Consider the following 54,011-nt stretch of genomic DNA (forward strand, 5'->3'; position numbering starts at 1 on the left):
TCGAGAATTTCCTGCACCGCACCCTGGATCAGCGGCTTCAGGAACTCCTTGTCCGACCTCAACAACTCTTTGACTGCAGAGACGTCCGTCCTAATCTTCGNCACGGTCATGGCGGGNCCAAGCTCCTCTATGAGCGGTGATCTTCGCAATCACCGGACTTACCATGACCGCTCCAGCCTCTCAGGCTTTTGCAGAACCTTCCGCACACTACCGTGGAAGCCTTTCCGTTGAGCCCTGGGGTCTGGACTCAACCAGCCGGAGGGCGGCTTTCGGCCCGAAGGAGCCAGTCTCAATCTCACGCCACAGAGACGGGTGACACCACCTGGTTCACACACCGCACCGTTAAGGTTGACTTCGAGCCTCCGCGTGAATCTTTCACACATGATGCGCGAATTCTTGAAAGGGTGTCCGGCTCAAATTCTAGAGATACGTTCGTGTTGAGATCGGTCACAGTCAGCAACTAATGATAGCTGGACGGTTCTAAGCGAACTGCCTATCCGTTGACGTCGCTAAGACGTTCTCGTTCGCCCACCAAGACCGGGCGTAGACGTGATGAACAGGAGAAGCAGGCAACATGGTGGATGATACGAACGTTCGGGCTGGCCAGTGCCATTGCGGTGCGGTGCGTTTCGAGGTGACGCTCAGCGACGGCTTCAATTCGATCCGCCGCTGCACCTGCTCTTACTGCCGAATGCGAGGCGCCGTCGTTGTCATGGCGGAAATGGGTGGGATCAAGGTCCTGCAGGGCGAGGATGCGTTAACAAGCTACCGCTTCCATACCGGATCAGCGCAGCACTTCTTCTGTTCTCGCTGCGGAATATACACACATCATCAACGACGATCTAACCGGAATCTATATGCGGTAAACGTGGCTTGCCTGGACGGGGTAAGCCCATTCGATTTCTCCGAGGTGCCTGTCATGGATGGCGTCAATCACACGAACGACACCGGCATGCCAACGCGTCGAGCAGGCACACTCCGCTTCATCCCAACAAGCCTGCTAGCTATTCCGTCCGGGTAGGGAACGGCTCATACGCGGCTCATGGATTTACGCAAAGCATCGAGCAGTAGCCAAAATTGAGCTTTCGTCGTGTTTTTCCGCTGCCGCCTTGTGTTGATCCCGAACAAGCTTCTACGATAGCTGTTCCCATCTCGAGTTGGGCGCAGCCGCCAATTCTTGTCTTGTTTGCGACGTTGTCTGGGAGACTGCCGTCAAGCATCGGGTTGCTGGTAACCTCGGCCGGGATTCCTGCAGCATCCAATTCTTCCAGAACGATATCGCGCAACTCGTCGTCCAGTCCGCCGAGCTGAATTCTTCCATTCGCTTGGGTGTCCGTACAGCCGTGCAAGCTGATACAACGTTGAGCGTTTTCAACCAACTTCGTGGCTATTGGCTCATCGTAGTGGGAAGCCGTCACATGCAGGTCGCCGTTGCTGGAGGGCAACAACCCTTCAAACAGCCAGAGGTCATGCAATCCAAGACCATCAACTGTGGTCGCCAGCGTAGCCGGATGATAGCCGGCCGTAGCTAGAGCGATCTCGCTTGTGCCGGTCTCAATGCCACCTCCGTGGAGGGCCATGATGATCTTTTGTGTTTCCGTGTTGTCCGTGACCTGTTCTTCCACCAGTTGGCGCCACTCATGACGTAGCCATCTTTTTCCATATGCCATCCCTTCGACGTTGTTCGGATCATCGTACAGAGCAGTCATGGAATCATATTTGTCAGGTCCTCGTGGCATATCACCGATCTCCGTGCAGTCGGCTGGAATGATCAAGAGCCGGTCGCGGCTTGCGGCTCTTGCTGGCGAATGGTGGACCTCCGGACACGATAAGGCTGCCGCCCTGACTTCTTCGAGAACGCGTAGCCAGACCCGACCGGCGATCCGGATCGGACCATTTAGGTTGCAGGTTTCAGTTCGACATTCTTACCCGCCACCCGCCTTCTCGATCATGCGCATGACGGCATGGAGCTCCCTCCCGTAAGTCGGTCCGGTGGCGTAGCCCGCGCGAGCGACTTCGGTTGCGAAGGCGTATGGGTCGTGGGTGACCGCGAACGCCTTGGCGTACCGCTTGTTGCGCGCCAGAAATGAGCCGTGCTCGCTGAACGCGGTGGCAGCGTCGGGATAGACGCGGAACCAGTCGCGCACGACATAGTCGTACTTGCCGTCGGGCCGCGGCGTCACCGAGATCACTTCGGGGAATTTGGCGTCGGGCCGCGACATGACCTCCTTGGTCTTCAGCAACTGCCGCATGTTTTCGGGCATGCTGGCTTTTGCCTTGATACCGAAAAAATTGAAGCCGGGCGCATGCGCACCCCAGCCGGATTCCAGCGCTGCCTGGCCGAGCGTTACCAGGGCGGGTACGCGGCTCGCCGCCTGCGAAGCCCTGGCTGACTCGCCGAACGTGGCGACGAACGCTTTCGGCGCGAGCTTCTTGCCCGGCACGTAGGGCAAGGGCGTCGGCGCAGGAGGCGTAGGAGCGGGGGCGGGCGGCAGCGACCGGCCACCCAGCGCGGCGCCAATCGCGGCCTTGGTCGCCGCGCCGACGACGCCGTCGGCCTCCAGCCCGCTGCGCGACTGAAACCCATGCACCGCGCCTTCGGTGTTCGAACCAAAATCACCGTCCACTGCCAAATCGTAGCCGAGCCCGACAAGGGCGCGCTGCAGGCTGCTCACGCCGTCGCCTTTGCTGCCCCGGCGCAGCGTCGGTCCGAGCATGAATTCGGCGACGCCTTTGAGGCGGTCCACCAGCCCCGGATCGCCTCCCGCTTCGCCCGCGAGCAGGGCTTCCAGGGTGAGGGTCTCGTCGGCTGGAGATTCGCCCTCGCAGGCGGCGCGCACGTCCTCACCGTCGCTGAAATTCTCCTGCCAGTTCTCTTGCCAAGTCTCCTGCCAAATCTCCTGCCATCCCTCGTCCTCGGCTTCGCTCTGCGCGCCCGGCAGCGGCGCGAGGTCGAGGTGGAAGTGGATGATAAGGGGATGCGGTCCATGCCAGTTGAGCCCCGTCACGCGCTTGTTCTTGTCTTTGCGCGTCGTGCCGGCGAAGATCACGTTGGGCTTGCCGGTCTCCCGGTTGATCTCGTCGGCGACCGCGAAATCGTTGTAGATGATCCGCCATTTGGCCGGCATCGCCTTCGCGGTCTCGTTCACCGCGCGCAGCAAACTCAAGGCATCGTCGCGGAGATAGAAGCCGCGAGCGTCGCGCCTGTTCAGGAACAGATCGAGCGAATAGCCGCGGTCGTTGAAGCTCCCGCCGCCATGTCCGCGATAGGTGCCCGCTCCGAGGCCTGCGCCGTAGCGGCGGTGCAGCTGGGCAAAGAAGCGGACCATGATCGGCGCGACAGGCGCCTTGTCGCTTCCGTCAATCGACGCGTGACTGACCAGCTCCACCCGCTGCGCCGGCGGCCCGAAATCGCCGAGCGAGCCGCCCGATGGCTCGGTGCGGAAGCGCATCTCTTCCTCGCGGCTGATCATCCAGGCGCGGCGGAGAACGTCGTCGGCGTACTTCGTCCCGAAGCGCATGCGGGCGCCCTTCAGCGTATCCTCGTAGTCGCCGCGCAGCGCCGCGCTTCGTTCGTCGGCCGAAGGCTTTCCGCCCGTCCGCCGCGACCACTCCGCAGCCAATCTGGCAATGAAGGCATCGAGATCCTCGTCGACAGGAAGCGGCGCAGGCGGGGTCGGTGCCGGCGGGATGGGAGCAGGTGGAGTAGGTAGCGGCGCGATCTTGCCGCCGAGCGCTGCGGCGATACCCGCCTTGGTGCGCGGGCCGACCACGCCGTCGGCGGCGAGGCCTGCGCCGGACTGAAAGGCGAGGACCGCTTTTTCGGTTGCAGCGCCAAATCGTCCGTCGATTTCGCCCGGCGAATGGCCGAGTTGCGCCAGCGCGCGCTGCAGGGCTTCGACACCGGCGCCGCCGTTGCCGCGGCGAAGCGTCGGTCCGACCACAAGAGCCGAGGCGCCCTGCAAGAGGTCGGCAGCTCCACCGGCCTCGGTGTCGAATGCGCGCACGCCGACGCCTGCAGGCCATCCTGCGTCATCCGATTCCGGTTCGAACCACTCGGCCTCGAATTTTCGGGGCGCCGAGTGGGCGCCGCACCCGCATCCGCACCCTTCGTGCTCGATTTCGTCCTCGGACGATTCAGGCCAGCGCGTGTCGGAGAAGTCTTCGTCGAGCTTGTCGCCAGGAAGGCCTGCTTCCACGTCCAGCCAAGCCAACGATTCCCCGTCGCCTCTCTCGAAATGAGTTTCCGCGCTCGACATCGCATCGAAATTCTCGAAGGCCTCGCCATCCGGGGCTGTGCCGAGCTCGCTCAACAAGGTCGGGAGGAGTTTACCGGGCAGCGCGCAATGGGTGATCGAATTTGGCACGGGGCGCAGCGCCACCGCGCCCGCACTGGCGCGGCCGTCGAATTTGTCGGTCTGAGATTTGGCGCGGTAAACGATGTCCACGCCCAAACCCGGCCGGGCTGCGGCGAGCGCCTTGAACGCCGCGATGGGCGGGCTTCCGTAGGTGGCGTCAAGCACCCACACCTTGACGAGCTTCGCAAGCGCGCCGGTGCCGAGCGCCGTGGATTTGTTCGCGTTGGCGAGCGGATAGAGCACGCCGTAGGCGCGCGAGTGCCCGGAAATGACGAGCCGGCCGATTTGCGTGCCGCTCCGCTCGAGGCGGCGGTCCGTCTCGCCCAGCACTTCGGCAAACAGCGCATTGAGCTGCGCAGGCCGGTCGAGGCCGTGTGCACTCCAGCCTGCGTCGCTCCCAATCTGGAGCTGCGGCACGATCAGCAGCATCGGCCGGCCGCTGTCGGTCACGATCTTGCCGAGCCGGAAGGTCGCCTCCGTCACGATGCCCGCAGGCATGGCTCGCGGCACGCCGCACGGACTGAGCAGCCCGTGGATGTAGAGCAACATGTCGACCGGCCCGCTGCCTCGAACGGCCGCAGCCGACGCGAATACGGCGATCTTCGTGCCGGTGACGCGGGAGCGGTAGATCCATAACGCGCCGTCAAGATACGGCTTCGTGGACGGAACGACGGCTTCGATTTCGAACTCGCTCGTGATCGTCGGCTTGCGGCGAAACTCCCAGTGCCATTCCTCGGTCGGCAACTGCTCGAAGCCGTAAGCCGCCGCGTTCTGCTTCAGCCATCCATAGAACCAGCTCCTGCGCCAGGCCGCTCGCGCTGCGTCACTGCTACCGTTGGCAACCTCGAATCCCGCTTTTCTGTTCTGATAGAAGTCGACGGCAATGCCGTTCTGGTGATTGCTGTAGCCTGGCGCCGCAATCCGGCCACCCAGGCCAAAGCCGCCGTAGGCCTTCGACTTCAGCATGTAGGCGGCTGCTGCCTTCGAATGCGGACCTTCGGCAAGAGCTTCGCGGTGCGCGCGTGTCCGGTTGTAGTAGCCCTTGAAATACCTGAGCCACAGCGAGCGCTGGTGCTCGCTGCCGCGATAGCCGCTTGCTGCCGTCAATCGTTTCGTTCGCAGCGCATCTGCATCACCCGCAATCTGAGCCTTCTGCAGATCTGCATTTGCAGCGGTGAGCAGGCGGCCTGCGGCCCGCGCGGTCTCCGGCCGCGTCTTGACGCTGGTGCCGGGGATCGTCTCGACCTGAGTGCTGCTCAGGTCGGGCAGGGGAGCACCCCTGGCCTTGCGGCTGCGGGCGATATGCTCGGCGAGCACACTGTTGCGAAAGGCGATCTGCTCCGCTGTTGCGGTCCACGCCTCGGACTCGAGATATTCGTCCTCACCTTCGTGTTCGTCTTCGGCGCAGCGGCTGGCTCCGGATTCCAGCTCGCGAGCCTCCTCGAGCTCGCGCGCCCAAGGCTCCGAGCTTTCGTCTCGCGCGGCTTCGTTGTCCGCGGAAAAGCCATGCGAATCCCACGCCTGGGCTTCAAGCCCGGTGAACGATGTTTCATCGTAATCTTCCGACAGCGAGCCTTCCAGCTCCGGCTCGAAGCTCTCGCTCAGCAGGGTCATGCCCTCGACGGCGAAGAAGGCGTAGCTATCCGCGTTGTCCAGGGCCTGCTTCGGGGACAGGGTCGAATATTTCGGTTCGGGCTCGTAGGCCTGGTCCTTGATGCCGACATAGCGATGCGCGACCTCGTGGATGAGGGTCACCTCCTGCGCGTCGGGCGCCAGCGCGCTGAAGTTGCAGTGCCTCGGCCGCGTGTCGAAGCAGATGTGGACTTTGCCGAAACCGCCGAACAACTGCGTCGTCAGGGCATAACCGCAGACGGCTCCCTTGCCGTCCGTGGCGCAGTCGGTCTCGCCGCGGAACTTGATTCCATCCTTCAGCGCCTTTTCGATCCGCATCAGCCGTGTGACGATGTGACGGAGATCGTCGTGCTTCGTGGTGTGAAAATGCCGCAGCAGCAGCTGCCGCGTGGCTGCGCCCATCCGATCCGGCCGTCCGTACGCGCTGCCGACGAACGAGGCCGCATGCCGCACTGCGCGCAGACACCGTTCGGTGACGTCAAGCAGCAGCTGCTTCTGCGTCGACGTACAGTTCGCGAAGGAGTGGGGTGAGCCCAGTTCTTCCTCATCGAGGGACTGGGATTCACGCGCACCAGTCCACTCCGCTTCGCCCGAAAAGGCCACGAACGGGTTGTCCTCGAGCGTGGCGAACGCTCCAATTCCGCTGTGGTTCTCCGGCTCGGACGTCTCCGCGAACGGAGCGTCGAGGCCGAGCGGGTCGAGCGATTGGAAATCCTGCGTGGACCCGTGCATCGTCTGCCTCCTGCGTTGACCTCAACGTGCGCCGACGAGCAGTGGCGGCCGGGTCGGCGGCCGCATCTCGATCGGCTTTGCGCGTGTCTTCAGATCCTTGCCAGTTGCGGATGCCCACTCAGTGATGACCCGCCTGCTCGAAGCTCCGATCGGCGAAGCTGCGCCCGGCGGCGAACCGACCGGCGGCTGCTCGAGGTAGAGAACCCACGCCAGTTCAGGTCCGGACACGACGCCGGACTCGACGATGCGCAGGAACCGGGAAAGATCGCCAGCCATCGAGAACAGAGCCGACGACCTGCTGTGCGGTGCGAGCCCAACGCGCTCGCCGATCATCCGCAGGCGCTCGTAGGGGCTCGTGGCGTTGGCAACCAGATCCTCGACCACCGGCGTGTTGGCGCTTAGCGTCAATTCGGCCCAGCCGAGGGCCGTCGCCGCGACCAGCTCCTCCCGGCTGAGCAACTGATTTTGCCGCCGGGCGCGCAGTGCAAATCGCAGTGCTTCGGCGATCCTGAAAATCCGATCGTCGTCTGAGGCGTTCACGCCGGATGTGTTGCGAACGTTGGTGATCGCCTGCCACAGTTCAAAAAGGAGTTCCTCGAACACCTGGATGAATGACGCGTTCGCGTGCGTGGCCTTGTCGTAGGTGGGCGGCCGGTTGTCGTCGGTGCCAAATGCCAGGTCGAGGCCGAAGAGCCGCCAGTATGCGTTGCGCCGTATCGCCTCGGGATCGGGACGGATGACACTGGTGGACAGCCACGGGGCAAGCGGATTGGCCGCACCAAACAGCAGCACCTCGGTGATCTCGAGCCAACGCTGGGTCGCGATTGACGGGATGCCCAATCCCTCGCCGGAGCGATACTCCCGGACGACGCGGCGCAGGATCTGGATGGCGCGTGTGTTCTCCAGAACGTAGCTGTAGCCGAGGTGGTCCCATTGCGGGACACCGGCCAACGACGGATCCGGGATGAATGGCGCGAATGCGCCGATGTCGTAGCGGAGGAAGGCCAGCCGGGCCGGGCTGGCCGGCTGCGGATTGGGCGGCGGTCCCCATACGCGAAAGGCGTTCCAGACCTGTTCCATGTGGAGCAACAGATCGAACGGATCGCACATGAGCACTATTGCGGCCGCCGCGTCGCGCGACATGTTGGACGGCGGCGCCATCATGCGGTCAATCAGCTGCTGGATCATGACTAATACCTTTCGTTGTCGCGTGGGCGCGGAACGACCTCGCCGATGAATGGAACGGGACGCGTTGGTATCGGCACGGTCGATGCTCCGGACCAGCTCGGCCGCGCCGTGGCTTCGATCATGCTTGCAAGACGCGCGTTCACAGCGCCATCCGTGATCGGAACGCGATGAGGTCCGATCTCCGCCAGCGGTGCGAGCTTGGTGGACAGCTCCTCGAATCCGTTGGTCAGGATGCATTCGATCGCGCTCATCTGCGACAAGCGGCTCAGCGCCTGATTCAAGTGGCACAGCTCCTGCTCGCGCTTCGCATCGCGCTCGTGCAGTTCGTTGATGGTCTGCTTGAGGAGGTCGATCTCCTCGTTGCGCCCGTCCGATTGGCGTTTGGCAAGCTCCAGCACGGACTCGGATTCCGCCGAAGATGAAGGCTTCTTGGCCATGTCGTATTCCTTTCTCAATTCACGCCGCTTCGGCTTGGTTGACGAACCAGCTGCGTGCGCGTTCAATCCACATCGGTGCAGTCTCCGGACATTCGGCCTCGCGCAGGCCGGCGAGTGCGACGATCCGTATTCCCTCGCGCTGCCGCCACGCCGGCGACGTCCAGAGCGCTGCGCCAGCGGTGTGTTCGAGCTCGGCAAGCGCCTGGGGCGAGACGCGTTTTGGATCGAGCACGTTGGTCATCGGCCGGCCGCCGAGCCCCGGTACGGACGCTAAGAGACACGCTTCTGCGATCCTTGGCATCGCGGCCTTCGAGCGGGCGAGCAGGGGCTGCAGCGTCTCTTCGGCGAGGGCGATCGGATAATGCGCTTCCATGGCCCGTTGCAGAGCATTCCATGGGCCCTTATCGCCGAAGCAGAGGCGTGACATTGCGCAACCGAGGACTGTGCGAAGCCACCCGATCGGGTGCGGGTCGCCCACCGGCCATTGCAGGATGGTGTCGGCATTGCCGACGACGTCGTAGAGCGCCGCCGTCGAGGCATAGCCGGTGTGAAGAAAGGCAAAGACGTCGGCACCGATCTCCGAGGCCCAGGGTGTCCACATCGCCTGAAGCTTTTCATCGTCCTTCAGCGCGCGCGCTATGGCCGCTCGCACGGAGGGCGTCCAGCCGGTGAGATGAGCGACCTGATGGCCAGTCTCGTGAAAGAGCGAGGTTGGGCGATAGAGATTGTGGCGCACGATCTTGATGGCGGCGACCGGCATGATGGCCCCGGGCGCCCAGAGGCGGACGCCCGCGCGCAGGATCGAGGCGCCGGTTCCCTTGTCCTGGTACACCAGCACTCTTGGCACCGGCTTCCTCGCCCGCTCGAGCACGCCCTGCATGCTCGTGACCGCAAGCCGGTCGAGCGTCGTGAGCGCCTCGCGCAGAGGCGCACTCGTTCGCGAGTTCACGGCATCTCCGAGGAAATCCAGCGTGGTGTCGACCTGGACGTAGCGGCGACGGAAACGCTGGACACCGGTCGAGGCGGCTGGAATGCGGGCCGGATTCTTCCGCGCCTCGGCAACGACCCGCTGCGTCGCCTCACCGAGCTCGATGAGTTCCTCGACGACCGCGTTGATCTGCTGGCGCAGCGGCGCACCGGTGTCGCGTTCGACCGACTTCCAGGCCTCGATCGAAGCAAACTCCTCGGCATCGCGAAACGTGCGAGCGGCCGCCAGCCAGTGGGCGACCTGCCGCTGGAGGTCCGAGGTGACGAGATGCTGGTCGATGTCAAGCGTCACTTGCCGCCTCGCCCAGGTGTGACGGAGATGGCGATGCTCGGTGTGCCGCGCAGCGCGGCGCCGGACGGCGCGGACGCACCGCCGCGCAGCATCCTGCGGATCGCGTCGAGCCCGGGCACCGCGGTGAGGTGGATGCGAACCGTTACACCGGGATCGGGATGTCCGGCTGCGCGCACGAACGCTTCCGCATTGGCTCGCGCCCATTTCGTCAACGCCGGCATCACCCACGCGCGCAGGCGCTGGCGCAGCTGTGCGGTCAGGCCGGGCGGCAGCAGCTTGCCCCTGTGGGCAGCGAAGTCCTCGAAAGTCTCGCCGTCCTCACCGTCCTCGCGCAACATCCGGAGAGGAGCCTGGCCGCCGGCGGAGAGTCGCTCCATGTCCTGGTAGGTCCTGGTGAGCGCCTGCAGCAGCGGGAGGCTTCCCTGGCCCTTGCGGATCGCCGCGACGATCTTCTGCGTCTCCGTCTCCGACAAGTAGATGCCGACGCTGATGCGCGCCTGGCGCATATTCACCGACGCCCAGGCACGGCTTGCGCGCAGACGCCTGGCCACGGCCTGTCCCGCCGGGCCCGCGGGCAAAGTTGGCGGCGCGCCGGCGCCGACCGGCTCCAGAATGTAGAAGCGCTGGCCCGCGGCGATCCGCTGTCGCGAGCGAAGATATGCGGCGGGCACCGCGACGCCGAGCTTCGGTTCACGCAGTAGAACGCCGGCCGCCGCCGGCGTCAGCGGATGGACGTTGGCGGTGTTGATGTAGCCGCGGCCTGCGCCTGCGCCCGACCGGTCGGTGCGGACCATGCGCTGGAGCGTGGTGCCGGGCGCAGACTGATAGATGTGCATGCGCGCGCGGATCGGAAACTGCGCGCCCGCCGCCCGCATCGCCGCGCCGACCGTCGATCCGCCGAAGGTCGGCAGCGTGTCCGCAATCTGCGACGTCACCTGGATATCGGGCGTGCGGTTGTACTTGCGATAGGGCCGGAGGCTACGCGGGCGGCGGCTCACGAAGGTTCCGCCGAGCGACGGGGCCTGCTGCAGCGACGCACGAACGAAGCGAGGCGGGAAATGCGTTGCAACGGCTTGGCTGAACGCTTCTGCGGTCGCGAGCTGGGTCAGCTCTTCGTCCTCGAACACGTAGTCCTCGTTCTCGGCGAACTGGCGGACCGTATCCTCGACGACGCTGGCGAGCGCGACCGGCGCCACCTCGTCGCTGCGCTCGAGCTGCGCCCGGTCCTCGGCCTCGAGCGAGATGAGCCTCAGACCGGTATCTACGATGGCGTTCGACAGAGGCCCTTTGAGCTGCGGTCCTACCCATTTGCCGATCAGCTGGCCGAGATAATTGGCGAGGAAGCCCACCACCTTCGGTCGACCGACGAGGTTGATTCCGAGTCGCAGCGCGCCGAGCAGGGCGGGAACGAATTGCTCGATCGCCGGTGCGAGATCTTCGTCCTCGTCGGCGTCGCGCAGCCGTTCGATCAGTGCGCCGCGGGCTTCGGCGAGCACCTCAAGTTCCCGCGTCTCGATCTCGCTCTCGTCCGTCGCACCGAACGCCTCGCCTTCGAACTCGGCTGCCGCATCGCCCGCCAGTGCCTCCGCTATGGCCGCGTCGAAGGATTCGGCGAGCGACTCCATGTCGGTCAGGTTCGCCGGTGACACCTGAGCTTCGTCGATGCTCTCCTCCGCAGCCTCGGACGTGAATCGGGCGGCGAGCGCGCGTGCGTGCGGCTGCAGAGGTGCCGGCAGCCGGCCGATGGCGAAGGACAGGACGCGCCGGAGCAGGGGATTGATCAGGCCGCGCAGCTTGTTCAGAACCGGCCCGAGCAGCGACCCCGCGACCTTGCCGACGCTCTTTGCCACATTGGCGACGGTCTTGACGACGCCCTTGGCTTTCTTGATGAGCTTGCCGATGAACTCCTCGCCGGCCGGCGTCAGCTCTCCGATCGATGGGTCGAATCTCTCCAGCACCTCATCGAGCTGTTGCTCTGAAAGGGAGCCGACGTCCAGGTCGGCCATCCCTGCTTCCAGCGCCTGCAAATACTGTTGCGCCTCGAAGCGCACCGGGGCGAGGTGCGCTTCGGCATAGCGTTCGCGCTCCTGTGCGGACGCCGGCGTCTCGCCGACGAACCGCTCGTCGAGTGCCTGCTCGGTCTCCTCGGCCAGAAACGCAAGCGCTTCGTCGAACGCTTCGTCGCGAAGCTCGGCATAGACTTCGGCCACCAGGCGGTCGGTCTCGGACTGGCTTGCGCCGCCATCGAGCGTCGCTGCGAATGGCGTGAGATTCTCGCTCCACGGAGCGAAGCCGATCGCCGCGCCGTTTCCGGTTTCGGCGAAGGCTTCAGCGAACGGGTTTTCCTGCGCGGCGAAGAGATGGGATGACTCTTGTTGATTCAGCATCGCGCGACTCCGGCCTCCTGAACATCTGCGGTGCAGTTGAGCATGACCGCCGTCCGCCGCTGTGTGTGCCGCCGTCGCCTTGCCGTCTTGTTCGCGCGCTCAGCGCGTATTGCCGCCGTGGCCGCGGCGCTTTCCGAGGCGTCCACGCAGCGTCGCAGGATCGCCCACGGGCAGACGACGGCCGTCCTGCAGACTCCGGAAAAGGCGGAGACAAAAAGGGAAGGGGAAGCTAGTGCGCGGTGCGTGAGGCGGGACAAATGCCGGCCACGCGCTTCGCCAACGCCTCATCCGGGGCCACGCCCAGCTCGCAGGCAAGGCGCTTTGCCAGCGAACGGTAGCACTGGACCGCCTGGTAGCGATTGCGCTGGGCGAGATATGCATCGATCAGCGCTTCGGCCGCCGATTCGCGCAGCGGCTCGGCGGCGAGCGCGGCGACACCCGCCTGTGCTGCCAGCGCGAGATCGCCACACGTCGTCATCATCCGGCAGGCCGCCTCGAGCGCCTCCACCCGCAGCAGGCGAAACGCCTCCTGCCCGGCGATCAGCCACTCCTCATGCCAGCCGGGCAGAACGTCGTTCGATAGCAATACGATGTCCTCGAAGGTAAGCGCTTCGCCCTTGAGGGCACGGGCCGCGATGGCCTGCGCGCGCGAGAAATCGACGTCCGCCGACAGCACCAGCTCGTCGCCCATGGTCTCGATCCAGCCGCGCGGAACGTGCCACAGCGCGCGGCGGAGGTTGGCTCGGCCCGCGTCTTCGGCGAGATCCAGCCAGAGATTGCTGGCGGCTGCGGTGCGCGAGACCGGCCGGCCTTGAAGCGCGAGAAAGGCGAGAAGCCGGCGCGCCGGGAGCGAGAGGCGAACCATCGGGTAGACGCCAAGCCGCCCGAGAATCGCGACCTTGCGCTCCACTATCCTCTCACTGATGCCCCCCGTCATGAAGAGCCTACCTGGTCGCGAGATTATGAACAGTTCGACCGAGCTCTGGCCGGCCGAGTAAAATCTTCTGTTGGGCAGTTCGTATTCCGGCCGGTCCTTAAACTCTCGACACTAGGCTGACAACCGGCGTGGAATGGTACGCCCGCCGCCCATCGTGGGCAACAAATCGGGTTGGAGCCCGAGGCCGGGACTTAGCGACAGATTTAGTCGCGTTTTACTGTTCAATAGCGCGGGTGCGTGCGTATGCCGAAAACCGTGGTCGAACACTGTGGCTAACACGAGGCCTGGTGGCAGTTCGCCGCGAGCGCAGAATTTGCCGCAGATATCGCACATGGGCGTGCCCAGTCCTGTGCACATGTGAACCTCACCACAACTCCGACACGCGTTGATCAAAATCAGGCTCGACGGATTTGCCGCCAGAGCATCCTGTGCTCGCGTGAGGGATGCGCGAGGCGGACGAAGAACCCAGAGCAAATTCCGACCCGGACAGTCGCCCGATGCAGATGCTTTATCTCTCGATCAGTTCGTACCGTAGCGGTGTTTTCTATCCCGATAGTATGAACTAGTTCATTCTTGAGCCGCAACCAGAAGCTTCACGTCGAGCATGGCGGGTTCTATGCAAGGATAGGTTGCAAAAATGAAGCGGCGCACGCATCTGACAAGAGTACTGCCTTGACCGTCTGAGGAGGACGCGGCTGTTCACGCAAGCTATCTGTGTAGTCGACCTGTACGAAACTTCGCGCGGCCTTCGCCTCAAGGTTAACTTCGGCCAAAGTGTCCGGGACAAAGACATTCCAAAATTGATGGCGCTGCATGACCTGCGGAAGGCAGCTCCTACGGACTTCGAGTGGTAAGGAAAAAACGCGTCCGAGGCCGCGCGTGAGAATCCGCTGCTCTAGCATAATCTGCCAGGCATCGTACCCGGTCGAATTGAGGAGAGGAACCACTTGGTCGTTCCCGTCTTTGCGTCGAGGATCTTTGCGGTCGCGAATAGTGACGGTTCGCTTCGACATGTCGACATCAGACCACTCGATGCGGCTGATCTCAGCTTGGCGCATCGCTGTCGCCACGGCAAAGCGAACAATTCTACCGAGTGGTAGATACTGTTGGGCGTTAGATTCGGTGTATCCGATCAGTCGATCGAGTTCGTCTTGACTAGGGCGCCGATCTCGTTCGTTTGACTTTCCGATGAACGCCGTGATCTCGCAGCGCCGTGCTGGACATGGCCCACCCAACCCTGCGATCGCGGCACCGAATATTGCGCTCGCTTTCGATTTTCCGCGACAGAAGTCGGTTTCGCTCGACCTGTAGCACGAGGTCTTTCAGCATCCCACGTACGAGCGTAAAGCTCCGCTCGCCCAAGGCTCACGAACTGCCTAAGCGTAAGATTGGATCAGATATCGTAGGTTTGGTCGGTGTGGGGAAAGGCAGTAGCGCTCCACTGACTCGAACCCCCGACTTTTGGGCGAGACCATTTGAGCCTCGGAGTTCGCATCATGCGGAATGACGCCATTGCTATTGGGATCTAGTTGGACCTAGGTTGCCGGTGCTAGCTTAAACTTGCCCATGATGGATCGGAGCGAGAGTTCAAGTTTTTCAATTGGTTAGAAGGCGGCGTGTGCACGATGTGTGCACCGCGAGATCAAAAATCTAGAAACATGCTGCGCCCATCCGCGCCGGCAGGTGGGCGGCAGGGCGAGACTAGTTCTGAGAGGTGAATTGTAGGCGCTTGTATGGTCCACGAGTGTGGTCCAAGATCGCGTTTGGCGGCCATCGTCTGCGGCGAAAAGCCCCTTCGGACCAAGCGATTGGTCAGATCAGCGAGACTGGCTGGGGAACTGGAGGCTTCGCTACGATCTGTTACCTCCGGAGTTCCTAAATTCTAAAAAGACAATCGCCGAGAAGCAGCTTGGCCTGGACGCATTGCTCTTAGTGGCCCGGTATGCCTTTGACGTCCAGCTCGTCCAGGAGCATCTTGGCATCGCTGAGATCGGGGGTATCGAATCCCTCCGTGAACTGACCATAGATCTGCCGGAGAAGGTCGCGCGCCTCACCGCGCCGCTCCTTGTCTTGCCACAGACGGGCAAGATCTGTAGCGGCGCGGAGCTTGAACGCCAGCGCCCCTTGCCGATCGGCAGTTTGGATGGCCTGCAATAACCGTTGTGCGGCCTCCGCGGTTGCTTCGCCGCCGCGAGCCCCGAGGCATGCACCCGCCAGACGATGCGCTTCCGCCTCGAACAGGCGGTTGCGGCTGGTCGTGATGACGTCGAGTGCCTCCTGGACAACTTGCTGCGCGCGGTCGACTTCGCCGGCCTTCAGCAGGGCTTCCGCGAACACCAGGAGCTCATACTCGTAATAGAAGCGTCGCACCGACTGCCGTGCGGCCTCGACGGCATCCTCCATGCGCTCCAGACCCTCCGACACCTGCCCGGATTGAAACACGGTCCAGCCCAGAAGGAGCGGGCACACCGCGAACATGTTGCTCCCTTGGTCGCGGCCGATGCGTATCGTCAGCTCGGCATATTCGCGGCACGGCTCCGGGGCACGAAGCATTTGTCGAAGCGCCGCTGACCACCATGCCGCATGGGCCAGGCTCGGAGGATGGCCGAGCCGCTTCCCGAGTTCGAGCGCAGCAACCGACATTTGCATCGCCTTGCCCGCAAACCCGGTGACCCAGAGCGTGATGGCGTTGTGCGCATAGGCGCACACACCCGTATCGTGACCACCATAATCGTAAGCATGCGCGTGATGACGCTCGGGATTGTACAGCGCGATGCCACGCTCGGTGTCGGCAAGGGTGATCGAATTGAGGCCGAGCACGTGGGAGTTCGCCCAGCGCGAATGATAGGCCTCAAGCATCAGATCGGGATCAGCGAGCCGTTCGGCCACCTCGACGACCTCGTTGGCCATTCCAAGCGCCTGCTCGGTCCGCCCGGTAATCAGGTTCGTGTACCAGTTCCCCCACATCGCTCGGAAGAGCTTCTTGTCATCGCCCAGTCCGCGACCGAGCGTAACGGCTCGGGCATAGTGATCGACGATCTCGTGCCCCGCCGAACGAAAACCGCGCGCGATAATCAGGGCGGTCCCGAGCCCAAGCCGGATGTCGAGCTCCTGCTGCCAGCGCTCCGCCGAATCAGACATCTCCTCCAGAAGCCGCAATGCGTTGGAAAAGTGCTTCAGCGCCTCGCTGCCGGCCGAACGGCGCAAAGCCAGCTCGCCGGCGCGCTGCCAATAGATCGCGGCCTGCTTCCTCAAGCCAGCTTCGGTGCAATTGCGCGCCACTACTTCCGGCTGGCTCTCGACAATCTCCGGAAAGATATCCTCGATCGCTTCTGCAATGCGGGCATGCAGGCTTCGGCGGCGGTCGCGCAACAGCGTGCTGTAAGCTGCATCCTGCAGCAGGCCGTGCTTGAACAGAAAGTTCGACCGCGGCAGCTCGCCGCGCTGGAAAATGAGGCCGGCCTCGACCAGCCGGCCGAGCGTCTCCTTGATCTCCACCTCAGGCCGCTCGGCAACTTTGGCCGCAAGCTCGTAGGAAAATTCTCGGCCAATCGTTGCGCCAATCTGCGCGATCTCCTTGGCCGCGGGACCGATCCGGTCAAGCCTCGCCATCAAGGAGGCGTGCAGGGTCGGCGGGACGGAGAGCGGCATGTGCGACGTCGACGATCCGGCCCGCCGAGCCGGGCCGGCTTCCACCACGGTCTTGGTTACCTCCTCCAGGAACAATGGCACGCCGTCACCGCGTTCGACGATTTCTCCGATCAGGTCGCTCGGCAATGACTTCGCCTTCGCAGCGAGCTGTCGAACCAAGGCTTCGCTGTCGTATCGGTTCAGACGATTCAGCGTCAGCATGGTAACGTGCGGCTGATCTGCCCATGGCGCGACAAAGTCGGGGCGAAAAGTTGCGATCAGCATGACGCGCATGCGTTCGATCCGACGGATGAAGAGATCGAGCAGCTCCTGGGTGGTCGGATCAATCCAGTGCAGGTCTTCAAAGATCATCAACACTGGTTTTTTCTGCGGCAACGCGGTGAGCTGCCGCTGTAGCGCTTCAAAAGTTTCCTCCCTCGTACGTCGCGGGTTGTGCTCCACAGCGGCATAGCGTTCGGTGGGCAATAGCAAGAGGTCAGCCAGGAGCGCCACGCCCGCTCGGCCGCAGAAGTTTCAGCCATTAGCGCTTCCAGCTTGTCCAGCTTTACCGCGGGCGTGTCTTCCCGACCGAACCCGGCTGCCCGCTCAAGCAGATTGATGACCGGGAACAAAGCGCTGTCCTGATGGTGAGGCGAGCAGAAATAGTGCAATTCGATGTATTGCTCCACATCAAGCGAATCCCTGAGTGCCACCGTCAGGCGTGATTTGCCGATGCCGGCTTCGCCGGAGAACAGGATGACGCGTCCTTCGCCGGCTCTTGCCTGTGCCCAGCGGCGGAGCAAAAGCTCGGTCTCCTCTTGGCGATCGACGAACGGTGTCTCGGCGGAACGCAGCGCCTCGAAACGACTCTTGAAGCGGTTCTCGCCTAGCACCCGCCAAGCGCGTTGAGGCTCTCTAAAGCCCTTGAGGTCATTGAATCCAATATCCTCCAGCGCAAAGACCGACCCGACTTGTCGGCGCGTGCCATCGGCAATTATAATTGTGTTTGGCTCCGCCAAAGCAAGCAGCCGGGCGGCGAGATTTGGCACCTCGCCCAGAACATCCTTGTCGTTTCCTGGTCCGATCAGGTCGCCTACGACCACGAGTCCGGTGGCGATGCCGAGCCGGATCTGAAGCGGCTCGGAGCTCTCCAATCGTCCGATGCCTTCGATCAAAGCCAGGCCGGCCCGCACGGCCTGCTCGGGGTCGTCTTCGTGGGCGTCCGGGTAACCGAAATAGATGAGAACACCGTCACCCACGCGGCGGGCGACAAAGCCGCCGAACCTGGGCACGATCTCTGCAACGCGCTTCTGGTACGCGCCGATTACTTCATGAAAGTCTTCGACGTCGAGATGGACAGACAACGCTGTCGAGCCGACAAGATCGCAGAACATGACAGTGAGGTGGCTGCGCTCGGCAAGCGCGGCACGGGGCATCGCCGGCGTTCGTTCGGGACTTCGAATGACCCCTGTGTGTACCGAAAACCTCATCCGAGTGTGATGCCGCGTTGGAATCACCTAAGCTGGCGGGATGATCGGGCTGTTCTGCTTCGCCCTCGCCGTCCTGGCCTCGCCATTCAGGTCGAAGTTACGGCTTGAAGCCGAGAACGCGGTGCTGCGACATCAGTTGATTGTCTTGAGGCGCAGGCCGCGTGGTCGCGTTCGCCTCACGAACCATGATCGCTGGTTCTTTATCCAGCTGTATCGTTGGTTTCCAGCAATCCTGCAGGTTCTCACGATCATCCGGCCCGAAACGCTGGTGCGTTGGCACAGAGCCGGATTCCGCTGCTACTGGCGTTGGAAGTCGCGCCCACGGGGAGAGCGACGGCAGATCGAAACGGAGCTGCGCGTCTTGATCCGGCGGATGAGCGTCGAAAATCCGCTTTGGGGCGCACCTCGCATCCACGGCGAACTGCTCAAGCTCGGGTTTCAGGTCGCGGAGTCGAGCGTCGCCAGGTACATGGTCAAAGGGCGAGGGCGGCCCAGCCATGGATGGCGGATCTTCTTGCACAATCACGCGCCAGACATTGCTGCCATGGACTTATTCGTTGTCCCAACAATTGGCTTCAAACTGCTCTATGCCTTCGTCATCGTTCGGCTGGACCGCAGAGATCTTGTCTGGATCAACGTCACAGCACATCCAACCGCCGAATGGGTCGCGCGTCAACTAACGGAGGCATTCCCCTGGAACGAGGCTCCGCGCTACATGATCCGGGACCGGGATTGCATCTACGGTGCCGTCGTCACACGCCGACTGCGTGCCATGGGTATCCGGGACAAGCCCATTGCACCTGCCTCACCCTGGCAGAATGGCTTTGTCGAACGGCTGATCGGATCGATCCGGCGTGAATGTGTGGACCAGATCATTGTCCTGGGCGAGGCACATCTGCACCGGATTCTGAAATCCTACGCTCGCTACTATAATGCGACGCGCACACACTTGGCTTTGGGCAAGGATGCGCCCGTTTCTCGCCCAGTTCAGCGAACCGGTGAAGTCAGGGCACTTGCTATCCTGGGCGGACTTCATCACCACTACCGCAGGGGTTAGGTTTTCGGTACACAGAGGTGTTTCAACCCGCAAGAGCGCCGCGGGCTTCGCTCTACGCAGATTTTTAGCGCGGGTGGGAAGCTAACTTTTCTTAGCGATGTTTTCTGTCAACAAATGTTGCCGCAGCGGCTCCGAATGAGACCCATGTGAAACCTTCGCCGGCTACTTCGTCCCCGTACCTATATCGACGGAGCGATTGCCATGAGACCCAGACGTACCGAGTTCGCCAACTTCGTCCTCGATCTGCTCGACTTCATGGAGGAAAAGCTGCGGGAAGCCCTTGCCGACGAAAACTCAAGGATCGCTGCGGTCGGCGAGGCCGCCGGCGCCATGCCGCTGTTGCGCGACCGCCTTCGCGAGGATGAGGTGGTGCAGACGCAGTTCACGCTGGTCTTCGACAACGAGCTCTATGAGCCGCATGCTTTCTGAGCGCTGGCGCAGCCTGGCGCGGATGCCGCGCACCGACTTCGAGGGCGAGGTCGAGGCCCTGGTCAAGCCGGGCGGCGCGTTCGCGGCGCTGCGGGCGATCGCAGGCGCGACCCAAGGACTCGACTGATTTCGGCGGGCCCCGACTCGGATAGCCTGGCGCCGCTGGTGCCGAGAGGCGGGTCCTCCGATGGTTGCCGATCCGAAGCCAACGAAGAAAAAGCGAAGGCGCAAGCCGGACGTCTACTACGTTGTGGCGGTCGAGGACTGGAGCTGGGGCTATTCGCTAAGCCTCAACGCGGATCGGCAACCGGTCGATCCCTACCACGAATTCCGCCACCTCCGGGTCCGGGGCAGGTTGCTGCATCCGAAGGGCCCGAGGACCGGGATCGAGCTGACGTTCCTTCCTTCGAGGGATCTGGATCCGGAGGAGCGCAAAGCGCTGCGGCCGCTCGGCGTCGGATCGCTCGACGGCTAAGGCGATCCATCGCTGGGTTGCTCCCGCTGCCCATGGACGCGCTGCCTCCGATCCTGCAGATGATGATCGGGGCGCGCTTCAAGTTCGTCGTGATGCACGGCACGAAGTTCAGCCACCGCCGGGCGACGCTCAACGGCTTCCGGTTGGAGATGAAGCTTGATCCGGACGATCTGCCGGAAGGGGTTGAGCTGCCGCGCTGATCCGTCGGCAAATCGTTTACCAAACTCCTTGCGAAAATTTCCCGTCACCCCTTGAAACTTTTTCGCGGCTTCCAAATTTGTTTGTCGCCGCAGATGCGGTCAGGGTGCCTTCGGGGCCCTGCAAGGCGGGCGCCGGTCAGGTGTCCGGTGCCGGCTCGTACCCAACTTGCTCTTTGGAGGATTTGGCTATGAGGTATGATTGGACTCCCCTGTGGAGGTCGACCATCGGTTTCGACCGCCTTTTTGACGTGCTCGACGAGGTCCAGCGGACCGCCGAAGAGACCTATCCCCCCTACAACATCGAACGGCTCGACGAAAACCACTTCCAGATCTCGGTGGCGCTCGCCGGCTTCTCGCCCGACGAGGTCGCGCTCACGGTCGAGCAGAACGTGCTGACCTTGGAAGGCCACAAGGCCGAGAAGGAGGAGAAGACCTTCCTGCATCGCGGCATCTCGGCGCGCAATTTCAAGCGGCAGTTCACGCTCGCCGACCACGTCGAGGTCAAGGGCGCCCGCTTCGAGAACGGCCTGCTCATCATCGACCTGCAGCGGGAGATCCCCGAGGCGATGAAGCCGCGCCGCATCGACATCAACGGCGCGAGCCCGAGCAACGTCAAGCAGATCGAAGGAAAGGCGGCCTGATCAGCCTGCGACGTCCATGATCCGCGCCGCCGCGCGGACCCGCGCGGCGGACACCGGCAACTCGTCCAAGTCAGGAGGCGACCATGCGGCCGACGACCGCAATCCACGACAACGTATTCGATTTCGACTACCTGCTTCATCCCGGCACCAAATTCGAACGCCCCCGGGATGTAGTCTTCCACTCGGGCCTCAGCCTCGGCGAGAAGCGCGCGATACTGGCCTCATGGGCCTCGGATGCATCGGCGATCGCATCTTGCCCGTCGCTGCGCGCTCCCGAAGGGCTGAAGGCGCCCGTCACCATCGACGAAATTCTCGAGGCGCTGTGCGATCTCGATGGCGGCCCGCGCCATCCGCCAGGCGGCAAACCGATGCGCCTTCGGTCGGCCGAGCGTTGTGCGGCGGCATGAACGGCGGCGGCATCGGGCTCAAGGCAAAGGGAAACGCTTGTACCCGCATTGCGAGCGGCAGTAGGCTGCCTCGGCAGGGAAATCCAATGGCGGTGATCCATCCGATCCGGAAGGCGTGCCCGGCGTGCGGGCGGCCGATGAAGCTTGCGCCTGATGATCCGGGCAGGGGCGGCGAGCGCTATGTCTGTCCATACTGCGACGGTGACCCCTGGCACGATCCCGCCGCCCAGAAGTGGATCGACAGTCCGCTGAAACCGCCAAGCTAATCCTAGACTCCGGACGGGAATCGGCCTCGGCTGGCAGGGGCTCGCCGGGCCGATTTTATGTCCAAGGGCTGCAGCCGTTCGACCCGCAACGCCGACGATCGTTCTGGCGGAGCCGCTGTGGAAACCAACTCCGGGTTCGCGTTCGCAAGAATGAGCGGCGGCCGGAGCGCGCTCATGCCGCTCGGTAATGCTTCGCTTCTGCAGCTGGTTCGCTTTGAGCCACCTCAAGGCGCGTGGTCCACGTGCCGGGCTTCCGGTGCAGACCGGGGTGACACGATCCCGAATATCAGAGCGGACCCTCTGAACGATCTCTTGCCCGCTGCCCGCAGGAATCTTGGACCTGGGGCGATCCTTCAGCCGGGAACGGAGCCATGGTCGTCCGGTTGACTCCGGAAGACACATCCAGGAGGTCAACCTGACCATGGAAGATCGCGAGACGTTCAGTCTCATCGGACGCGATAAGGTCGAGGGCACGAACGTGTACGGGGCCGACGGCGAAAAGGTCGGCTACATCGAGCGCGTCATGATCGACAAGGTCAGTGGCAAGGTGTCCTACGCAGTGCTCAGCTTCGGCGGCCTGCTCGGCATCGGCGACGATCACTATCCGCTGCCCTGGCAGGCGCTGAAATACGACACCAACCTCGGCGGCTACGTCACCGGCATCACCCAAGACCAGCTCCGCGGCGCCCCCAAATACGCCGACGAGAGCAGTTGGAATTGGAGTGATCCGGCGACAACGCGCGCCGTGAACGCCTACTACGGTGTGCCGGTGGCTTGAGGCGGCACGGCACTCGCGGGCCAACGCACCCGCCGTCATGCGAGACGACCGGCCTCTGTCGTCGAGGAGACTTGAAAAGTGAGTAATGCTGTTCGTGTGCTGGTCGTGGAGGATGAAGCCCTGATCTGCAGCTTCATCGAGGACGCCTTGTCGGACGGCGGTTTCGAGGCCTGCTCGGTCCACTCGGGGGAGGCAGCCCTGTCCACCTTTCGCGACGGCCGTGAGCGGTGTCGCGCGCTGCTGACCGACGTCAACCTCGGCGATGGCATCAGCGGATGGGAGTTGGCGCGGCAGATCAGGGAGATTACGCCGGCGTTTCCGGTGGTCTACATGACGGGCGCCAGCGCGGGAGACTGGAAATCGCAGGGCGTCGTTGGCAGCGTCCTGATCGAGAAGCCTTTTGTGCCGGCGCAATTGGCGACCGCCGTCTCGCAGCTACTCGACGCCGATGCCTCGCCGGGTTGAGGCGGGATGCGGCTACTGGCTCAGGACATTGCACTCGACATCACGGCGGCCCTTCCCATCAGTGCAGCCCGGCTTTTGACCCCAAGGCGTCATTCCGGGTAGTCGCCTACTCGTCTTCTCACCAAGAGAAGTCAGACCGCGCCGTAGAAGTGCCGATATTGCCAGGCGGCTTCCCTCTCCAATTGCGGTTCAGACCACGACTGGTTTTTGAGGCGCATGACAGACATTGGCGATAGATCGACAGGCGGCTTGCCATCGAAAATCCAAGCCGCAAGCGCCTCTCCGACCGCTGGCGAGATTGAAAGTCCGGCGACATTGCACCCGCTGGCAAAATGGAAGCCGGTCGCTCCGGGGCCGGGCCGAGAATATGGTGGCCGTCGGCGGTCATTGTCGGAATGCCACCGCGAAATTCCCGCACCTTGGCGGTTTGCAGGACTGGGAGCTGATCCTTGACGTCCGCAGCGGCTGAACGAAGCACCTCGATATCGAGTGGCATGTCCTTGATATCGAAACTGGGTCCGAGCGATTGCATATCGAAAAATCGCGGCGTTTCCTCGTAGACACCCCATAGAAAGCCGCCCTGGCAGGGCCGCGCGTACACCGCGGCATCCATGATCCGAACCATCGGCAGGTCAGCACGCGCGCCATCCAAAGGCTCCGTGACGATCAGTTGCTGCCGGGTCGGTACCAACGGCACGCGAATTCCACTCGCCTCCGCGACCTGTCGCGTCCATGCACCGGCTGCATCGACAACGACCGGGCCTTCAATTCTGCCTTTCGCGGTAGTTACGCCGGTCACCTTGCCAGCGCTGATGTTCACGGTGAGCACGTCTGTTTTCGGCAGCACGGTTGCGCCCCGGTTCGCCGCTGCTCGGGCGAAGTCGATAGCAACCTGCGCTGGATCGAAATACCTGTCGTCACCGATCCTCATCGCCGCTACGACGCCTGTCGGCTTTAAAAATGGATTGAGACGATTTGCCTGCGCCGGAGAGATCAGCTCGACATCAAGGCCCATACGGCGGCCGCGTTCAAAGTCCGCCTCGATAATCTCCGCGTCTTGCGGCCGACGCGCGATCTTCAGGCTGCCCGAATCCACCCAATCCAGAGGTTGCCCGGTTTCTTCCGTGAACGCTTCAATCTTGCGACATGCGTCCTTGATGAGGCCAATCATCAAGTCGCTTTTGCGAACGCAGCTCACCATGCCTGCAGCGCGGGGCGAGGTTTGCGATCCGAGATCATGCTTGTCGAGAAGGGCGACGCTGAGGCCCTTGCGCTTGCTCAAGTAGCATGCGGTTGCGGCGCCCAGGCGCCGGAACCAATGACAATAACATCGGCCTTGCTAATCATGACGCAATGCCTCCAGAAATCCGTCAGCAGCAAACGTACCACTTGGTGGAGGTCGATGACCATTCCCCTTCTCTGGACGATAGCCGTAGCGAGGGCCGCTTGTGGCCCATCGCATCATTTCGCTGAGTTGCGGGATTCAGCCGCTATCCGGGGTAAGCGGACTCTGCCGAGCCGTCCGCCCCGAAGGTTTGTGGGTTTACACCTAATGTGGTGACTATTCCTTTGCCGCACAGGCTGCTGCGGCGCGAGCGGCCGACCGCCATCCAGTCCCGCAGCAGGCCTCGGTCCTCTTTCGAAAAGGACGCGCGCCGCTTGAGATCCGCCAGCGTCTCGCCAGGATGGCATCGCTCGAAATCCTCGCGGATCAGCGACTCGAGGTGGGCCGTCTCCTGACAGGTCATTGTGGTGGCAGGAGCTCTCTGCTGCCGATCCAGCGCAGCGCATCGGACTGCATCGGATCGGCGTCAACCTGCGCTGCCTGGATGGTGCCGCATTTGGCGCACCGCAATGTCCAATGCTCGAAGCCGCACGGGCCGGGGCCACATACTGCACGGTCATATGGGCTTGGCACCTGGGACAGCGCCGGCGCTGCGTCGCGCGCGGCGGCAGGACGGTGGCGGATGTCTGCGTAACGGACATGGCAATGCACGTCTCAGAGCAGGATCTACTTAAGGCGGGCAAGTTTCGCTGCAATGGAGTTGGCGGTCGAAATTCGTGACGGAGCCCTCGTTTCGCGGGCGCGAAAGACTGAACGAGGGCGGATCTGGCACGATCGTGCGGCGATCTCATACGCCTAGCCATGGAGCTCTAACAGTCTACCCAGGATCGGCGGGCGGTTTCAATCGCGATCGGAACGCAGGTGTCCCGGACGAATTGGTCCGGCGGGCCGTGCGAAAATGCTGGCCTGCGTGGCCTCGCCTCCCCAGCCCCCATAGTCCCCAAAGGTGGGGCCGCGCTCAGAGCGGTGGCTCGCTGGCGAGTGCAGGCTCAGGCGCGGACAGAAAACTGATGGGACGGCTGTGGCAGATATTGAAGGCGGCGTTCTCAGGCTTCCTGACGAACGATGCTCTGAGCCGCGGGGCGTCCATCGCGTTCTACGCTGCGACCTCGCTGGCGCCGGTGCTTCTGATTGTCGTGGCAATCGCTGGCCTGGTCTTCGGGCAGGATGCCGCTCGCGGGGCGATCAGCGAGGAGCTCGGCCAGCTTCTGGGTCCGGCCGGCGGCGAGTTCATCAAATCCATTCTTGAACGCTCCAGCGATCCTGGCTCTGGGACCATCGCGACAGTTCTCGGCGTCGTCACCGTTCTGATCAGCGCCTCGGGCGTGTTCGGCGAGATGCACACGGGGCTGAACAACACGTTCAAGGCCAAGCCGAGCGAGGAGCCGATCTCCGCCTTGATCCGGACCCGCGCCGCCAGCCTGGGCCTGGTCGCTGCGCTCGGCTTCATGCTGGTGGTGTCGCTGGCTGCCAGCACTGCTTTATCCGCCCTGGGCGACGTTTTTGCGGGGCTGCTCGCCGGCAAGGTGCTGCTGGCCGTCCTCAACACCGTCGTGTCGCTGGCCATCTTCACGCTGCTGTTCGCCGCGATTTACAAGGTGCTTCCCGACACCCCGATACCCTGGCGCGACCTGATGCTGGGAGCATTTGTCACGGCCGTGCTCTTCGCCATCGGCAAGTCCCTGATCGGAATCTACCTAGGCCGCGCCGCGCCCAGTTCACCCTATGGCGCGGCCGGCGCGCTGATCGTCCTCATGTTCTGGACGTACTATTCGGCGCAGATCTTCCTCTTCGGCGCCGAGCTCACCAAGGCCATCGCCGATGAGCGCGCGCCCGCCGATCGCCGGGCTTGAAACGAGAAACCTAACAGCGGGCGGGCCTGAAGGTTTGGAGCCCTTCAAATTGCCGCTTCCGTAACAAACCACCGCGCCGCGCATTGGCCCGTGGGACAGAGCATCGAAGCAAGATGACGCCATGGCCAGAAGCAAGGAGTTCCTGCTGGAGCAGATCGCCCGGGCGCAGCGCTTCGCGCAGGCCATGAACACCGTCGCCGACCGGGAACGATTTGAGAAGATGGCGGCGGATCTGCGAACCGAATTGGACGCCGAAGAAGCGGCGGAGGGCCAAAAATCTGCCGCAGCGACCGCATGACGCCGTCGGACGGGATTTTGATGGGTCTGCCGGCCATTCCACTTCTTCATTCGGTTGCCGGAGCAACTCCCGCTTTTTGAAATCCGACTGAGAAAGCGCGGCCGGGCCTGCAGGTGGTACCTGTGCACGACCGATGGCCGCGCCGTCATGCAGGGATCGGAAGGAAGCCGGACCGCCGCCAGGTACCGGGCCGATCGCGCGCTGTTTCTGATGCTGCTGGTTTCGGCCTGTCGACCGCCCGGACCAGGTTCATCAAGGGCGTTGCCGCCGGCGCCGGCCCTGCTGCGGCGGCCGGCGTGCCTCTGACAGTTCTCGACACAGGCGCAGCGGAGTCGCCCGACGTCTAACGGCACTCTCTGTTGCTGGCTCGTCCAGATCAGCATGTCGCGTGGCGTGGCGACCGGCTGCCGGACAATCCCGTAGCGCTGATGAACATTCTTCGTGGCAGCCAAGGCGTCTAGCACAGACAAACAGGACCATTGACCAACGCCCGGCGGGCGGCTCGTCTGCGGGCACGGCGGATGCGCCGATCGAATGGGGGGCCATTCGCCTCTGTGATTCGACATGCAGACGAGGTTTTCGGCAGCCCGGTGTCGGCTGCGAAGGCCGCCGGTCGCTCAAGGACGCGCAATGAGCAACGGCTGGACGTGTTGGCCGCCTGCCATGAGCGGATTCGACGGCTCGAAGTGCTCGCGCAGTTCCCGCTTCTTGACGAGCGAGCGCGCCACAACAAAGGCGTCCTCCTGGTGTTTAGCTTGCCGAAGCGCGACATTGAAAAAGGCGTTGCCGAAATACGTCCACTTGGCTTTGTCCCGGCAGCCGAACGATGGATGGCCTGCATCGGCCGCGGTGATGACCAACGTATCGGGGTTCGCGAGACGAGGGATAAAGACCCCGGAATAACAGGCCAAGATGACCACCACCTTGTATCGCATACCACTCCGCGCCAGCATGGCAGCGAGATTGGACGGCGTGAGCGTTTGCGTAAGCCGTCCCGCTTTGATTGCGAGCCCGTCGGGGGAGCCGTGTGAGGTGAGAATCAGGAACAAAACATCGTTCCCGGTGTCCATCCCCTTGGCCGCCGCCAGCAAGGACCTAGCCAAGCCTTCAATCGTTGCATCTCCGCCTTTCTTCGAATTGTATTGCACGTTGATCGGGCCGCTCCCGAAACGGCCCGCTATGACCTGTGCTGCGCCGAATGCCTCGTTTCTAAATACGGTCTGATCCCCGAAAAGGCCGAAGGACACCACGCTCACCTTGCGAGCATCCTCAAAGGCGTGCGCCGGCGAAACCGACAGCGCAATTGTCAAAACAAAGGAGATGAGCAGCGCGCCGAACCAGCTGATCCAACGTGGAAGCACAGCTTCACCAGGCCATTTCGTTCAACAGGTCACGTGAAAGAGCCCGATCCTCCTGGCATGCGACCGGTTGAACATCCGGATCGCCTCGGGTGTCGGCCTCAACAGCACATCGCAGCCCTTCCTTTCGAAATAGGCTTCAGCTTCCCGTGACAGGTGCACGTTGCCCATTTGACCAGAACCAATGACGACCTGGTCGCACCCCTTCTCGAAGAGAAACTTTGCCTCGTCTTTTGAAAGCACGTGCGAGGTACCATAGAGCTTCTTTGATAGCTTCTTTTTCCGCTTCACAACTTCGCTAGAAAGACGAATGACCACGTCATGCTGATACGTCGTCCCGTCAATCGTAATCGCGCCGAATGTAGTGCTGTCAATCTTCATCGTGACCTCCTGATCAGAGTTCAGCTCCAATATGCAGCAGTGAGGCGCCTCGACCTCGGCATCATCTCCCTCAAGAGCGTTCCAATAGGACACGTCGATCTTATAGCCGCATACAGCGCCTCGAAAAAATCCCGTCTCGTAGGGGCTACTGCGTAAGGGGCCTTGACCAAAAGCACGCCGTTCGAGCAGCCAGCCCTCGCCAAAACACAAAAGCAAACAAGGCGCTTGTGAATCATATTCGGTCGCGTTTTGTGTTAAGCTTCCAGGTGTCCATACCTTGAACAAAGCGAAACTATTAAAACAGGAGGATGGGCGCGACACACACAATCATCAGATCCTACGGTGCAGTCTGCGGTTTCTCAGCGAGGTCAGTTTTGCCTGAGACCGTGCAAGGGATCTCCTAAGAAAGGTTTTCTTGCTCACCTCGAAGACACGCTCATGACGGCTCCTGTAGGAACAGGGAGAGACGATCATGATCAAGGTGAAGATTAATGGCCAGGAACAAAATTGGGATGGCGATCCCGATCTTCCGCTACTCTGGTTTATCCGTGATGAAGTGGGCCTGACCGGCACCAAGTTCGGCTGTGGCCAGGCGCTGTGCGGCTCATGCACCGTCATCGTCGACAAGCAGGCGGTGCGCGCCTGCATCACCTCCGTGTCCGACGTCGTTGGCCGCGAGGTCACCACCATAGAGGGCCTGCATCCGACCGGCGACCACTCGGTGCAGAAGGCCTGGCGGCAGCTCAACGTGCCGCAATGCGGCTTTTGCCAGACCGGCCAGATCATGCAGGCGGCGGCGTTGTTGATGGATAATCCAAAGCCGTCGCACGACCAGATCCGCGAAGCCCTGTCCGGGAATATCTGCCGCTGCGGCTGCTACCAGCGGATCGAAAACGCGGTCCATCTCGCTTCGACGGGGGTGTGACATGAATATCCTCACCAATCCCAGCAAGCTTCGCGGCTTCGAGAAGCACATCAAGGTCGAGAACGTTTCGCGGCGCAGCATCCTCAAGGGCCTCGGCCTCGCCGGCGGCTTCGTGCTCGCCGCACCCGTGATGATGCGGCCGAGCTTCGCCTACGAGACCGGCGCGGGGAAGATGCCGCACGGCGTCGTGGTCGACCCGCGCGTGTTCGTCTCGATCGCGCCGGATGGAATGGTCACCATCGTTGCGCACCGCTCCGAGATGGGAACCGGCGTGCGCACCAGCCTGCCCCTGATCGTCGCTGAAGAACTGGAGGCCGACTGGAAGCGCGTTCGCGTCCAGCAGGCGCATGGCGACGAGGTCAAGTTCGGCAACCAGGATACCGACGGCTCGCGTAGCACGCGGCATCATCTGATTCCGATGCGCCAGATCGGCGCCTCGGCCCGCACCATGCTTGAGCAGGCCGCCGCAAAACGTTGGGGCGTGCCGGCAGCCGAGGTGAAGGCCGTCAATCACGAAGTCGTCCACAGCGCGAGCAGACGCAAGCTCGGCTTTGGCGAATTGGCCGCCGATGCGGCCAAGGAGTCGGTGCCGAGCGTTGAAGGCCTGAAGCTCAAGGATCCCAAGGACTTTCGTTACCTGGGCAAGGGCGAGATCAGCATCGTCGATCTTCACGACATCACGACGGGAAGGGCCGAATACGGCGCCGACGTGCGGTTGCCCGGCATGAAATATGCCGTGATCGCCCGCCCGCCGGTGACTGGCGGCAACGTGGCGTCGTTCGACGGCGCGGAGGCGATGAAGGTTTCCGGCGTCGAGAAGGTGATGGAAGTCAAGGGCTGGCCATGGCCCTCGAAATTCCAGCCGCTCGGCGGGATCGCCGTGATTGCCCGCAACACCGGCGCGGCGATCAAGGGCCGCGACGCGCTGAAGGTCACCTGGGAGGACGGCGCCAACGCCAAATATGACTCGGTTGCCTATCGGGCCGAGCTCGAGGACGCGGCGCGCAAGCCCGGCCTCGTCGTGCGCAAGGAAGGTGACGCCGAAGCCGCGCTGAAAGGCGCCGACAAGGTGATCGTGGGCGAGTACTATTTGCCCCACCTTGCCCATGTCGCCATGGAGACGCCGGTCGCGGTCGCCGACGTCAAGGGCGACAAGGTGGAGGTCTGGGCTCCCGTGCAAAGCCCGGGCGGCACGCGCGAGGACGTCGCCAAGACGCTCGGTATCCCCGAGGAGAACGTGACCGTCAACGTCACGCTGCTCGGCGGCGGGTTCGGGCGCAAGTCGAAATGCGACTTCGCGCTCGAAGCCGCGCTGCTGTCGAAGGAGCTCGGCGCGCCGGTCAAGGTGCAGTGGACGCGGGAGGACGATATCCGCAACGGCTTCCTGCACACCGTCTCCGTCGAGCGCATCGAGGCGGGCCTCGACAAGAGCGGCAAGGTGATCGCCTGGCGGCATCGCAGCGTCGCGCCAAGCATCGCCTCGACCTTTGCGGCCGGCACGGTGCACCAGGCACCGTTCGAGCTCGGCATGGGGCTGGTCGACATGCCCTTCGAGATCGCCAACATCCAGTGCGAGAACCCGGAAGCGGCCGCGCACACCCGCATCGGCTGGTTCCGTTCGGTGTCCAACATCCCGCGCGCCTTCGCGGTGCAGTCGATGGTCGCCGAGATCGCGCAGGCGACCAACCGCGACCCGAAGGACATGCTGCTGGAGCTGATCGGTGCGCCGCGGATCCTCAACCTCGCCTCGGTGAAGGATTTATGGAACTATGGCGAGCCCTATGACAGCTATCCGATCGACACCGGACGGCTGCGCAAGGTGGTCGAGCTGGTCGCCGACAAGGGAGGTTGGGGACGGCAGGTGCCCAAGGGCCACGGCCTTGGTATTGCGGCGCACCGCAGCTTCGTCAGCTATATCGCGACCATCGTTGAGGTTGCCGTCGACGACAAGGGCAAGTTGACGGTGCCACGGGTCGATACCGCGATCGACTGCGGCGCCTACGTCAATCCCGAGCGCATCCAATCACAGATCGAGGGCGCGGCGATCATGGGGATGAGCCTCGCCAAACATGGCGAGATCACCTTCACGAACGGCAGAGTGCAGCAGGGGAATTACGACGACTTCCCGGTGATCCGGATCGACGAATCGCCTGCGGTCACCAACGTCTACATCGTGCCGCCCGCGAGCCCCGATACGCCGCCGAGCGGCGTCGGCGAACCCGGCGTGCCGCCGTTCGCGCCGGCCCTGATCAATGCGATCTTCGCCGCCACCGGCAAGCGCATCCGCGCGATGCCGATCGGCAAGCAACTGGAGGCGTGAGGCGGAACGTAACTTCGCACCAACCGTTTCATTGGTCTGGACAGGAGACGGACCGATGAAACAGATCTTGGCGGCGCTCGCGGTGTCGCTACTGTCGGGCGCCTTTCTTTTGAGCGCGCAAGCTACGAGCGCTCAAACTAACCCGCCGCCGGCCACTGCTACACGGCCGGCAAAGACGCCGAAGGATCAGACCTCTGTACCAAGCAATGCGCCGAAAGCCACGCGAACCCAAACCACTGGCGAAGGCAGCCGCGATCCGACGGTGAAGGACATGAACGTGAAGGAGAAAGGCAAGGTCGAACGGATGGGCAAGTAGTTTGGCCGTGACGTTTGACCTTCTCGCGTGCAGCTCGGTTCCACCTCGCTCGAAACGCTTGAGGGCTTTATCCGGCAACGTGGAAGCCGATGAGAGAGGATGACGATTCGAAGAAAGTCATCGCGCTGAAACGGAAGCGGCGGACCTTTCGGTCCGCCGCTTTTTTGCAGCCGTTCCGCGTGCGGCTATTTCTTGACCGCAAACACCCAGACGACGCCGCCCTGGGGCACATTGTTCTCCACGCCGACATTCTGGGTGGCCAAGGCATCCTGGATGCGCTGCGCATCGACGCCCCAGCCGGACTGGATCGCAATATATTGCGTGCCGTCCACCTCATAGGAGACCGGCATGCCCATGATGCCGGAATTGGTCTTCTGCTCCCACAACAGTTCGCCGCCCTTGGCGTCGAAGGCGCGGAAGTAGCGATCGTTGGTGCCGCCGACAAAGACCAGATCGCCCGCGGTCGCCAGCACCGAACCGAACAATTGCGACTTCGGGAAGGTGTGCGACCAGACCTTCTTGCCGGTGGCCGGGTCCCAGGCCTGCAATTCGCCGATGTGTTTGCCGCCGGGACGGATCGTCAGACCGATGTCCTCCGGCTTGGTGCCAAGCCAGAGCTGGCCTGGAACCAGCGCCACCTTCTCGCCGGAGAAGCCGCCGCAGGTGTTCTCCATGGCCGGCACATAGACATATTTCGTTTTCTGGCTGTAGGCCGCCGACGGCCAGTCCTTGCCGCCCCACAGTGACGGGCAGAACTCGACCCGCTTGCCAACCACCGGCTTGTGCGCGGGGTCGACAATCGGCTTGCCGCTCTCGGGCTCAATGCCTTTCCAGACATCGGTGTAAACATAGGGCCAGCCGGCTACGTAGCTGATCTTGTCCGGCTTGCGCTCCAGGATCCAGAAGATCGCGTTGCGTCCCGGATGGATCAGACTCTTGACAGATCGGCCATCCCTTTGCAGGTCGACCAGCATCGGCGCCTCGACCTCGTCCCAGTCCCAGGAATCGTTCTGATGGTACTGGAAATGTGCCTTGATCTTGCCGGTCTCAGGATCGAGGCCGAGCACGGAGGTCGTATAGAGATTGTCACCGGGATGAGCGTCCCCGGGCCACGGCGCAGCATTACCAACACCCCAATAAATGGTCTTGGTGTCCTTGTCGTAGTTGCCGGTCATCCAGGCCGATCCACCGCCGGTCTTCCAATCGTCGCCCGTCCAAGTATCATGGCTGGGTTCGCCGGGGCCGGGGATAGTGAAGGTCCGCCACAGCTCCTTACCGCTATTGGCGTCGTAGGCGGCGATATAGCCGCGGACGCCGAATTCACCGCCGGATCCGCCGACGATGACCTTGCCGTCGACAACCAGCGGCATGAGGGTCAAATACTGCCCCTTCTTATAGTCCTGGACCTTGGTGTCCCAGACCACCTTGCCGGTCTTCGCATCAAGCGCGACCAGGTGATCGTCCGTCGTGGCGAGATAGAGCTTGTCCTGCCACAGGCCGACGCCGCGGTTGGTCGGATGCAATTGGAACAAATCTTCCGGAAGTGACCGCTTGTAGCGCCAATATTCTTCGCCGCTCTTGGCATCAAGCGCGATCACCTGGCCCATCGGCGTCGTGACAAACATCACGCCGTTGTTGACGATCGGCGGGGCCTCATGGCCTTCGATGACGCCGGTGGAGAAAGTCCATACCGGCATCAGGCTCTTCACGTTCTGTGTGTGGATCTGCTGGAGCGGGCTATAGCCCTGCCCATCATAAGTCCGCCGATACAGCATCCAGTTGCCGGGTTCGGGATTTTCAAGGCGGGCTTGCGTCACCGGACTGTAATTTTCGATCGGACCGGCGACAGCAGCGGTTGAGATAAGGGTTGTGAACGCAACACAACCCGACAATAGCCATTGCTTTCTGGTCATGACGCCATCTCCCTGTGCTCTTCTCTCCCTCCCCTATGGTGGGTGGTGCGATCGTCTGGGGCACGGGAATCGGATGCGACCGCGCCCCATCACCCTGGCTGTTGAGCACCTACCTTTCCAACGAAGGTTGCAGTTATGGTGAGCGAGCCGTCGGCTATCGCCAACGGCAGTGCCGGCAAACGCCGGGGCGCGGGCCCGAACACGACTTCCGCGCGCTCGCGGGGATCGAATTCGGAGTTGTGACAAAAACATTTAAGAACGTCTTTGTCGCCCGTCTCGGACTTCAGCCAACCGGTGACAGAACATCCGGCGTGAGTACAGATCGCCGAATAGGCGACGATGCCTTCAGCAGAGCGTGATCGGGTCTCCTCATCCAATTCAGCGAGATCAAGCCTTATGATCAGAATCTCGTTGAGCCGCGAGCCGTTGCGGACTACCGAAGTCTCGGGGTCCTTTGGCCAAGCGTGCAGCGGAGGGTCGCCGAGCTTCAAATCATCGGGCTTGATGACGTCGCCGGCACGCTCTCCTTCGGAGACAACAAGGAGATCCCCTTTCTTCGGCCGGTCGCTGCTGCCGGGCTGATCTTCCTGCGCCGCAGCGAACCTGTTCGCCGCCAGGAACGCTCCGGCCGCGAGCGTCGTCAAGAGAAGCGAGCGTCGCGTTTGGTTCGGACACAGCATTGTCTTCTCCAGCTCCGCCACCGAGCCTGAATTTCAGTCGCGCGTAACCTCCCTGCCCAACGGCAAAACGCTTAAACCGGCACGTGGCGACGCGGTCACATGCAGGCTTGCTACCCTCTACGAGGCTCAACGCGGCCTTTCAGCGCTGCCAGCCGCCCCCGTCGAGGTGCCGGTGGCTGAGCCCGTTGTCGGCGGAGCAGTGTCAGTCCGCCCAGGAGGATGGGTGGAAGCGCCCGGCTTTTCCTGCTCACCGACATAGCCTGACTCGCCGGACTGGCGGGTCTTGGCACCCTTGTCCGCCTCCTCTTGCACCTGCTGCGGGTTGGGTGCCGTCTGCTGCTGCGCCAGCGCCGGCAGGGCGATCATGGTTCCGCTCGCAACAAGCATCGCAACGATTATGGTTCGCATGGAGGGTCCTCCCCATCGTAGCGTCACTTTGCACGAATACGAACGCGCTGGTTCGCGAAGGTTCCTAGTTCAACCTCATATTTTCAAGACAAGGGATGCGGCGCAGCCGCGCAGCTGTGAAATGCGGGACATGGAAGCAAACTCGCCGACTCGGCTTAATGTGATCCCAGCGCGGCGGAGACCTTAAGCCATTTGGCCGCGCCACTGTTTCGTTCCTCTCGCCGGGAGCGCCTGACGTCCTGCGCGACGCCAATTCACCGTTGAGCTGTTGCCACGGCGCGCCGACGCATCGCGGACGCCAGCATCCTCTCTTCGAGCCAAGCAATGGCGCAACCGGATCATCGGTGCCATGGAGGCTCTGCGAATACGGAACGCATTGCGAGCGTCGCCGCCGCCGACGGAGATGGCCCGGCGGCCGCGTTCAGATCAACCGAAGATGGCACAGAGGCTTGGGCGCAGCGGGCGCACGGGTGCACCAATTGCTGTAGCCCGAATCGTAGGTTCCTACGTTCTTAAATGAAAGACAGCTTGTACATCAATGGGAGTTGACTGACCTTCTCTTGCAGCACTACTTCTTGTTTGTATTCGGCTGTTCGAAGCGACAGTAAATCAATGAACAGTGCGACAATGGTTGTTGCAGCTAGTTCTACCCCTAGTCAGCCCGCAAATTGTAGCTTCAGAACTTGCGGAAGGAAGTATTTTGACGAAGAAAATTAGCGCGCAACCCGGAGTCGCTGGTTGTCGGCGCGAAACAGAGACGAAAAACCTCGGTTAGATCGCCACCTCCACTGAATGTCGGTATCGGTGCTTGCGCCTCCACGATTGGACCTGCGGCGATGTCATCGGTCGCGGGGCAGGGAGGAAAGGGCGGTCTTCTGTTTAGTCGTTGGTGGGATGACACTGTCTCTGATCGGTTCTAATTGGATATCGGTTGTTGGAGCTAGCTCAAACTTGCCCATGATGGATTGGAGCGAGAGTTCAATTTTTTCAATTAGTTAGAGGGCGGTATGTGCACGATGTGTGCACCGAGACATAAAAGAAAATCTAAAGACCGCCAACGAGAGCAGGCGTTCTAAACGCTCATTAGTGTCGGCGTGGGCTGTGAATGCCTCCGAGAGTGTTTGATCATGTTCCAAGGCGGACGAGATTAATCCGACTCCCAGTCGGAGGAATGAGCGCGTATCGAACGGCCGCTCTTGGGTGCAAAGCGGACATTCGTGGATCATTGCGCTTCCACATCGTTCGGCGTCATTATCCGTCCCCTGATAGAGTTTCGGGAATGACGCCCGCAGCGTATCCAGTGAGGACAGATATGACAGTTTCGACGGAACGCGCAGTCCTGGCCGGCGGCTGCTTCTGGGGTGTGCAGGATCTGCTACGCCGCTATCCCGGCGTGATTTCAACCAGGGTCGGCTACACGGGCGGCGAGGTGCCAAACGCGACCTATCGCAACCACGGCAATCACGCTGAGGCCATTGAGGTTACCTTCGATCCGCAGACCATCAGCTATCGCAGGGTGCTGGAGTTCTTTTTCCAGATCCATGATCCCTCGACGCTGAACCGCCAGGGCAACGACCTGGGCACCAGCTACCGGTCGGCCATCTTCTATACCAGCGACGCGCAGAAGCAGATCGCGGAAGACACCATCGCCGATGTCGATGCTTCCGGCCTTTGGCCGGGCAAGGTTGTCACCGAGGTGGCCCCTGCCGGACCGTTCTGGGAGGCCGAGCCCGAGCCCGAGCATCAAGATTATCTGGAGAAATATCCTGACGGCTACACCTGTCACTTCATTCGGCCAGAATGGACGTTGCCGCATCGGGCGGAGAAGGCTGCAACAGGCGCGAGCGGAGTTTCGGCCGCATGACAAAGGCCTCCGATTTGCTGGTGGCCGCTCTCGAGAACGAGGGCGTTCGGTACATCTTCGCCATTCCTGGCGAGGAGAATCTCGACGTGCTGGAATCGCTGCGCCGCTCGAAGATCAAGCTGGTGCTGACGCGGCACGAACAAGCTGCCGGCTTCATGGCGGCCACCTGCGGGCGTCTCACCGGGCGCGCGGGCGTCTGCCTGACGACGCTGGGTCCCGGTGCGCTCAATTTGACGACGGCTGCGGCCTACGCGCATTTGGGCGCGATGCCGATGGTCATGATCACAGGACAGAAGGCGATCCGGAGCAGCCGCCAGGCGCGCTTCCAAATCGTGGACATCGTCGCGACCATGCGGCCGCTTACCAAGATGGCGACGCAGATCGTCTCCGCGCAGAGTATTCCGACCCTGGTTCGCGACGCGTTCCGGGTCGCGCAGCAAGAGCGGCCGGGCCCCGTGCATCTCGAACTGCCCGAGGATATCGCGGCCGACGAAGCCGCGCCCGACATCATTCCCCCGCATGTCATCGAGCTTCCGGTCGCGCCTACGGCCGCCATCGATCGCGCCGCAGCGATGATCATGGGCGCCAGCAGGCCGCTCGTCATGCTCGGCGCCGCAGCGAGCCGCCCGCATCTCGCCGAGCCGCTGTCGGCGTTCGTGCGACGATGCGGAATTCCGTTCTTCAACACCCAGATGGGGAAGGGCGCGGTCAATGCCGGCTCCAATCTCTATATGGGCACGGCCGCGCTGTCGGAGCGGGATTGGGTTCACGAGGCCGTCGACCAGGCCGACCTGATTATTTCGATCGGCCACGACACCGTCGAGAAGCCGCCCTTCCTGATGGGCCATGGCGGACCGCAGGTTATCCATGTCGGCGCCACGCCGCCGACGGTGGAACAGGTATACTTCCCGCAGGCGGAGATCGTCGGCGACGTCGGCGCGAGCCTCACGAGCCTGGCCGATCGCCTCGAAGGCAAGCTCCCCAATGGTCAGGCATTGCTGGGTTTGCGGGAAGGGATCCTTACCCGCCTCGCCGAGCGGGCGACGGAGGATCGGTTTCCTTTGACGCCGCAGCGCATCGTGCATGACGTCCGCCAGGTCATCCCGCCGGACGGCATCGTGGCCCTCGACAACGGCATGTACAAGATCTGGTTCGCCCGCAACTATCGCACCAGCGTCGCCAACACGCTGTTGCTCGACAACGCGCTTGCGACCATGGGGGCGGGTCTTCCTTCGGCGATCGCAGCGTCACTGATTTATCCGGACCGGCGCGTGCTCGCCGTCTGTGGCGATGGCGGCTTTATGATGAACTCGCAGGAGCTTGAGACGGCCGTGCGGTTCAAGTTGAATCTCGTCGTACTCGTGCTCGAGGATCGTGCCTACGGTATGATCCGATGGAAACAGGAAGCCGACGGATTTTCCGACTTCGGCCTCGACTTCGGCAATCCCGATTTCGTGGCCTATGCCAAGTCATATGGCGCCAAGGGCTCCCGCGTAAGCAAAGTCTCGGAGCTCTCGACGATGCTGGAAGCTGCTTTCAGCGAAGGCGGCGTGCATCTCGTCGTAGTGCCCGTCGATTACACCGAGAACATGCGCGTACTTGTCAACGAGTTACCCCCGCTAGTCGAGGCCAAGTGAAAAGCCCCCGCGTCGGTCTCGTGCGCGAAAGTTCACTCGCGCGCTTGTTGAAAATGCCGGTCGCCTAGCCACATTCAAACAGCGCGAGGACATCGACATCTTCAAGCCGCCGGACCTGGGTGCCGAGCGTCTGATACCAGACCGCCTCATCGCTCATGATGGCGGTCTCTTCCTGAATGTTGGCGCGTATAGTTGGTAGCAGTTGCGCCATTGATGCTTGGCCTGTGTGTACCGAAAACCTCATGCGAGTTGATGAGGTGACGAATCACCTAAGCTGGCGGAATGATCGGGCTTCTGTATTTCGTCCTGGCCGTCTTGGCCTCGCCATCAAGTCGAAGGTGAGGCTTGAGGCTGAGAACGCGGTGCTTCGACATCAGTTGATTGTTTTGCGGCGCAGGCTACCCGGCCGTGTCCAATTCGCGAACAGCGATCGCCGGTTCTTGATCCGGCTGTATCCCTGGTTCCCGGCTATCCTTCAGGTTCTTACCATCATCCGGCCCGAGACGGTCATCTGCTGGCACCGGTCTGGCTTTCGTTACTATTGGCGTTGGAAGTCACGATCTTTGGGAGGCCGGCCGCAGATCGCGGTGGGGCTGCGCGTTGATCCGGCAGATGAGCGTCGAGAACCCACTTTGGGGCGCGCCGCGCATCTATGGCGAACTTCTCAAGCTCGGGTTCGAGGTCGCTCAATCGACATCAGAACGCATCGGTCATTAAGGGCAGAAATCGAGCTGCGCATTGCGATTTCGAGACCTCTCAAGGCCAAGATAGGGGTTCGATCCCCTACGGAGCGCCACCCGCATCTGTCGTGACTGGCGAACTTGGTCGTGAATTCGACTTTGCCGTTTGTCGGCCGAGTTCTGGCGGAGATATCGCGCAATCCAGACAGAAAGCGCGCCTAGATCGGTACAAGCGGTGTGCGGTGGCTCCGCGCGCCAGGCTGCAGCATGTCGTTGAGCGCCAGAACCTCCGCAAGGCGGTCGATCCCGGCACGGATCTGGTCTTCAGTGAGTGACGCGTAGCCGAGCAGAAGCCAGTTCGTCTCGAAGTGGTCCCCGTCGTATTCGTGGCCGCCGCCTGATTGCACGGTATAAACCCCGATATTGCGGGTACGGGCGACGGCCTTTATGCTGTGAGCCGGTACCAGTGAGGCCGGTAGGCGCCAAGCCACGTGTGTGCCAGCATCCGTGCCCATCAAATCGACATCGCCGAACCGTTCGCGCATCCGCGCGATCAGCGCATTGCGTCGCGCATAGTAATGCTGCTGGCAACGCCGCAGATGCCGCACGAACCCGCCGCCTTGCATGAAGCGCGCCAGGGCGGCCTGTTCCAGCCAGACCTGACCGTTGTCGAGCAGCGCCTTGGCGGTCGCGGCAGCGTGGACGAGATGTTCCGGAAATATCGCAAAGCCCGTGCGCAACCCGGCGCCGAGCGACTTCGAGAACGTACCGAGATAGATCACGTGATCCGGTGCGAGGGCCTTTGTTGCCGGGAGCGGAGCGCCGTCGTAGCGGAACTCGCTGTCGTAATCGTCCTCGATCACATGAGCACCGGTCTGCTGCGCCCAGCGAGCGATTGCGCGTCGACGCTCCAGCGACAGAGTCGCGCCCATTGGAAACTGGTGTGACGGCGTCAGGTAAGCGAGCTTTGCATTGGATGCAGCCACCTTTTGTGCATCTATGCCCGCGTGATCGATCGCGATCGGTAGCAGCCGCATGCGATAGCTTTCGAACAGATAGGCCGCGCCCTGATTGCACGGGTTCTCGACGGCGATCTCGTCGTCGGGAGACGCCAAAAGGCGCAACACCAAATTGAGCGCGAGCTGTGCGCCGGCGACGATCACGACCTGTTCGGGGCGCACGCGAATCCCGCGTGTCGCTCCGACGTGCTCAGCGATCTCGATGCGTAGAGGCATCAGTCCGCATGGATCGCCGTATTCGGTCAGGTTGTGTCCGGCCGCGGCGAGCGACTGCATCACCAGGCGCCGCCAGGTCTTCAGGGGAAAGGCGCGTGGGTCCGTTCGCTGGGTCCAGAAATCGATCGGAATATTCGAATTGTTGAGGATCGCGTGCTGCCGTCCGATGAAGACGGGAGCGGTGCGGGCGTCGGAACCTTCGGAGGAGAGATCGCTGGTCTTCTCCGCCGAGACCGAGCGATCCGGCAGGACATCGGTGACGAAAGTGCCGACCATCGGCTTGGCGACGAGGTAACCTTCGTTGATCAGGCGCTCGTAGCCGAAGATCACGGAGTTACGCGAGACCTTGAGCTGAGTGGCGAGCAGTCTCGACGACGGCACGGATGCGCCAGCGCGGAGCGTACCAGCCACGATCTGCTCGCGGATCCGCTGACAGATCTGTTCCTGCAAGCTCTCCGCGCCGTTGCGGTCGAGCGTGATCAGCACCTTAGTCCCCATTCATTGCGCCCGGCACAGCAAAGACCATAATCGGCCTTGCAGCAAGTTCAAGTTACGCAGCGCAGGTCCAGTTCGTGATGATCTTCTGGGACCACCCGCCGCCAGTCGTTGACTTCAAAGGCCACCGGCATTCATCGTTGGAAAAACCAACTACATGTGAGCCTGCAATGCCGATGAACCAGCAGTTTTTGAACGAGGGTCAGACGATTTTTCCTGCGGCGCTGCTCGACGCAGCGGCTGCGGCACTCGATGCCGCCAAACGAAAGGGCGTTCGCCTTGCCGCCGCTGAAACGGTCACTGCGGGTCTCGTCAGCTCCTGTCTGACGTCGGTCTCGGGCGCGTCGCAAATATTCGATCGGGGCTATGTCCTGTATCACGAGACTGCGAAGGCGACCGGCCTTGGGGTCGCGGAGGAGGTTTCGGCTCAGCACGGCGCTGTAAGCGCCGAGGTGACGCAGGGACTGGCCGAAGGCCTGTTGTCAAACTCTGGCGCGGCCGTCACTGTTGCCATCACCGGTTACGCGGGCCCTGGCGGAGGCAACGCAAGGAATCCGGTGGGTACAATCTACATCGCAGCGGCCCGCAAGGATGCGCCGATCATGGCGGAACGCCACGTATTTTCAGGAAGCCGCGACAACGTGCGTCTGTCGGCGGTCGCTGCCGCCATTCGCCTCCTGCAAAAGCAAATCGAGGCATGAACCGCATCCCGCTGGTCCTGCTGACAGGCTTTCTCGGATCGGGCAAGACGACGATGCTGAACGCGCTGCTCGCGAGCGATGATTTCTGCGACACTGCGGTCGTGATCAATGAGGTCGGTGATGTCGGTCTCGACCATCTGCTGGTGGAGCAGGGCGCGGATACGGTCATGGTGCTCGAGGGCGGCTGCCTGTGCTGTCGCGCCAAGGGCAGGCTGGCGCCGACGCTGGAAGGCCTGCTACGGCGCAGCCGTGATGGGAGCCTGCCACCGTTCAAACGCATCGTCGTCGAGACCAGCGGGCTGTCGGATCCAGCAGCCGTGCTGGAGGGTTTGATTTCGGATGCCTTCTTCAACCATCGTATCTCGCTGGCCGGAATCGTCACCGTCGTTGACGGCCGTGCGTTTCTGCCTACGGTCGACAAGCACATCGAAGCGCGGATGCAGGTGGCGCTGGCGGACCGGCTATTGATTTCGAAGGCAGATATCGCGGATACCGACGATGTGACCGCCGTCCAGCAGGCGCTGACCTCAATCAATCCGCATGCAAGACAGTCGGTGATACACCCGCAGACAGTAACGATGGACATGTTCTGGCCGAATTCGCTGGATCTGCCGCGGTCGCTGATGAAGCCGTTGCGCCTGATGTGTTCGGCCGAGCCTGCGCCACTCGCGACTGCCTCGCTCGCGTTCGACGGCGCGATTGCGCCCGACGTGCTGGAGGCTTGGCTCGATCACACGATTGGTCTGTTGGGGTCGATGTTGTTGCGCATGAAGGCGATGCTGGATATCGAAGGCGCGCCCGGTCCGACGGTTCTGCACGTCGTGCAGGGATTGCTGCACCAGCCGACCGATCTTGAGGAATGGCCGGTCTTGGAGCAACGCAACAGGATCGTGCTGATCGGACGTGACGTCGAGGAGCAGATTCTCGTCGATGCCCTGGCGCGACTACAAGTGACGGTCAGACAAACAGCGAGGATACCGAGCGTTCTTCACTGATCCGGAGTATCGCCTCACCGATCAGCGGGGCGACCGAGATGTGGCGAAGCTTCGGGCGGTGTCGATTCGTTTCCTCGATGCTGTCTGTCACCGTCAACGACGTGGGACGCGAAGCCTCGATTCTATCCAGCGCGGCGCCAGACAGCACGCCGTGAGACGCATAGGCGCAGACGTTAGTCGCGCCGCGATCGAGCAGCGCATCGGCCGCATTGCATAGCGTGCCGCCGGAATCGACGATGTCGTCGATCAGGATGCAGGCCTTTCCTTCGACCTCGCCGATCACATTCATCACTTCGGAAACGCCGGCCTGTGGCCGGCGTTTGTCGATGATGGCGAGGGGGGCGCCAATCCGTTGCGCGAGCAGCCGGGTGCGCACGACGCCGCCGATGTCGGGTGAGACCACCACGGCATTGCCGGGGACGAAACGGTCGGTGATATCTCGCGCAAACAGAGGTGCGCCGAACAGATTGTCGGTCGGAATATCGAAGAAACCCTGAATCTGGCCGGCATGAAGATCAAGCGTCAGGATTCGATTGGCGCCAGCGATGGTGAGCAGATTCGCGATGAGTTTGGCCGAAATCGGGGTCCGCGGGCCGCTCTTCCGATCCTGCCTGGCATATCCGAAATACGGAATTACCGCGGTGATACGCCGCGCCGATCCGCGGCGCAATGCGTCGATGCAGATCAGCAGTTCCATCAGATGATCGTTCGTCGGCGACGCGGTCGGCTGGACGACGAAAACGTCGGCGCCACGAACGTTCTCAAGCACCTCGACATAGATCTCAGCATCGGCGAAGCGCCGCACATCGGCTTTGACGGGAGATAGTTTGAGATAGTCGCAGATCCTAGTGACCAGCGTCCGGTTGGCGTTGCAGGCGAGGATCATCATGAGGTGTTGTCGTCTCCGATCACCTTCACCCTATGTGTTCGAGACCGGCGATCTCAGCGCCAGTGGCTCCTCAACTCATGGAGCCAGCCTGCGCCCTGGTACCAGAAACAAGTCATGCGGCGGACCTTGGGGTCGGCGAGGCGGCGGCCTAGCGTCCTCCGACACGTCATCGAGAGGACCACATGGCAAAAATGTTGAAGGGCGAGATGGGCATCGTGCCCGCGCTCGACATCGATTCCCACGACCAACTCGAGCAGGTGGTGCGCGAAACATCGAATCGCGAGGGTGTCGCCGGCTACAAGCTCGGCCTGACCTCCGTGATGCGTTTTGGACTGAAGGAATCGATGCGCCGGCTGCGCGATCTCACCGATCTGCCGATCCTCTACGACCATCAAAAGGCCGGTCCGGACATGCCGGACATGGCGACCAAGTACACCGCGATGTGCAAGGACGCCGATGTCGACGGGTTGATTCTGTTTCCCGTTGCCGGGCCGACCGCGGTCGATGGCTTCGTCGGCGCAGCGATCCGCGCAGGCATCGTGCCGGTGGTCGGCGGTGAAATCCCGGTGCCGGACTATGGCGTATCCGGCGGCGGCTACATGCTGGACGACGCGCTCGATCGCATCCTGGCGCGTGCTGTGACCAACAAGGCGAACCATTTTGTGTTGCCGGCGCACGACGTCATCAAGATCAAGCGCTGGTCGGAGTGGATTGCTGCGAACGTCCAGTCGCCCGTCGTGCTGCTGACCGGCTTCGGTGCGCTCGGTGGCAGCATCGAGACCTCTTCCGCAGCCGCGGCGGCTTGCCCGCGGCGTTTCGCCATCGTCGGCCGTCTGATCACCGGCGCCAAGGCGCCGGGCGACGCAGCTGCACGGATGTTCGAGCAGATGCAGGCCACGAAGGCGCTGGCCTGAAAATGACGATTGCACTCCCGCCGGTTCGGCTGACGCCATTCATCGGCGGCGTTTTCCAGAAGCCCGGCGAGCGCGAAGAGGCGATCCTGGATCCAGCGACAGGCGAACTCGTCGCCCGCGTGGCCCCGGCAAGTCCAGGGCAGGTCGTCGAGGCGATCGCTGCAGCCCGCCGCGCGTTCGATGAAGGCGGCTGGCCGCGGATGCCGGTGTTCGAGCGTGGGCAAATGTTGCGCGCGATCGCCGACCACATCATGGCGAGAGCCCAGGATTTTGCACTGCTGGAAGCCGTGAACGGCGGCAAGCCGATCTCCGGAGCCCGGCGCGAGGTCGCCGGCGCGGCGCGCGTGTTCAGTTACTACGCCGGTGCGATGGACAAGTTCTTCGGTGACACCATCCCAGTCGCCGACAATTTGCTGAACTTCACTCTGCGCGAACCGCTCGGTGTCGTCGCGCAGATCACGCCATGGAACTTTCCGTTACTGGCGGCGGCATGGAAGCTGGCGCCTGCTCTCGCCGCGGGCTGCGCCTGCCTGCTGAAGCCGTCGCCGCTGACGCCACTATCGACACTGCTGCTGGCGGAGGTCATCGCCGATTGCGGCGTGCCGCCCGGCGTCGTCAACATTCTCCCCGGCGGCGCAGAAATCGGGCAGTTGCTCGCTGAATATGACGCCATCGACGGCATTTCCTTCACCGGATCGACGGCCGTCGGCACCGCCGTGATGCGAGCAGCTGCCGGCACCATCAAGAGCGTTGCGCTGGAGCTCGGCGGCAAGAACGCATGCATTGTGTTTGCCGACGCGGATATCGGAAAGGCCGCCAAGAGTGCGATCGGCGCCGTGTTTGGCAATGCCGGCCAGTCCTGTTCAGCCCGGTCCCGTTTGCTCATCCAGCGGTCGGCCGTTGAAGCGTTCACAGAGGCGCTGGTCGAGGAGGTCGCAGGCCTGAAGCTCGGTTCGCCGCTCGATGCCGCGACCACGCTGGGACCTTTGATCTCCGCGGCTCATTGGGACCGTGTCAACCAGAGCGTCCGCAAGGCGGAGCAGGATGGTGCCCGGCTGGTGACCGGTGGTCACCGGCCCGCTGGTCTGCCGAACGGCAATTTCTACCTTCCCACGATCTTCGCGGACGTCGCGCCGGAACTCGGGCTCTATCGCGACGAGGTCTTCGGTCCGGTCTGCAGCATCACACCATTCGACACCGAAGCCGACGCGATTGGCATGGCAAATGCTTCCGCCTATGGCCTGAACGGTTCGGTCTGGTCGCGTGACATCGGTCAGGCCCTGCGCGTCGCGAAGGCCGTACGGACCGGAATGATTGCCGTCAATGGATTGCCGAGTGCCAGCTCCACCAGCGTATTCGCGCCGTTCGGCGGCTACAAGCGCTCCGGACTCGGCCGCGAACTGGGGATGAATGCGCTGTCGTTCTACACCGAGACGAAGACCGTTACCGTGGACCTGACATGACGGGACAATCTGTCACACAGGACCAGTCCGGTGGACCCATGGATTGAACGGCACTTGGTACTTCGCCCCGGTTTCGGCCCTGTTAGCCTTTCCCTTGAAACAAAGGACGTTTCTGAATGCTGTCTGCGATTGTCGGGGGCACCTTGATCGATGGACTCGGAGGCGATCCGGTCAAGTCCAGCGTCGTGGTGATCGAGAGCGGGAGAATAATCGCTGCGGGCTCCGAGGCAAATATAGCAATTCCTTCCGGCGCACTGCGGCTGGACGCATCAGGACGCACTATTCTTCCCGGCTTCATTGACTGTCACGTGCACGGCACTTATCGGGCACGCGATATGCGCCAGCATCTGCTCAACACGCCGACCTACAACGTCCTGCGCTCGATCGACATCTTTCGCGAGACGTTGGCCTGCGGAATCACGACGGCCCGTGACATGGGCGGAGCCGATGCCGGGTTCCGCGCCGCGATTGAAGAAGGGCTGATCGATGGTCCTCGGCTGCTGATCTCGCTCGGCATGATCTCGCAAACCGGTGGTCACGGCGACTATTGGGTGCCGGCGGGCATGCGCATCAAGAAGCGAGCCTGGCTACCCGATACGGTTGCCGACGGCGTCGAGGACATCCGCCGCCTGGTTCGCGAACTGCTGATGCGCGGCGCGGACTTCATCAAGATCTGCGCGACCGGAGGCATCACCTCGGTCACCGATAGCTGGGACGAGCCGCAGTTCACCATCGACGAAATCCGCACGGCCGTCGAGGAGGCTGCCGCCAAGCGGCGACGCGTTGCGGTGCATGCCGAAGGCATAGATGGCATCCGCAATGCGGTGAAGGCCGGCATCCATACCCTCGAACACGGCTGGTTTCTCGACGAGGAAGCTGCCGACGAGATGATCAAGATGAACACCTGGTGGGTGCCGACCCTCGCGCTGGTGCCGCTATCGGTAAAGAAGCGGGCCGACGACAAGTCCTGGGCCGGGCACCAGATGGGCCAGGAAGACGTCAAGGACAAGCAGATCTACAACCTGATGCAGGATCAGATCCCGATCTGGAAGGAAGCGGTCCGGCGCGGTGTCAAGGTGGCCATGGGCACCGATCAGTCGCATCGCCTTCTGGTCGGCGAGAACATGGTCGAGCTGAAGTTCATGGTGGAATGGCTCGGCATGACGCCGATGGAAGTGATCGTCGCATCCACCAGCAAGGCCGCGGAATGCATCGAACGGCCCGAGCTTGGAGCGCTTGCGCCCGGCAAGGTGGCCGACGTCCTGGTGGTCGAGGGCGATCCGCTCGCGGACATTGGCGTAATGGCAGATCGCTCGCGGCTGCACCTCGTCATGAAGGCCGGAAAGACTTTTACCAACAAGCTTTCTTCCTGATCAAAGGATCAATCCGATGAAACTGAATCGCTTTATGATCCGGCCGCTTGTCGAGCAAGCTCTGCGTGAAGAACTTGGGCCCGGCGACACTACCGGCGGCTTCCTGGTCGGGGAGGATCCGGTCCAGACCGCGCAGATCTACGCCAAAGGCCACGGTATCGTTTGCGGCCTGCTGCTGGCCGACGAGACGATCAAGCAGATCGATCCCGATGCGCGGGTCGAACACGCCGTCCAGGACGGTGACAGCGTGAGCCCAGGCACCGTGCTCATGCGCGTCCAGGCACGCGCCTCAACGTTCTTCATCATCGAGCGCAATTCTCTCGACTGGCTGCAGCAGATGTCGGGCATCGCGACCAAGACCCGCCGCTATGTCGATCTGGTCAAGCACACCAAGGTCCGGCTGACCGATACGCGCAAGGGCTGGCCGGGACTTCGGATGATCATGAAGTACGCCGTACGCGTCGGGGGTGCTCACAACCACATCTTCAGCCTGGCCAACTGCATCCTGGTCAAGGACAATCACATCAAGATCGCCGGCTCGATCACCAATGCGATCGAGACGCTGCGGGCTACCGCTCAGCACACGTTCAAGATCGAAGTCGAATGTGAAACTCTGGAGATGGTCGAGGAAGCACTGTCGTGCGGCGTCGAGATCATCATGTTCGACAACATGGACACCGATGAAATGCGCGACGGGCTGAAGCTCGTCAACGGCCGCGCCATGACTGAAGCATCGGGCGGCATCAACGAACAGACGATCGTCCCCATCGCCGAGACCGGCGTCGATATCATCTCGGTCGGCGATCTGACCCACTCGATTCGAGCGCTCGATATCAGCCTCGACGTCAAGGACATCAAGCCGAGCGCCCATCGCACGATTAAACGGATGAAAGAGGCTGTGGCCTGAGGAGGAGCAAACGACCCATCTCGACCAGCCATTGAGCGACGTCATGATCGTCTCGGCAAGTGCAGGGGAAGGTCAACGAGACGGCGACGTGCGCGAAGCCTTTGCGCATGTCGAGAACTGGATTTTCGATCTCGACGACACGCTCTATCCGCGCTCGATTGGTGTGCACGAACAGCTCAGGCGGCGCGTGGTGGCGTTCATCGCCGACCACATGAAAATACATCTTGCTGCTGCGGAGGCGATGCATCTCGACTATTACGAGCGATTTGGCTCGACGCTGCAGGGAATGGTCGAACTGCACGGCGTGGAGCCGGACGAATTTCTCGATTTCGTGCACGACATCGATCTGTCGGCGCTGAGTCCGAATCTGCGCTTGATCGCAGGGCTCACGGCACTGCCGGGCAAACGCGTGGTTTTCACGAACGCATCACGCGGCCACGCATTGGCTGCGCTCGCTGCGATCGGCCTATCCGACGTGTTTGACGTCGTGGCCAGCATCGAGGACAGCGGCTACGTCGGAAAGCCGCATCGGAGCGCCTTCGAAAATCTGTTTGTCAGGCACGGGATCGATCCAACGGCGTCCGCGATGTTCGAAGATCGCGCGGGGAATCTCGTCGCCCCTCGCGAGCTCGGCATGAAGACCGCGCTTGTCGTCGATCCGATCCTTCATGTCGATCGGTTGAACGGTGTGCAAGAGCCTGATCACGTCGACGTCGTCGTGACGAATCTCGCGGTGTTTCTCGATGAACTGCAATTCAAGCGTGAGTGCGGAAAGAACGGCGCGTAGCGCGCACGAGGCGTAGAAAATTGGTTTAATAAGTAAGCAGAGAATGTCTGATCTTTGCTCTCGCGTGTGAACAAAAGTGATGTAGCTTTATTTTCGGTCGATCGCGCGAGTAGTTATCGCGAAAGACAATACTCGAAGGGACTTCTCGATGAAGAGATCGGTGTTTGCGTTGTTGCTTTCTGCGGCCGGTGCGATGGCATTTTCCAGCGCGGCTCTGTCGGAAACGCCGGTCAATATCGGCATCGTGCAGGCGACATCGGGTGGGTCGGCCGCCCTGTACGGTCTAATGCAGAAGAACGGCGCGGAACTTGCGATCGACGAGATCAATACGTCGGGCAAGCTCGGTGACTACAAGCTCGTCGGCATTCATCAAGATGACGCCGGTGACCGTGGTCAGTCGGTGAATATCTTTCAGCGCCTGATCAATCAGGAAAAGGTCGCGGTGATCCTGGGGCCGACGCTGGCGACCTCCGCATTCGCTGCCGACCCGCTGGCGCAAAAGGCCGGCGTTCCCGTCATCGCGAGCTCGAACACCGCGCCTGGCATCACGGACATGGGTGACTACATCTTCCGCACCAGCCCGCCGGAATCGATGGTGTTCCCGGGCGTGCTGGCTTACGTGAAGAAGAAGTATTCGCCGAAGACAGCCGCGCAGATCTACGGCATCGACGACACCCTGATGAAGTCGGCCTATGCGGTCCACAAGAAGGCGCTGGAGTCCGAAGACATTAAGATCGTCGCGACCGAGACGTTTCAGAAGGGCGACGTCGACTATTCGGCTCAGCTCACCAAGATCAAGGCAGCCAACCCCGACATTCTGGTAATTGGCGGCCTCGCCGAGGAAACCGCGAACATCGTCCGCCAGGCCCGACAGCTCGGTATTCCGCCGTCAACGGTCATTCTCGGTGCCAACGCGGCGATCTCCAACAAGCTCGCCGAGCTTGCCGGTGCCACGGCGGACGGTTTCACCGTCGGCTCAGGCTGGTTCATTCAGTACGACAGCCCCAAGAACAAGGCGTTCGTCGAGGCCTATCGCAAGAGGTACAGCTCCGACCCCGACAACTTCGCAGCTCAGGCCTATACATCGGTCTACGTCGTTGCCGATGCGGTCAAGCGCGCTGGCGGGGTGTCGGACCTCAAGAAGCTGCGCGACGCCATCGCGGCGACCAAAGACCTGGAAGCGAACAACGGCAGCTTCTCGTTCGATGCGCACCGCGAGCCGGCAGTGACGCCGAAGGTCTTGGTTATGAAAGGCGGCAAGTTCATCTTGGCCGCCGACTGATCCGTAGGGATCTGCGATGTCGACCTTCTTGCAGCAGCTCGTCAATGGCATCTCGCTCGGATCAACCTATGCCGTGTTCGCGATGGGATGCACGCTGATCTTCGGCGTGTTGAACATTGTCAATATGGCGCAAGGTGCGTTCTTCATGGGCGGCGCGTATTTTGGTCTCGAAGCTGCGCGGCTGGGGTTGCCGGCGCCGCTGGCGCTCGCGGTGGCGCTAGCCGGTGGTGGTTTGCTCGGGATGCTGAGCGAACTGGTGATCTTCCGCACGTTGCGGGCACGCGGCGGGCATCGCTGGATGGGATTGGTGGCCAGTCTCGCCCTGGCGCGCATGATGATCGGATTGGCGCAGGAGATTTTCGGCACCCAGGTTCAACGCTATCCGGCAAGCGATCTCATGCAGATCTCCTGGGAAATCGCGGACGTCAGGATCCAGTTGTTGCAGGTCGTGCTTCTGCTTGTTTCGCTGCTGCTGATGGCGTTGCTGGCCTTCGTATTGCAGCGAAGCTCGATCGGCCGGGCGATCAGAACCGTGGCGTTCAGTGAGGATGTCGCGCGCATCGTCGGCGTTCCAGTGGGCCGAACAATTCTGGCGACCTTCTTCCTGGCGGGTGCGCTGGCCGGTGCGGCGGGCATGCTGCTCGGCAATCTGTTCAACGTGGTTTCGCCGTTCATGGGCGAGCAGATGCTCGTGAAGGGGCTCACCGTCATCATTCTCGGCGGTCTCGGCAATGTGCCGGGTGCCGTCGCCGGCGGCTTCCTGCTGGGATTGATCGAGGTCTTCAGCGTCGCCTACGTGTCGTCGTCCTTTCGGGATGCGATCGGTTTCGGGTTGATCTTCGTCATCCTGCTGGTCAAGCCGAACGGATTGTTCTCCGGCTTTGAAGAGCGCCGCGCATGAGCGCCTGGATCAGCCAGTTTTTCGCGAGCTATTCGAACATCATCGATTTATGCCTGCTCAATTCGCTAGTCGGCTACGGCCTTTTCCTGGCGCTGAGCGCCAACATGTTCTCGCTGGCGACCGGTGGCTTTATGGCGTTGGGGGCTTATTGCAGCGTGTACTGCACGATGGAGCTCGGCTTTCCGTTCGCGCCGGCGGTCTTCGCGGGCGCGCTGCTGGCGGCCCTTGGGGCTGCAGCGATTGGAGCGCCGGTGCTCCGTTTGCGGGGCGACTACTTCATGCTCGCGACGTTCGCGTTCACCGAAGTGATTAGAGTGATCGCATTGAACTGGGATAGCGTCACCGGAGGCGCCATCGGCATCTTCAGCATTCCCCGTCACACCGAGACGTGGCACCTCGCGCTCGCCGTCGCCGTCGTCATCTACGTCGCTTACACCCTGCGACGTTCCTATTTCGGCCGCGCGATCGCCGCCGTCAAGCAGGACGACGTGGTCGCCCAGTCAATGGGCGTCAATGTGTTCATGCATCGCCTGTCGCTGTTCATTGCCAGCGGATTCATCTGCGGCGCAGCGGGCGCGCTGGCCGCGCATCTCAACTATTTCATCGGGCCGGGCGATTTCGGACTGGTGCGCAGCGTCGATGCGCTGACCTATCCGATCCTGGGTGGCGTCAATGCACTCGCCGGTCCGCTGATCGGCGCGATCTTCACGACGCTGCTGCCGGAGGCGCTGCGCTTCTCGAATCAATTGCGCGAGATCCTGATGGGCGCGCTGGTCGTGGCGATCGTGCTCTATCTGCCGGGCGGTGCGATGTCGGTCTTCAAGCTGCGCTGGTTCGGAGTGCGGGCTGGTGAGACAAAGCTCGCGGCGGCTACCGAGCAGGCGCAGTCATGATCGGCGTCCAACTCGAAGTATGGAAAATCGCCAAGCGCTTCCAGGGCATCGTGGCGGTCGACAGCATTTCGTTCGTGGCCGCAGCCCGGCAGGTCACCGGCCTGATCGGACCGAACGGCTCCGGCAAGACCACCACAATGAACATGATCACCGGGCTATATCCGGCCGATGCGGGCCGGATTACGCTCGATGGTGTTCCGCTGACCGGCTCGCCGCCGCATCAGGTGGCCGCGCGCGGCGTGGCGCGCACGTTCCAAAACATCCGGCTGCTCGCCGACCAGTCGGTGCTCGCCAACGTGACGCTCGGAACGCATCTCGGTCATCGTCGGAGCATTCTGGCGGTGCTGGCGCGTCTGCCGGGCGTCGCTCGCGAGGAGAGGGAGGCGGAGGGGCGCTGCCGCTCGCTTCTCGACGAACTCCGTATTGGACATCTTGCCGAGGTGTTGGCCGGGAATCTTTCCTATGGCGACCGGCGTCGTGTCGAGATCGCTCGCGCCCTGGCAACACGACCGCGGCTGCTGCTGCTCGACGAGCCGGCGGCCGGAATGAATCATTCCGAGAAGGAGCAACTCGCCGATCTGATCCGGCAGATCAAGGCGTCCGGCATTACGGTTCTGCTGATCGAGCACGATATCGACCTCGTCTCCAAGGTAACCGACCACATCGTCTGCTTGAACTTCGGCCGTGAGATCGCTGAGGGTACGCCTGCGGAGATCCGGAACAGCCCGGCTGTCATCGAAGCTTATCTGGGGCGCGACGAGGCTGCTTGAGATCCGCAAGCTCAGTGCCGGCTATGGCCCGGTCGATGTGCTGGAAGGTATTTCGCTTTCCGTCCCTACGGGATCGTGCGTCTGCCTGATCGGTGCGAACGGCGCGGGCAAGACCACGACCTTATCGGCTATCTGTGGGCTGGTCGCAGCATCATCGGGTGACATCCTGCTCGAAGGGCAGTCGATCCGCCGCGCATCTGCCGACGTGATCGTCCGACGGGGCGTGAGTCTGGTGCCGGAAGGCCGCCGGGTGGTATCGAACATGAGCGTCGAGGACAATCTGCTGGTTGGCGCCTATACGCGACGCGACGACCAAGTCGGCGCCGATCTGGAGAGCGTGTATCGTCGTTTCGGCCGCCTGCGTGAGCGGCGCAAGCAATTCGCCGGCCAGATGTCCGGCGGTGAGCAGCAGATGTTGGCGATCGGCCGCGCGTTGATGGCGCGGCCGAAGCTGCTCTTGCTGGACGAGCCGTCGATGGGCCTCGCGCCGCAGATCGTCAACGACATCTTCCGCACCATTCGCGAGATCAACGCCGCCGGCACGACGGTGTTGCTGGTGGAGCAGAATGCGCGCAAGGCGCTCTCGATCGCCAGCTACGGCTACGTGCTCGAATCCGGCGGGATCAAATTGGAAGGTCAGGCGGGTGACTTGCTGAAGTCGCCACAGATCGTCGCCGCGTATCTCGGCAGTGCGTAGGACTGATCCATGAGTTGCTCGACCATCTCGTGCGACAATTTGACTGCCAAGACCAGGTTCTGCTGCATTTTCGATCGGAGCTGCCGCAATTCGAAGCAATCGGGCTGCCGCGGTCGAAGCAAGCATACGAGCCGTGCCAAATCGCGCGGGGCGCGATGGAACGCGTGTGATCACCCGTTGAGCACCGATCCCGGCAATCCCTCCTGTCTGTACCGAAAACCTAAGCTCGGGCGTAGTGGTGGTGAAGTCCGCCAAGGATGGCGTGTGATTTAATGCTTCCGGTTCGCTGAACCGGGCGAGCAACCGGAGCGTCTTTGTCCAGCGACCGGTGCGTTCGGACGTCGTTGTAATAGCGTGCGTAGGATCGCAAAATCCGTCGTAGATGCGTCTCACCAAAGACGAGGATGTGATCTAAGCACTCGCGCCGGATCGATCCGATCAGCCGTTCCAACTCCATTCTGCCACGGCGGGGCCGGTGCAGTAGGCCTGTCGCGGATGCCCATGGAGCGCATTCGGCGCGACGACGCTGCCATAGATCCGGTCGAGATCCCGGATGAGGTAGCGCGGAGCCTCNTCCCAGGGAAATGCCTCCGTGATTTGACGTGCAACCATTCGGCCGTCGGATGTGCTGTGACGTTGATCCAANCGAGGGCTCTGCGATCGAGCCGGACGATGACGAGAGCATAGAGCAGNTCGAAACCGATCGTTGGAACGACGAACAAGTCCATGGCGGCAATGTCCGGCGCGTGGCTGCGCAAGAACGTCCGCCATCCTGACTGGGCGGCCCGCGTCGCCTGACCATGTACTTAGCGACGCTCGACTGCGCGACCTCAAACCCGAGCTTCAGCAGTTCGCCGTGGATGCGCGGCGCGCCCCAAAGCGGATTTTCGATGCTGATCCGCCGGATCAACACGCGCAGCTCGGTGTCGATCTGCGGTCGGCC

50 protein-coding genes are annotated in these 54,011 nt (G+C 62.4%); 30 read left to right on the forward strand and 20 right to left on the reverse strand.

Annotated elements, in window-relative coordinates; genetic code table 11:
• Nucleotides 1-574: 574 nt before the first annotated feature.
• Nucleotides 575-1,021, forward strand: a complete 447-nt coding sequence (locus YY7_RS58780) for a GFA family protein (protein ID WP_080663966.1) — start codon at nucleotides 575-577, stop codon at nucleotides 1,019-1,021.
• A gap of 19 nt (nucleotides 1,022-1,040) precedes the next feature.
• Here the strand turns inward: YY7_RS58780 and YY7_RS53620 are convergent, their stop codons facing one another.
• The 10 genes from YY7_RS53620 to YY7_RS56960 form a co-directional block, all read right to left on the reverse strand.
• Nucleotides 1,041-1,775, reverse strand: a complete 735-nt coding sequence (locus YY7_RS53620; RefSeq protein WP_080663967.1) for a poly-gamma-glutamate hydrolase family protein — start codon at nucleotides 1,773-1,775, stop codon at nucleotides 1,041-1,043.
• 150 nt (nucleotides 1,776-1,925) lie between these two features.
• Complete coding sequence (locus YY7_RS58785; protein WP_051397064.1) at nucleotides 1,926-6,722, reverse strand: peptidoglycan-binding protein; 4,797 nt, start codon at nucleotides 6,720-6,722, stop codon at nucleotides 1,926-1,928.
• Nucleotides 6,723-6,743: 21 nt separating this feature from the next.
• The gene (locus tag YY7_RS0133880) at nucleotides 6,744-7,865 is read right to left on the reverse strand and encodes a hypothetical protein (protein WP_245287499.1); all 1,122 of its coding nucleotides are present in this window, start codon (nucleotides 7,863-7,865) and stop codon (nucleotides 6,744-6,746) included.
• A 47-nt stretch (nucleotides 7,866-7,912) separates the two neighbouring features.
• Nucleotides 7,913-8,347, reverse strand: coding sequence for a hypothetical protein (locus YY7_RS0133885; RefSeq protein WP_028167088.1), 435 nt, complete (start codon nucleotides 8,345-8,347; stop codon nucleotides 7,913-7,915).
• Between the two features lie 19 nt (nucleotides 8,348-8,366).
• A complete protein-coding gene (locus YY7_RS53630; protein ID WP_051397065.1) occupies nucleotides 8,367-9,626 on the reverse strand; it encodes a hypothetical protein in 1,260 nt (419 codons plus the stop codon).
• Nucleotides 9,623-12,013 carry a hypothetical protein gene (locus tag YY7_RS0133895; RefSeq protein WP_028167089.1) on the reverse strand — a complete coding sequence of 797 codons (2,391 nt, stop codon included), beginning with the start codon at nucleotides 12,011-12,013 and terminating at the stop codon, nucleotides 9,623-9,625. Before YY7_RS0133895 ends, YY7_RS53630 begins: the two co-directional genes overlap by 4 nt.
• A gap of 229 nt (nucleotides 12,014-12,242) precedes the next feature.
• On the reverse strand, nucleotides 12,243-12,923 hold the full coding sequence (locus YY7_RS53635) for an AfsR/SARP family transcriptional regulator (RefSeq protein ID WP_245287500.1): 681 nt from the start codon (nucleotides 12,921-12,923) through the stop codon (nucleotides 12,243-12,245).
• 641 nt (nucleotides 12,924-13,564) lie between these two features.
• The gene (locus tag YY7_RS63675) at nucleotides 13,565-14,185 is read right to left on the reverse strand and encodes a tyrosine-type recombinase/integrase (RefSeq protein WP_245287501.1); all 621 of its coding nucleotides are present in this window, start codon (nucleotides 14,183-14,185) and stop codon (nucleotides 13,565-13,567) included.
• 694 nt (nucleotides 14,186-14,879) lie between these two features.
• Nucleotides 14,880-16,958, reverse strand: a complete 2,079-nt coding sequence (locus YY7_RS53645; RefSeq protein WP_155255420.1) for an ATP-binding protein — start codon at nucleotides 16,956-16,958, stop codon at nucleotides 14,880-14,882.
• Nucleotides 16,952-18,016 carry an adenylate/guanylate cyclase domain-containing protein gene (locus YY7_RS56960; protein WP_051397067.1) on the reverse strand — a complete coding sequence of 355 codons (1,065 nt, stop codon included), beginning with the start codon at nucleotides 18,014-18,016 and terminating at the stop codon, nucleotides 16,952-16,954. Before YY7_RS56960 ends, YY7_RS53645 begins: the two co-directional genes overlap by 7 nt.
• Before the next feature lie 94 nt (nucleotides 18,017-18,110).
• On the opposite strand from YY7_RS56960, the gene YY7_RS63680 reads away from it, so the two are divergent.
• From YY7_RS63680 to YY7_RS0133965, 10 genes are all read left to right on the forward strand, one after another.
• Nucleotides 18,111-19,127 (forward strand): integrase core domain-containing protein, encoded by a 1,017-nt coding sequence (locus YY7_RS63680; RefSeq protein ID WP_028167091.1) that lies wholly within the window; start codon nucleotides 18,111-18,113, stop codon nucleotides 19,125-19,127.
• A gap of 201 nt (nucleotides 19,128-19,328) precedes the next feature.
• Nucleotides 19,329-19,556 (forward strand): hypothetical protein, encoded by a 228-nt coding sequence (locus YY7_RS0133925; RefSeq protein WP_028167092.1) that lies wholly within the window; start codon nucleotides 19,329-19,331, stop codon nucleotides 19,554-19,556.
• Nucleotides 19,546-19,683: a hypothetical protein gene (locus tag YY7_RS60885; RefSeq protein ID WP_155255421.1), complete on the forward strand. Its 138-nt coding sequence runs from the start codon at nucleotides 19,546-19,548 to the stop codon at nucleotides 19,681-19,683. Before YY7_RS0133925 ends, YY7_RS60885 begins: the two co-directional genes overlap by 11 nt.
• 60 nt (nucleotides 19,684-19,743) lie before the next feature.
• The gene (locus tag YY7_RS0133935) at nucleotides 19,744-20,031 is read left to right on the forward strand and encodes a hypothetical protein (protein WP_028167093.1); all 288 of its coding nucleotides are present in this window, start codon (nucleotides 19,744-19,746) and stop codon (nucleotides 20,029-20,031) included.
• A gap of 32 nt (nucleotides 20,032-20,063) precedes the next feature.
• Complete coding sequence (locus tag YY7_RS60890) at nucleotides 20,064-20,231, forward strand: hypothetical protein (protein ID WP_155255422.1); 168 nt, start codon at nucleotides 20,064-20,066, stop codon at nucleotides 20,229-20,231.
• Between the two features lie 188 nt (nucleotides 20,232-20,419).
• Complete coding sequence (locus YY7_RS0133945) at nucleotides 20,420-20,872, forward strand: Hsp20 family protein (protein WP_028167094.1); 453 nt, start codon at nucleotides 20,420-20,422, stop codon at nucleotides 20,870-20,872.
• Between the two features lie 83 nt (nucleotides 20,873-20,955).
• Nucleotides 20,956-21,279, forward strand: coding sequence for a hypothetical protein (locus YY7_RS0133950; RefSeq protein ID WP_028167095.1), 324 nt, complete (start codon nucleotides 20,956-20,958; stop codon nucleotides 21,277-21,279).
• Between the two features lie 86 nt (nucleotides 21,280-21,365).
• A complete protein-coding gene (locus tag YY7_RS0133955) occupies nucleotides 21,366-21,545 on the forward strand; it encodes a hypothetical protein (RefSeq protein WP_028167096.1) in 180 nt (59 codons plus the stop codon).
• A gap of 421 nt (nucleotides 21,546-21,966) precedes the next feature.
• Entirely contained in the window at nucleotides 21,967-22,323 is a 357-nt protein-coding gene (locus tag YY7_RS0133960; protein ID WP_433994544.1) for a PRC-barrel domain-containing protein, read from the forward strand.
• A 78-nt stretch (nucleotides 22,324-22,401) separates the two neighbouring features.
• Nucleotides 22,402-22,788 carry a response regulator gene (locus YY7_RS0133965; RefSeq protein ID WP_028167098.1) on the forward strand — a complete coding sequence of 129 codons (387 nt, stop codon included), beginning with the start codon at nucleotides 22,402-22,404 and terminating at the stop codon, nucleotides 22,786-22,788.
• A gap of 118 nt (nucleotides 22,789-22,906) precedes the next feature.
• Here the strand turns inward: YY7_RS0133965 and YY7_RS53650 are convergent, their stop codons facing one another.
• Nucleotides 22,907-24,070, reverse strand: a complete 1,164-nt coding sequence (locus tag YY7_RS53650) for an NAD(P)/FAD-dependent oxidoreductase (RefSeq protein WP_210164716.1) — start codon at nucleotides 24,068-24,070, stop codon at nucleotides 22,907-22,909.
• 1,094 nt (nucleotides 24,071-25,164) lie between these two features.
• Here YY7_RS53650 and YY7_RS53660 point away from each other — a divergent pair.
• Together YY7_RS53660 and YY7_RS60895 are read left to right on the forward strand one after the other, a co-directional pair.
• Nucleotides 25,165-25,986, forward strand: a complete 822-nt coding sequence (locus YY7_RS53660) for a YihY/virulence factor BrkB family protein (RefSeq protein ID WP_245287502.1) — start codon at nucleotides 25,165-25,167, stop codon at nucleotides 25,984-25,986.
• Nucleotides 25,987-26,107: 121 nt separating this feature from the next.
• The gene (locus tag YY7_RS60895) at nucleotides 26,108-26,284 is read left to right on the forward strand and encodes a hypothetical protein (RefSeq protein ID WP_155255423.1); all 177 of its coding nucleotides are present in this window, start codon (nucleotides 26,108-26,110) and stop codon (nucleotides 26,282-26,284) included.
• A gap of 617 nt (nucleotides 26,285-26,901) precedes the next feature.
• Here YY7_RS60895 and YY7_RS0133995 read toward each other — a convergent pair.
• Both YY7_RS0133995 and YY7_RS0134000 read right to left on the reverse strand, forming a co-directional pair.
• On the reverse strand, nucleotides 26,902-27,645 hold the full coding sequence (locus YY7_RS0133995; protein ID WP_028167099.1) for a C13 family peptidase: 744 nt from the start codon (nucleotides 27,643-27,645) through the stop codon (nucleotides 26,902-26,904).
• A gap of 21 nt (nucleotides 27,646-27,666) precedes the next feature.
• Nucleotides 27,667-28,023, reverse strand: a complete 357-nt coding sequence (locus YY7_RS0134000) for an Mth938-like domain-containing protein (RefSeq protein ID WP_028167100.1) — start codon at nucleotides 28,021-28,023, stop codon at nucleotides 27,667-27,669.
• 472 nt (nucleotides 28,024-28,495) lie between these two features.
• On the opposite strand from YY7_RS0134000, the gene YY7_RS0134005 reads away from it, so the two are divergent.
• Genes YY7_RS0134005 through YY7_RS0134015 form a run of 3 tightly spaced genes read left to right on the forward strand, consistent with a single transcriptional unit; the run spans nucleotide 28,496 to nucleotide 31,584 of the window.
• Nucleotides 28,496-28,948 carry a (2Fe-2S)-binding protein gene (locus tag YY7_RS0134005; protein WP_028167101.1) on the forward strand — a complete coding sequence of 151 codons (453 nt, stop codon included), beginning with the start codon at nucleotides 28,496-28,498 and terminating at the stop codon, nucleotides 28,946-28,948.
• A gap of 1 nt (nucleotide 28,949) precedes the next feature.
• Nucleotides 28,950-31,268, forward strand: a complete 2,319-nt coding sequence (locus YY7_RS0134010) for a xanthine dehydrogenase family protein molybdopterin-binding subunit (RefSeq protein ID WP_028167102.1) — start codon at nucleotides 28,950-28,952, stop codon at nucleotides 31,266-31,268.
• A 55-nt stretch (nucleotides 31,269-31,323) separates the two neighbouring features.
• Nucleotides 31,324-31,584 (forward strand): hypothetical protein, encoded by a 261-nt coding sequence (locus tag YY7_RS0134015; protein ID WP_028167103.1) that lies wholly within the window; start codon nucleotides 31,324-31,326, stop codon nucleotides 31,582-31,584.
• A 185-nt stretch (nucleotides 31,585-31,769) separates the two neighbouring features.
• Here the strand turns inward: YY7_RS0134015 and YY7_RS0134020 are convergent, their stop codons facing one another.
• From YY7_RS0134020 to YY7_RS53670, 3 genes are all read right to left on the reverse strand, one after another.
• On the reverse strand, nucleotides 31,770-33,497 hold the full coding sequence (locus YY7_RS0134020; RefSeq protein ID WP_028167104.1) for a methanol/ethanol family PQQ-dependent dehydrogenase: 1,728 nt from the start codon (nucleotides 33,495-33,497) through the stop codon (nucleotides 31,770-31,772).
• An 89-nt stretch (nucleotides 33,498-33,586) separates the two neighbouring features.
• Entirely contained in the window at nucleotides 33,587-34,177 is a 591-nt protein-coding gene (locus YY7_RS53665; RefSeq protein WP_051397074.1) for a ubiquinol-cytochrome c reductase iron-sulfur subunit, read from the reverse strand.
• A gap of 126 nt (nucleotides 34,178-34,303) precedes the next feature.
• Nucleotides 34,304-34,585, reverse strand: coding sequence for a hypothetical protein (locus tag YY7_RS53670; protein WP_051397068.1), 282 nt, complete (start codon nucleotides 34,583-34,585; stop codon nucleotides 34,304-34,306).
• A gap of 1,312 nt (nucleotides 34,586-35,897) precedes the next feature.
• Between YY7_RS53670 and msrA the strand changes: the two genes are divergently transcribed.
• On the forward strand, nucleotides 35,898-36,449 hold the full coding sequence (msrA, locus tag YY7_RS0134035) for a peptide-methionine (S)-S-oxide reductase MsrA (RefSeq protein ID WP_028167105.1): 552 nt from the start codon (nucleotides 35,898-35,900) through the stop codon (nucleotides 36,447-36,449).
• Nucleotides 36,446-38,086 carry an acetolactate synthase large subunit gene (locus YY7_RS0134040; RefSeq protein ID WP_028167106.1) on the forward strand — a complete coding sequence of 547 codons (1,641 nt, stop codon included), beginning with the start codon at nucleotides 36,446-36,448 and terminating at the stop codon, nucleotides 38,084-38,086. The genes msrA and YY7_RS0134040 overlap by 4 nt, the downstream gene beginning before the upstream one ends.
• A 64-nt stretch (nucleotides 38,087-38,150) precedes the next feature.
• Here the strand turns inward: YY7_RS0134040 and YY7_RS60900 are convergent, their stop codons facing one another.
• A complete protein-coding gene (locus YY7_RS60900; RefSeq protein ID WP_155255424.1) occupies nucleotides 38,151-38,297 on the reverse strand; it encodes a hypothetical protein in 147 nt (48 codons plus the stop codon).
• A gap of 687 nt (nucleotides 38,298-38,984) precedes the next feature.
• Nucleotides 38,985-40,499 carry a PLP-dependent aminotransferase family protein gene (locus tag YY7_RS53680; protein ID WP_051397069.1) on the reverse strand — a complete coding sequence of 505 codons (1,515 nt, stop codon included), beginning with the start codon at nucleotides 40,497-40,499 and terminating at the stop codon, nucleotides 38,985-38,987.
• 77 nt (nucleotides 40,500-40,576) lie between these two features.
• On the opposite strand from YY7_RS53680, the gene YY7_RS0134060 reads away from it, so the two are divergent.
• Both YY7_RS0134060 and YY7_RS0134065 read left to right on the forward strand, forming a co-directional pair.
• Entirely contained in the window at nucleotides 40,577-41,197 is a 621-nt protein-coding gene (locus YY7_RS0134060) for a CinA family protein (protein ID WP_245287503.1), read from the forward strand.
• Nucleotides 41,194-42,192, forward strand: a complete 999-nt coding sequence (locus tag YY7_RS0134065) for a CobW family GTP-binding protein (protein WP_028167108.1) — start codon at nucleotides 41,194-41,196, stop codon at nucleotides 42,190-42,192. Before YY7_RS0134060 ends, YY7_RS0134065 begins: the two co-directional genes overlap by 4 nt.
• Here YY7_RS0134065 and YY7_RS0134070 read toward each other — a convergent pair.
• A complete protein-coding gene (locus YY7_RS0134070) occupies nucleotides 42,155-43,081 on the reverse strand; it encodes a ribose-phosphate pyrophosphokinase (RefSeq protein WP_028167109.1) in 927 nt (308 codons plus the stop codon). The two genes, YY7_RS0134065 and YY7_RS0134070, sit on opposite strands and share 38 nt — an antisense overlap.
• A 182-nt stretch (nucleotides 43,082-43,263) precedes the next feature.
• Here YY7_RS0134070 and YY7_RS53685 point away from each other — a divergent pair, with 182 nt between their 5' ends.
• From YY7_RS53685 to YY7_RS0134120, 10 genes are all read left to right on the forward strand, one after another.
• Entirely contained in the window at nucleotides 43,264-43,995 is a 732-nt protein-coding gene (locus YY7_RS53685) for an orotidine 5'-phosphate decarboxylase / HUMPS family protein (protein ID WP_051397070.1), read from the forward strand.
• A gap of 2 nt (nucleotides 43,996-43,997) precedes the next feature.
• Nucleotides 43,998-45,458, forward strand: a complete 1,461-nt coding sequence (locus tag YY7_RS0134080) for an aldehyde dehydrogenase family protein (RefSeq protein ID WP_051397071.1) — start codon at nucleotides 43,998-44,000, stop codon at nucleotides 45,456-45,458.
• Nucleotides 45,459-45,574: 116 nt separating this feature from the next.
• Entirely contained in the window at nucleotides 45,575-46,831 is a 1,257-nt protein-coding gene (locus tag YY7_RS0134085; RefSeq protein WP_028167111.1) for a metal-dependent hydrolase family protein, read from the forward strand.
• Nucleotides 46,832-46,847: 16 nt separating this feature from the next.
• On the forward strand, nucleotides 46,848-47,738 hold the full coding sequence (gene nadC, locus YY7_RS0134090) for a carboxylating nicotinate-nucleotide diphosphorylase (RefSeq protein ID WP_028167112.1): 891 nt from the start codon (nucleotides 46,848-46,850) through the stop codon (nucleotides 47,736-47,738).
• A gap of 43 nt (nucleotides 47,739-47,781) precedes the next feature.
• Nucleotides 47,782-48,525, forward strand: coding sequence for a pyrimidine 5'-nucleotidase (locus YY7_RS53690; protein ID WP_051397072.1), 744 nt, complete (start codon nucleotides 47,782-47,784; stop codon nucleotides 48,523-48,525).
• A gap of 148 nt (nucleotides 48,526-48,673) precedes the next feature.
• Complete coding sequence (locus YY7_RS0134100; protein WP_028167113.1) at nucleotides 48,674-49,807, forward strand: ABC transporter substrate-binding protein; 1,134 nt, start codon at nucleotides 48,674-48,676, stop codon at nucleotides 49,805-49,807.
• A 16-nt stretch (nucleotides 49,808-49,823) separates the two neighbouring features.
• The gene (locus tag YY7_RS0134105) at nucleotides 49,824-50,708 is read left to right on the forward strand and encodes a branched-chain amino acid ABC transporter permease (RefSeq protein WP_028167114.1); all 885 of its coding nucleotides are present in this window, start codon (nucleotides 49,824-49,826) and stop codon (nucleotides 50,706-50,708) included.
• Nucleotides 50,705-51,601 (forward strand): branched-chain amino acid ABC transporter permease, encoded by an 897-nt coding sequence (locus YY7_RS0134110; RefSeq protein ID WP_028167115.1) that lies wholly within the window; start codon nucleotides 50,705-50,707, stop codon nucleotides 51,599-51,601. Before YY7_RS0134105 ends, YY7_RS0134110 begins: the two co-directional genes overlap by 4 nt.
• Nucleotides 51,598-52,371, forward strand: a complete 774-nt coding sequence (locus YY7_RS0134115) for an ABC transporter ATP-binding protein (protein WP_028167116.1) — start codon at nucleotides 51,598-51,600, stop codon at nucleotides 52,369-52,371. Before YY7_RS0134110 ends, YY7_RS0134115 begins: the two co-directional genes overlap by 4 nt.
• On the forward strand, nucleotides 52,364-53,068 hold the full coding sequence (locus YY7_RS0134120; protein WP_028167117.1) for an ABC transporter ATP-binding protein: 705 nt from the start codon (nucleotides 52,364-52,366) through the stop codon (nucleotides 53,066-53,068). The genes YY7_RS0134115 and YY7_RS0134120 overlap by 8 nt, the downstream gene beginning before the upstream one ends.
• Before the next feature lie 220 nt (nucleotides 53,069-53,288).
• Here the strand turns inward: YY7_RS0134120 and YY7_RS65255 are convergent, their stop codons facing one another.
• Nucleotides 53,289-53,870 carry an integrase core domain-containing protein gene (locus YY7_RS65255; protein ID WP_433994545.1) on the reverse strand — a complete coding sequence of 194 codons (582 nt, stop codon included), beginning with the start codon at nucleotides 53,868-53,870 and terminating at the stop codon, nucleotides 53,289-53,291.
• Nucleotides 53,871-54,011: the final 141 nt, after the last annotated feature.

The sequence above is a fragment of the Bradyrhizobium elkanii WSM2783 genome (assembly GCF_000472865.1).
Classification (GTDB): domain Bacteria; phylum Pseudomonadota; class Alphaproteobacteria; order Rhizobiales; family Xanthobacteraceae; genus Bradyrhizobium; species Bradyrhizobium elkanii_A.

Coding starts and splice junctions, on each gene's coding strand:
- YY7_RS60895 (WP_155255423.1), top strand. CDS start 26,108: ATGGCCAGAAGCAAGGAGTTCCTGCTGGAGCAGATCGCCCGGGCGCAG.
- YY7_RS0133960 (WP_433994544.1), top strand. CDS start 21,967: ATGGAAGATCGCGAGACGTTCAGTCTCATCGGACGCGATAAGGTCGAG.
- YY7_RS0133935 (WP_028167093.1), top strand. CDS start 19,744: ATGGTTGCCGATCCGAAGCCAACGAAGAAAAAGCGAAGGCGCAAGCCG.
- YY7_RS56960 (WP_051397067.1), bottom strand. CDS start 18,016: ATGCCCCGTGCCGCGCTTGCCGAGCGCAGCCACCTCACTGTCATGTTC.
- YY7_RS0133885 (WP_028167088.1), bottom strand. CDS start 8,347: ATGGCCAAGAAGCCTTCATCTTCGGCGGAATCCGAGTCCGTGCTGGAG.
- YY7_RS60890 (WP_155255422.1), top strand. CDS start 20,064: ATGGACGCGCTGCCTCCGATCCTGCAGATGATGATCGGGGCGCGCTTC.
- YY7_RS58785 (WP_051397064.1), bottom strand. CDS start 6,722: ATGCACGGGTCCACGCAGGATTTCCAATCGCTCGACCCGCTCGGCCTC.
- YY7_RS53690 (WP_051397072.1), top strand. CDS start 47,782: ATGATCGTCTCGGCAAGTGCAGGGGAAGGTCAACGAGACGGCGACGTG.
- YY7_RS53680 (WP_051397069.1), bottom strand. CDS start 40,499: ATGGGGACTAAGGTGCTGATCACGCTCGACCGCAACGGCGCGGAGAGC.
- nadC (WP_028167112.1), top strand. CDS start 46,848: ATGAAACTGAATCGCTTTATGATCCGGCCGCTTGTCGAGCAAGCTCTG.
- YY7_RS0133880 (WP_245287499.1), bottom strand. CDS start 7,865: ATGTCGCGCGACGCGGCGGCCGCAATAGTGCTCATGTGCGATCCGTTC.
- msrA (WP_028167105.1), top strand. CDS start 35,898: ATGACAGTTTCGACGGAACGCGCAGTCCTGGCCGGCGGCTGCTTCTGG.
- YY7_RS0134010 (WP_028167102.1), top strand. CDS start 28,950: ATGAATATCCTCACCAATCCCAGCAAGCTTCGCGGCTTCGAGAAGCAC.
- YY7_RS0134080 (WP_051397071.1), top strand. CDS start 43,998: ATGACGATTGCACTCCCGCCGGTTCGGCTGACGCCATTCATCGGCGGC.
- YY7_RS0134105 (WP_028167114.1), top strand. CDS start 49,824: ATGTCGACCTTCTTGCAGCAGCTCGTCAATGGCATCTCGCTCGGATCA.
- YY7_RS0134070 (WP_028167109.1), bottom strand. CDS start 43,081: ATGATGATCCTCGCCTGCAACGCCAACCGGACGCTGGTCACTAGGATC.
- YY7_RS0134100 (WP_028167113.1), top strand. CDS start 48,674: ATGAAGAGATCGGTGTTTGCGTTGTTGCTTTCTGCGGCCGGTGCGATG.
- YY7_RS0133925 (WP_028167092.1), top strand. CDS start 19,329: ATGAGACCCAGACGTACCGAGTTCGCCAACTTCGTCCTCGATCTGCTC.
- YY7_RS58780 (WP_080663966.1), top strand. CDS start 575: ATGGTGGATGATACGAACGTTCGGGCTGGCCAGTGCCATTGCGGTGCG.
- YY7_RS0133950 (WP_028167095.1), top strand. CDS start 20,956: ATGCGGCCGACGACCGCAATCCACGACAACGTATTCGATTTCGACTAC.
- YY7_RS0134060 (WP_245287503.1), top strand. CDS start 40,577: ATGATCTTCTGGGACCACCCGCCGCCAGTCGTTGACTTCAAAGGCCAC.
- YY7_RS0134115 (WP_028167116.1), top strand. CDS start 51,598: ATGATCGGCGTCCAACTCGAAGTATGGAAAATCGCCAAGCGCTTCCAG.
- YY7_RS0133945 (WP_028167094.1), top strand. CDS start 20,420: ATGAGGTATGATTGGACTCCCCTGTGGAGGTCGACCATCGGTTTCGAC.
- YY7_RS60900 (WP_155255424.1), bottom strand. CDS start 38,297: ATGGCGCAACTGCTACCAACTATACGCGCCAACATTCAGGAAGAGACC.
- YY7_RS53665 (WP_051397074.1), bottom strand. CDS start 34,177: ATGCTGTGTCCGAACCAAACGCGACGCTCGCTTCTCTTGACGACGCTC.
- YY7_RS0134110 (WP_028167115.1), top strand. CDS start 50,705: ATGAGCGCCTGGATCAGCCAGTTTTTCGCGAGCTATTCGAACATCATC.
- YY7_RS53685 (WP_051397070.1), top strand. CDS start 43,264: ATGGCAAAAATGTTGAAGGGCGAGATGGGCATCGTGCCCGCGCTCGAC.
- YY7_RS0133955 (WP_028167096.1), top strand. CDS start 21,366: ATGGCGGTGATCCATCCGATCCGGAAGGCGTGCCCGGCGTGCGGGCGG.
- YY7_RS0133895 (WP_028167089.1), bottom strand. CDS start 12,013: ATGCTGAATCAACAAGAGTCATCCCATCTCTTCGCCGCGCAGGAAAAC.
- YY7_RS0134085 (WP_028167111.1), top strand. CDS start 45,575: ATGCTGTCTGCGATTGTCGGGGGCACCTTGATCGATGGACTCGGAGGC.
- YY7_RS0134015 (WP_028167103.1), top strand. CDS start 31,324: ATGAAACAGATCTTGGCGGCGCTCGCGGTGTCGCTACTGTCGGGCGCC.
- YY7_RS0134040 (WP_028167106.1), top strand. CDS start 36,446: ATGACAAAGGCCTCCGATTTGCTGGTGGCCGCTCTCGAGAACGAGGGC.
- YY7_RS0134000 (WP_028167100.1), bottom strand. CDS start 28,023: ATGAAGATTGACAGCACTACATTCGGCGCGATTACGATTGACGGGACG.
- YY7_RS0134065 (WP_028167108.1), top strand. CDS start 41,194: ATGAACCGCATCCCGCTGGTCCTGCTGACAGGCTTTCTCGGATCGGGC.
- YY7_RS0134005 (WP_028167101.1), top strand. CDS start 28,496: ATGATCAAGGTGAAGATTAATGGCCAGGAACAAAATTGGGATGGCGAT.
- YY7_RS63680 (WP_028167091.1), top strand. CDS start 18,111: ATGATCGGGCTGTTCTGCTTCGCCCTCGCCGTCCTGGCCTCGCCATTC.
- YY7_RS0134020 (WP_028167104.1), bottom strand. CDS start 33,497: ATGACCAGAAAGCAATGGCTATTGTCGGGTTGTGTTGCGTTCACAACC.
- YY7_RS53670 (WP_051397068.1), bottom strand. CDS start 34,585: ATGCGAACCATAATCGTTGCGATGCTTGTTGCGAGCGGAACCATGATC.
- YY7_RS60885 (WP_155255421.1), top strand. CDS start 19,546: ATGCTTTCTGAGCGCTGGCGCAGCCTGGCGCGGATGCCGCGCACCGAC.